The sequence below is a fragment of the Pseudomonas sp. stari2 genome (assembly GCF_040760005.1).
GTDB lineage: Bacteria > Pseudomonadota > Gammaproteobacteria > Pseudomonadales > Pseudomonadaceae > Aquipseudomonas.
On record NZ_CP099760.1, the window covers coordinates 2411365 to 2464412 of the forward strand.

Genomic DNA, 53048 nt, shown 5'->3' on the forward strand with positions numbered 1-53048 from the left:
CGGTGGGCGATGTGCAGAAGCTTCAGGCTGACGCTCCGTCTATCGAGCGCAAGGTGCACTGATCATGCAGCATCTCGATCTGCAGGTTGTGCGGCGGGCGCTGGAGTGGTCGGCAGCGGGGCGACGCATCTGGCTTTGCACCGTGCTGACGACCTACGGCTCGGCGCCTCGTGCGCCAGGTTCGCTGCTGGCGGTGGACGACAACGGCCAGTGGATCGGGTCGCTGTCCGGTGGTTGCGTCGAGGAAGATTTTCTCGAGCGCGTCGCCGAAGGTGCATTTCTCGATGCAATCAACGTCGTGCGTTATGGCGAAGGTGACGATCCGCGCTCGCGGGTCAGCCTGCCTTGTGGCGGCATTCTCGATGTGCTGGTAGAGAAATTTGACGCCGACTGCGATGTACAGGCGCATCTGCGTGAGCTTGAATCGGCATTGCTGGGTCAGCGCCGGTTGATTCGCGAGGTCGATCTGGCGACCGGCGCGCGTAGCCTGTTTGCCGATCACGAGCAGGGTGCGCGGATCGAGCGTGAAATCGATCGGGTACGGATTCGTATCGGCGCTGCCCAGCGTTTGCTGCTGGCGGGGTATTCCAGCGTGGCACAGGCGTGTGCCGAATTCGCAGTGGGTCTCGGTTTCGAGGTGATTCTTTGCGACCCACGTGATGAAGTGCTGGAAGGCGTGGTGCTTGATGGCGTGGAAATTCGCCGGCAACTGCCGTCGGTGTTCATCGCCGATGGCGGCTGTCACCGTGATACGGCGGTGGTGGCGTTGACCCATGATCCGCGTATCGACGATCTGGCGATGATGGAAGCGGTGCGTACAGAGGCTTTCTACATCGGCGTCATGGGCTCGCAGCAGACGTCGCAGAAGCGCTTCGAGCGTTTGCGCCGGATTGGCGGATTGGGAGATGACGAGCTGGCGCGGATTCATGCGCCGATCGGTCTTAACCTGGGCAGCAAGACGCCGTCGGAAATCGCTTTGGCGGTGCTCGCGGATATCCTGCGGATTCGCAGCGGGATTGCGCGGGATCAGTTGTAATCTGTGCTGAATGTAAAAAGGGCCGCTTTTCAGCGGCCCTTTTTTTTGCGCGTCAGAAACCGAGTTTGTCGCGCAGTCCGTAATACCACGCGCCGAGTGCAGCAAACGGTGTGCGCAGCAGTTGCCCGCCTGGGAACGGATAGTGCGGCAGGTCGGCAAACGCATCGAAGCGCTCGGCTTGTCCACGTAGCGCCTCGGCCAGTACTTTGCCGGCCAGGTGCGTGTAGGTAACGCCGTGGCCACTGCAGCCCTGAGAATAATAGATGTTGTCGCCTAGGCGCCCGACCTGAGGCAGACGCGACAGGGTCAGCAGGAAATTGCCGGTCCAGGCGTAGTCGATCTTAACGTCCTTGAGTTGCGGGAAAGCCTTGAGCATTTTCGGGCGGATGATCGCCTCGATATTCGCCGGATCCCGCGCGCCGTACACCACGCCGCCGCCGAAGATCAGCCGTTTGTCGCCAGTGAGGCGGTAATAATCGAGCAGATAATTGCAGTCCTCGACGCAGTAGTCCTGTGGCAGCAGGGATTTCGCCAGTTCATCGCCGAGCGGTTCGGTGGTGATGACCTGAGTGCCGCACGGCATCGACTTGGCTGCCAGTTCCGGTACAAGGTTGCCCAAGTAGGCGTTGCCGGCAACGATAATGAATTTGGCCCTGACCTTGCCCTTTGGTGTATGCACGACCGGGTTGGCGCCGCGTTCGATGCGCACGGCCGGAGACTGTTCATAGATAGTGCCACCCAGGGATTCCACGGCAGAGGCTTCGCCAAGTGCCAGATTCAGCGGGTGGATGTGGCCGCCGCTCATGTCGAGCATGCCGCCGACGTATTGATCGCAGGCTACCACTTCGCGGATGCGGCGCTGATCGAGCAGTTCAAGTTGAGTGTGGCCGAAGCGTTCCCACAGGCGCTTCTGTGATTCCAGGTGGCCCATCTGCTTGGCCGACAGGGCCGCGAATACGCCGCCGTCTTTCAAGTCGCACTGGATGTTGTACTTGCTGACACGATCACGAATGATCCGGCCGCCCTCGAACGCCATCTGTCCGAGCAACTGAGCCTGCTTCGGGCCGACACTGCGTTCGATCACGTCGATGTCACGGCTGTAGCTGTTGACGATTTGCCCGCCGTTGCGTCCCGATGCACCGAAGCCTACCTTGGCGGCTTCCAGCACGGTCACGCGGAAACCGTTCTCTAGCAGGAACAGGGCCGAGGAAAGTCCCGTATAGCCAGCGCCGATCACACAGACATCCGTCTCCACGTCATCCTGCAGGGCAGGGCGTGGCGGTACGGCGTTGGCCGACGCAGCGTAATAAGACTCTGGGTAAGGGGTGTTCGCCATCCTGCAGCCTCTGTTTAATATATTTTACGAGTGCGACGATCCTACCCGAGTTGAAAAACCTCCGCCAGCCACCGGGAAATCTTCTTGCGATGGGTCGAAATTAAATATTTTGCATATTCATAGGGTTAGGTGAAAAAAAGGTGTTGACACCCCTCCGGAATTCCGTAGAATGCCGCCTCACAGCAGGCACGTAGCTCAGTTGGTTAGAGCACCACCTTGACATGGTGGGGGTCGTTGGTTCGAGTCCAATCGCGCCTACCAAACAAAATCCGCTCTGCTGGGCGGTCTGGAAGGGCTCACCGAACGGTGGGCCCTTTTTTGTTGTCTGCGATTTGTAAAGCCCGGCCCTGAAGCATCAGCTCGGTTCATGACGGCTACACTGCGGCGAACGTCATCTGTGAGGGGGGAGTGCGTGAGTCGCCAAGTCAGACAAGCCATCCGGGGCGATATCGAAAGCCTGTTGCAGATTGATCCTGTCGCCGGAAGAGATGACGGCCGCCGAAAATACATTGCGAGGGCTGTCCAGGCGGGGGAGTGTTGGGTTGTCTGCGAGCGGAACGATCCTGGTGCTCCCATCGGCTATGGTTGCCTGGATAGAAGTTTTTTGGGGAATGGTTTATTCCTCTTGTGGTTGTCTCCAGTGAGATCAGGCGCTCCGGCGCAGGTCGGCAAATTGTGAGCTGTATGGAGTGCCACTCCTCGGCGGAAAAGATCTTTACCTCGACCAATGTGTCCAACTTGCCGATGCGACAGCTTCTGGCAGGTCTTGGTTATCGACTCAGCGGAATGGTGGAGAATCTTGATCCGGGCGATCCCGAGCTCATTTTCGTCAAGTTCTTGAGTTAAGCGCGTGTCGGCATTGGGTTGCGGTTTCGTGATAGTCGTACCGCCGTTCGTCGCCGAAAGCCTCGGCGTCCATTTAAAAAGTGTGGATATTTAAGGGGTTACGGTTTTTTTTAACTATCCGGTTATCAAAAATACGTTGTTACATACTGAGAAAATCAGTATTATCCGCCCCGCGTTCACCACCACGGTTTATGCATTTTTAAATCCCAAGCTTCCATCAGCTGCTTGGGATTTTTTTTGCCTGCGATTTACCTCCCCCCAGGCTTTCGTCCTGCCGACGCTCTAAACCCGTGCGCCTTTCTGGCGCGGCATCGGGCAAGTCCACACTTTTTCGACTACTACTGTCTGGCCGATTTTTCATCTCAGTCTGACGGGGGTTCATCGATGCTGGTCCATTGGTTTCTTGCTGCGGTTCATCTGCTGGCATTTGCCCTGGGGTTCTGGGCCGTCCTGACACGCGGAACGGCATTCAGCCGCCTGGCTGCTGGGACTGGTGAGGTTCGGCGGGTTCTGCTCGCTGACAATCTATGGGGGATATCTGCGCTGGTGCTGCTGATCACGGGTGGCATGCGAGCTTTTGGCGGTTACGAAAAGGGCGCCGATTACTATCTGCATCAGCCGCTGTTCCATTTGAAGATGACGCTGTTTGTGCTGATTCTGCTTCTGGAGCTTGCACCGATGATTACGTTGATCAAATGGCGCGTCGGTCAGGCACGCGGAACTCCCCTCGAGACTGGGCGGGCCAAGGTGTTTGCACGAATCAGTCATGCCGAAGCGCTGTTGTTGGTTCTGATGGTGATAGCGGCCACCGGGATGGCGCGTGGGGTGACGTTCGGCTAGGCGGGCGCGATTCCCTGCTTTTATTCGGAAACGTCCGACAGCCAGCCATTGAAATGATGGTTAGTATCGGTTGCGAAGAAGGGGGGGAGTTGCAGCAGGAGGGGAAATAGCCTGCGCCGTCACCAATGAGGTGGGGGGGGATGGCAATACGGCGCTCGGATCTTTAGCCAGTCATGACGCGAGGCTGAACAGACTGGCTACTGACTGCGAAAGGGCTCAGGGGGTTTGTGGCTTGTCCGGTGCGGTCAGGCCAGCCTGAATGCGCTGGTAGATCTCTTCGCGGTGTACGGCAACGTTCTTTGGCGCGTTGATGCCGATGCGAACCTGCTGGCCGCTTACGCCGAGGATGGTGATCGTAATGTCATCACCAATGTTTATGCTTTCACCGACTTTGCGGGTGAGTATCAGCATGGTCTTCTCCTTGATTGCTTTGTAGGGCACCTGATTCAGACAGTGCAGAGGTCGGTGGTACGTATAGATTAGTGCGAAGTCTCACGGTTTGGGTGCCTCTTTCTGACGCGCAGATGTGGCATTAATTCCCAGCGCGTAACTATACAGGTGCGGCAATCATCAATCTCGTAGTTTTGTGCCCATTTTGCTGGGCTCTGAAAGTATTCGCGAATGTTAAGATCCCCCTTTCTAGAATTCAGAGGGAAGCGTTGTGCGCAAATTGGTCTGGTTGGTCGCAGCACTGGCATTGGCGGGATGTGGTGAAGGCAGGAGCGTGGATGCGCAAAGGTCAAAATCCGTAGCGGTGACAGCGCCGGCAGCCGTCTCCGGGCCGCAATGGGATCTGGAGGTGCGCGGCGAAACACCTCAAGCCGTCAGTGATCTGAGCGGCTGGTTGATCGAGCATGCGTTTATCGCCAATGTCATCAAGGATGCCAGCGGAAAGACCCGGATCCTTTTGGGACCATTCAACTCCAGGGCCGAAGCCGAAGCGAAACAGGCTGATGTGAATGCGGCGCTGATCAAGGCGAAAAAACAGAACATCGAGACGCTTGTGATCGAACGTACCGCAGCACAGTAAACATTCCTTTCAGCGGAGCTGACTAAAGGGTGTCCGATGTGATTCGTTTTTGCAGGAGTCACCGAAGATTCTCAGAAGGAGCTCCGCATGGCCTCCGCCAGTCCCTACAAGTTGTTCGACGTTGTTTTACGTCATAAGCATCAGCTGAGTCCGCACCTCATGCGGATCACGCTCGCCAGCGAGGCTGTTGCCGAGATGGCAACCTGGGCGCCTGATCAGCGCATCAAACTGTTTTTCCCGGCCGCGGACGGTTCGCCAGCCCGACTCTCTCAGGGTGAGGGTTGGTACGCTCGTTTCCGCTCAATGCTGGCGGATCGACGCCCGGCGATGCGCACCTACACCATTCGTCATTTGCGTGCCGATCGGGGCGAAGTCGACATCGACTTTGTACTGCATGGCGAAACCGGGCCGGCTTCTCGCTGGGCTCTTCGAGCGCAGCCAGGCGAGTCGATGCAAATTCTGGGGCCCGACAGCCGGTTTTCGGCTGAGGAGGCGGGTGGCTTTGAATGGAAGCCGCCGCAAACCCTTCAACAACTCTTGTTGGTCGCCGACTCGACAGCATTGCCCGCCGCGATGGGGATTCTCGAGGAGCTGGCAGCGCTTGTACAGCCACCCCAGACTCAAGTGTTCTTCGAGGTCGACAGTGCTCAGGACATGCTTGCAGTCCCGGACTGGCCTGGCCTTTCGGTGCAGTGGTTGATCCGAGAGCGGGCGGGTGCGATGGTTGCCGGGACGCTGATGGTGGAGGCGGTGCGAAAGGCGGCGCTACCTGTCGAGGCATCGATGGTCAATCAGGCTATAGAGCTGGCTGACGTCGATATCGATCAGGAGATTCTCTGGGAAATCGCTGAAACCGCTACTGACGGTTTTTATGGCTGGATCGCCGGTGAGTCGGCTGCGGTCATGAATTTGCGCCGATACCTGATCAAGGAGCGCGGTATTCCTCGCGAATCACTCAATCTGATGGGCTACTGGCGTTACAACAAGCCCGGCAGCTAACCACAAAAAAAGGCCTCGAGCTTGCAGCGCGAGGCCTTTTCTTTTATGCGAACGATCAGCCGCAGGCTTTCATGTTCACCGGCCCGACAAACTCGTTGCCGCGACCCATCACGCACGCCACGCTCTGATTGCGCTGGCGCTCCCAGTCTTGCACCGGGTACGTCTTGTCCCACGCTTCATACAATTGGCGATCCTGCTTCGACAGGCGCAAGCCGTATTGTTTGCTCATGTAGAAATAGGTGCGAGCGATCATGCCGCGAATCGAAGGGCGGGGCATGACCTTCTTCGCCTTGAAGTCGACTTGGGTCAGGCAGGAGCCATACTGACCCTTTTCGACCGGTAGCCAACCGTAACTGAAGTTGCTGCGATCACCATTGACCTCGCCGATGCTGGGTACCAGGTTGTGCAGGTCGGCTTCGGCTTTCTGGTAGCTCGGGTCATAGCGTGTGCAATTCTTGCGTCCGCCGTCCTGCCAGCACTGGCGCTGATGGCCGAACTCCCAGGCCGGAACAATGTGTTCCCACTCAATGCGGGAGGCGCGCTTGGCATTTTTACGCGGTACATAACCGCAAGCGGCCAGGTCGACCTTGTTGCCCGTGTATTTGCACCCGCAATAAAACTCGGTGGATTGTGGGGCGTACAGCTTCCAGGCGACCTTCTTGGCCTCGTTGAATGTGCGGGGCGCGCCAGCGTGGGCGCCTAGAGAAATGAGCAGTAAAAGCAAAGCAAAAAAACGGACAATCATTGAGTCAATCTTCCTTCGGTACAACCCAGAAAATCTGCACGCCACCATCGTCTCGATAGGCGAGGGTGACGTTGTCGTTCTCGTCAATCTCTTCCAGCAGGCGCTCCCACTCATCCACCGGTTCATCCGGGAGACGGAAGATCAGAGCGGCTTTGGCTTTTTGTGCGGTGGGGGAGTTGATGATCTTTTGAACACGCATGCCCATGCGTTCGTAAGCATCGGGAGCATCAGAGGAGGAGGCCACGAGGTTATCCTTATTAAGCTGTACGTGCATACAGTATTTAACTGTAAGCATTTTCGCAACTGCTTAAAAATCAAGAAAATCCTCTGACAACGGTTTTCCGGTTTTGATGTGGCTCATCCGGATTTTTTGTGCAGGAAGGAGGCAGGGCTGGTGTAGGTAATTGCACCACCCGCCAGGACGGCGAGTGGTGAGGCGGGTGCCCGGCCGAGATCTGACCGGGCGAGGGTGAATCAGTACTCCCAGAACATCCGTTGCAGCTCTTTGCTGTCGTTGGTTTTGGTCAGGGCGACCATTGCCAGGATACGGGCCTTCTGTGGGTTCAGGTCATGGGCCACGACCCAGTCGTACTTGTCGTCAGGCTGTTCGGCGTTACGCAGTACGAAGCCGCCGGCATTGACGTGGGAAGAACGAATGATCTGAACGCCATCCTTGCGCAGAGCCTGCAGGGCCGGGACGACACGGGAAGACACCGAACCATTGCCGGTGCCGGCGTGGATGATGGCTTTGGCGCCGGACTGGGCCAGGGCTTTGTAGGCGGTGTCGCCGACATTGCCGTAGGAATAAGCGATTTCTACGTCAGGAAGGCTCTTGATGTTCTTGATATCAAATTCCGAATCCATGGTGTGGCGCTTGGCTGGCAAGCGGAACCAATAGGATTTGCCTTCGACCACCATGCCCAGCGGGCCCCATGGACTCTTGAATGCTTCAGTCTTGATGTTGATCATCTTGCTGACATCGCGGCCGGACTGGATTTCATCATTCATGGTCACCAGCACGCCTTTACCGTGGGCTTCTTTGCTGCTGGCGACGGCGACGGCGTTGTACAGGTTGAGCATGCCGTCCGCTGACATGGCGGTGCCTGGGCGCATCGAGCCGACAACGATGATCGGCTTGTCGGTTTTCTCCACCAGGTTCAGGAAGTAGGCGGTTTCTTCCAGGGTGTCGGTGCCGTGGGTGATGACGATGCCATCGACGTCTTTGCTGTCGGCCAGCTCGGAGACGCGGCGACCCAGTTGCAGCAGGTTTTCATTGGTGATGCTTTCCGACGCGATCTGCATGACTTGCTCGCCACGCACGTTGGCCAGTTTGCTCAGCTCGGGAATGCCGGCGATCAATTGCTCGATGCCGACCTTGGCGGCCTGATAGGTAGCGCTGTTGGCGGCACTGGCGCCAGCGCCGGCAATGGTGCCGCCCGTAGCGAGCACCACCACGTTGGCCAGTTTGGTCTGGGTTTCGACTTCTTTTGCCTGGAGGGCGGAGGGCAGGAGCAGCATTAGGGCCAAAGCGCCCGGAACCAATGTCTTGAAAGCAGATTTCATTATTTTTCTCTCTAGTAGTGAGACGGTGCTGGTGCAGGTTCATCTAGATGCGCCCCGGGCCGATCTGAATGCCAGGGGTGCAGGGAAAGAGCAGGATCTGTACCAGCCGTACTTTGCGTTAGAGAAATGTTTAACTTGATGATTTATATCAAGATTTTATGGAATGGTGAGTTCCGGGCTGAATTGTTGATCCGGTATTCCGAACATTGGAGGCTTTCGCGTTCGGCTCTCCGAAAAGGACTACATCTTTTGCAGGACAAGTGAGGTTGCCGGATTTGCATTCTCTGCTAAAGAAAGCTTCTCGCAGGCCGATGGGTGTTCAAGGAAACTGGAATTGAGGGAGTTCACATGTCACTGACGATCGGTTTTTCTAACCCCGGTGCCGTCACCATTGGTGGCAAAACCGCAGCAACGATCAATGCGATGAATGAAGCGCAAGCGGACGCTTCTGCCGAGGCGCTGGGCGTAGAAGAACCCGAGAGCAATCAGGTCAGAACCGGCGGTCCCGCGCAAGAAGACAGCAAGACTGAAGGGGGGGGCGATAACCTGAGTATCACCGTAAAGATGCTGCTGAAGCGGATGCAAGAATTACAGAAGCAATTGCAAGAGCAGCAGCAACGCCTGGCTGCAGCGCAAGCTGCGAGCTATCCGACTCCGGAAGCGAAGTCGCAGGCGGTCATGGCCGTTCAGGGGGAGATCGCTCAAACCAGCGGTGCGCTGCTGGAAGTCTCCGCCGCGTTGGTCAAGGAAATGTCGAAAGGTTCTTCCGCCGGTAATGTGGTCAACACTACGGCTTGAGCACTTAAGGGGCGAATCTGCAGATTCGCCCTACAATCAATACCGATTTCTGATTGTTGACAAACGTTGGCAGGATTCGCATAGTTCGGTCTACGCAAACGTTTGCGCGGCTTTCCTGAGACCCTGTTGTCTGGAAGATGCCGACGAAGCTTACGCCAGCGCAAGCGTTGCTCACAATAATCATAAGATCGGAGTGAACCCATGAAGCTGCCATTCGCTGGACGTCTTCTCGCTGTCGCCATGCTGGCTGCCGCATCCGCCGCACTGCCTGTCTCTTCGGCTTTCGCCGAGTCCCCCGAAAAACCCAAGGTCGCACTGGTCATGAAGTCTTTGGCCAACGAATTCTTCCTCACCATGGAAGACGGCGCCAAGGCTTACCAGAAAGAACACTCCGCCGATTTCGACCTGATCTCCAACGGCATCAAGGACGAAACCGACACAGCAGGCCAGACCCGCATCGTCGAGCAGATGATTCTGGCGAAGGTCAATGCACTGGTCATCGCACCTTCTGACTCCAAGGCCATGGTGCCTGTGATCAAGAAAGCCGTCGACGCCGGCATCACCGTGATCAACATCGACAACCAGCTCGATCCCGCCGTCATCAAAAGCAAGAATATCTCCGTACCGTTCGTAGGACCGGATAACCGCAAGGGCGCACGTCTGGTGGGCGAGTACCTGGCCAAACAGCTGAAGGCCGGTGACGAAGTCGGCATTATCGAAGGCGTTTCCACAACGACCAACGCTCAGCAGCGTACCGCTGGCTTCAAGGATGCGATGGAAGCCGCGCAGATCAAGGTTGTCTCCCTGCAGTCCGGCGATTGGGAAATCGACAAGGGCAACAAGGTAGCCGCGTCGATCCTCAGCGAGTACCCGGACGTCAAGGCACTGCTGGCCGGTAACGACAGCATGGCCGTCGGCGCTGTTTCCGCTGTGCGTGCTGCCGGCAAGGCGGGGCAGGTACAAGTGGTCGGTTACGACAACATCAACGCCATCAAGCCGATGCTGCAGGATGGTCGTGTCCTGGCAACCGCCGATCAGTTCGCCGCCAAGCAGGCCGTGTTCGGCATCGAGACCGCGCTGAAAATCATCAAGGGCGAGAAAGTCGACAGTGGCGCCAACGGCGTCATCGAAACCCCGGTCGAGCTGGTCACCAAGAAGTAGTCCTTCGGCGACACAATGGCGCTCGCCCGTCCGGGCGAGCGCATGGAGAGTTTTTTATGTCAGTTTCCGCCCCGAACGCTGTCCTCTCGGTCAGCGGTATCGGTAAGACCTATGCGCAGCCGGTGCTCACCGGCATCGACTTGACGTTGATGCGCGGTGAAGTGCTGGCACTGACCGGCGAGAACGGTGCCGGTAAAAGTACCCTGTCGAAAATTATCGGTGGTCTGGTGACCCCGACCACCGGGCAGATGCAGTTCCAGGGCAAGGAATACCGCCCTGGCAGCCGTACCCAAGCCGAAGAGCTTGGCGTGCGCATGGTCATGCAAGAACTTAATCTGTTGCCGACCCTTTCGGTGGCGGAAAACCTGTTTCTCGACAACCTGCCAAGCAACGGTGGCTGGATCAGTCGCAAACAGCTGCGCAAGGCTGCCATCGAGGCCATGGCTCAAGTCGGCCTGGATGCCATCGATCCCGACACGCTGGTTGGCGAGCTGGGTATCGGTCACCAGCAGATGGTCGAGATCGCGCGTAACCTGATCGGCGATTGCCATGTGCTGATTCTCGACGAGCCGACCGCGATGCTCACCGCTCGCGAAGTCGAAATGCTCTTCGAACAGATCACCCGGCTGCAGGCGCGCGGGGTTGCGATCATCTATATCTCCCACCGTCTTGAAGAACTGGCCCGAGTTGCACAGCGTATTGCCGTGCTGCGTGACGGCAATCTTGTTTGCGTCGAGCCGATGGCCAATTACAACAGCGAACAGTTGGTCACCCTGATGGTTGGCCGCGAGCTGGGCGAACACATGGACATGGGTCCGCGCAATATCGGTGCTCCTGCGTTGACGGTGAAAGGCCTCACCCGTTCCGACAAGGTGCGCGATGTGTCCTTCGAAGTCCGTGCCGGTGAGATTTTCGGCATTTCCGGATTGATCGGAGCAGGGCGCACGGAACTGCTGCGCCTGATCTTCGGCGCCGATCTCGCCGACAGCGGCAGCGTTGCCCTCGGGTCACCGGCGCAAGTGGTGAGTATCCGCTCCCCGGTCGACGCTGTGCGTAACGGCATTGCCCTGATCACTGAAGACCGAAAGGGTGAAGGCCTGCTGCTGAGCCAATCGATCAGTGCGAACATCGCGTTGGGCAATATGCCGGAGATTTCCAGCGGTGGGTTCGTCAACAATGGCGACGAAATCTCCCTTGCCAAGCGGCAGATCGATGCCATGCGTATCCGCAGTTCGAGCCCGACTCAACTGGTATCCGAACTGTCCGGCGGTAATCAGCAGAAAGTGGTGATCGGCCGCTGGCTGGAGCGCGATTGTTCGGTGTTGCTGTTCGATGAGCCAACCCGCGGTATCGATGTCGGTGCCAAGTTCGACATTTATAACCTGCTCGGCGAGCTGACCCGGCAGGGTAAGGCGTTGGTGGTTGTCTCCAGCGACCTGCGCGAGTTGATGCTGATTTGCGACCGCATCGGGGTGCTGTCGGCGGGGCGTCTGATCGACACGTTCGAGCGTGACAGTTGGACCCAGGATGACTTGCTTGCCGCCGCGTTCGCCGGCTACCAAAAACGTGATGCGTTGCTCAACGAAGCAGCGCCTAGGGATCTCCCATGAAAACTGCATCTTCTGCCGGTAAACGTAGTGGCAACTTCTACGGTCTGGGTACTTACCTGGGCCTGGCCGGTGCCTTGCTGGCGATGGTTGCGCTGTTCTCGGTCATGAGCAGCCACTTCCTGTCGTACAACACCTTCAGCACCCTGGCCAACCAGATCCCCGACCTGATGGTGTTGGCGGTGGGCATGACCTTCGTGCTGATCATCGGCGGGATCGACCTGTCGGTGGGTTCGGTGCTGGCGCTTGCGGCATCGACTGTCAGCGTGGCGATCCTGGGCTGGGGCTGGAGTGTCTTGCCGGCTGCGCTGCTTGGCATGGCAGTGGCGGCACTGGCCGGCACGGTGACTGGCTCGATCACGGTCGCCTGGCGAATTCCGTCGTTCATCGTTTCGCTCGGTGTGCTGGAAATGGCCCGGGGCCTGGCCTATCAGATGACCGGTTCGCGCACAGCCTACATTGGTGACTCGTTCGCCTGGCTGTCTAACCCGATCGCTTTTGGTATTTCGCCGTCGTTCATCATTGCCTTGCTGGTGATCTTTATTGCTCAGGCGGTGTTGACCCGGACCGTGTTCGGTCGCTACCTGATCGGTATCGGTACCAATGAGGAAGCGGTGCGGCTGGCGGGCATCAACCCCAAGCCTTACAAGATTCTGGTGTTCAGTCTGATGGGGCTGCTGGCCGGTATCGCGGCGCTGTTCCAGATTTCCCGCCTGGAAGCTGCCGACCCGAATGCCGGTTCAGGCCTCGAGCTGCAAGTGATCGCTGCGGTGGTCATCGGCGGCACCAGCCTGATGGGCGGCCGTGGTTCGGTCATCAGTACATTCTTCGGGGTCTTGATCATCTCCGTCCTGGCGGCCGGTCTGGCGCAGATCGGCGCAACTGAGCCGACCAAACGCATCATCACCGGCGCAGTGATCGTCATCGCGGTAGTGCTTGATACGTATCGCAGCCAACGCGCAAGCCGGCGGGGCTGAGACATGGCGACAATCAAGGATGTGGCGGCGCTCGCGGGAATTTCCTACACGACCGTCTCCCATGTTGTGAACAACACCCGGCCGGTGAGCCAGGAAGTGCGCTTGAAAGTCGAGGCGGCGATCAAAAGCCTCGACTACGTGCCGAGCGCCGTTGCCCGATCGCTGAAGGCCAAGACCACTGCCACCATTGGCTTGCTGGTGCCCAACAGTCTTAACCCGTACTTTGCCGAGTTGGCCCGGGGGATCGAGGATTACTGTGAGCGTAATGGCTACTGCGTAATTCTCTGCAACTCCGACGACAATCCGGAAAAGCAGCGCAGTTACCTTCGGGTGTTGCTGGAGAAGCGTATCGATGGCTTGATCGTCGCCTCCGCTGGCGGTGACAGTGGCCTGGTACAAGGTCTGGCCGGGGTCAAGACGCCGATGGTGATCGTTGACCGGGGCCTGGAAGGGGTGGACGCCGATCTCGTGCGCATCGACCATGAATATGGCGCCTATCTGGCAACAAGACACCTGATCGAACTCGGACATCGTGATATCGCCACCATTGGCGGTCCGGCGAGCACCAGTGTTGCGCAAATGCGTCAGGCCGGATTTTGCCGCGCCATGAAAGAGGCAGGTATTGAAGTGCCGCCATCGCGGATGCTGGAGAGCGATTTCACCAGCACCGGTGGTTATAACGCGGCTGCGGTTCTGCTTGAGCGCAATCCTCCCAGTGCAATCTTTGCTGGCAACGACATGATCGGCATTGGTGTGCTGCGGGCGGCTGCCGAGCGCAATGTGCGCGTGCCTGCGGAGTTGTCGGTGATCGGCTTCGACGATATTCAAATGAGCCGTTACGTTTATCCGGCGCTGACCACTGTTGGCCAATCGATCTTGCAGCTGGGTGAAATGGCGGCGGAAGTGTTGCTGCGAAGAATTGCCACCCCGGATCTGGCCACTGATCAGCGGATCGTGACCCCAAGTATTGTCTTGCGAGAGTCGACTGCGCCGCTGCCCGGTGTGTTTACCGAATATCGTTGAAACCGAATTGATGAGTAGTGATGTATGCCCGCAAATGTAGTGGTAATAGGCAGCCTGAACATGGACCTGGTCACCCGGGCGCCTCGTTTGCCTCGGGGCGGCGAGACACTGATCGGTCATTCGTTCGCCACTGTGTCGGGTGGCAAGGGTGCCAACCAGGCGGTGGCCGCTGCCCGGCTGGGGGCGCGAGTGTCGATGATCGGCTGCGTCGGCAATGACGACTATGGCGTGCAATTGCGCGAGGCATTGCTGGTCGAGCAGATCGATTGCCAGGCGGTCAGCGTGGTCGAGGACTCCAGTGGCGTAGCGCTGATTGTGGTCGATGACAACAGTCAGAACGCAATCGTCATCGTTGCCGGGGCCAACGGCTCGATGACGCCAGCGGTGATCGACCAGTTCGACGCGGTGCTGCAGGCGGCGGATGTGATCATTTGTCAGCTGGAAGTTCCCGATGCCACCGTCGGTCATGCGCTCAAGCGCGGTCGCGAACTAGGCAAGACGGTCATCCTGAACCCGGCCCCGGCCAGCCATCCGCTGCCTGCAGGCTGGTTTGCCTCCATCGATTACCTGATTCCCAATGAAAGCGAAGCTGCTGCCCTCAGCGGTTTACCGGTTGATTCGCTGGAAAGCGCTGAAAAAGCGGCTGCCCAGCTGATTTCCATGGGGGCGGGCAACGTGATCGTCACGCTGGGTGCTCAGGGGGCATTGTTCGCCAACGGCTCGGGTAGCCAGCATTTTCCTGCACCCAAAGTGAAAGCGGTCGATACCACGGCTGCCGGGGATACCTTCGTCGGCGGTTTCGCGGCGGCGCTGGCCGCTGGCAAAACTGAAGTCGAGGCCATTCGTTTTGGTCAGATAGCCGCGGCGCTGTCTGTTACTCGGGCGGGTGCCCAGCCGTCCATTCCCACTTCGTCCGACGTACAGGCGTTCAAACCCGCATGAAAAAGACTCCTTTGCTCAATGTCGCGCTGTCTCGGCTTATCGCCTCCCTTGGCCATGGCGACATGGTCGTGATCGGCGACGCCGGCTTGCCCGTGCCGCCGGGCGTCGAGTTGATCGACCTCGCGCTGACCCACGGTATTCCGGATTTCGTCAGCACCTTGAAGGTCGTGCTCAGCGAAATGCAGGTGGAGAGTCATGTGCTAGCCCAGGAAATCTTCGACAAACAACCCACTGCGCTGGCTTCGCTGGACGCATTGAATGAAGAAGGTGCAATCGGGCGACGCGATCTGCTCAGTCATGAGCAATTCAAGGTTCTCAGCCGACAGGCACGAGCGATTGTTCGTACAGGCGAATTTCAGCCGTACTGCAACATCGTGCTGGTGGCCGGGGTTACGTTTTAAAGGGGTTCAGTCCCTTTCAATTTCAAATGCACAAGGAATGCGCCATGCACCGCTATGCTCAAAAAATTCACCAACTGATCCGGAGCCTGCTGCTTTTGTCCGTGATAACCGCGACCGGCGCCCAGGCGGCGGAAAAGATCGATCTGATCATCGATACCGATCCGGGTGCCGATGATGTGGTGGCCCTGTTGTTTGCTCTGGCATCGCCGGAGGAACTGAATATTCGCGCGCTGACCACCGTGGCTGGCAACGTGCGTCTCGACAAGACCTCTCGCAACGCGCGACTGGCCCGTGAGTGGGCAGGGCGCGAAGAGGTGCCGGTCTACGCCGGCGCACCGAAACCGTTGATGCGTACACCGATCTACGCCGAGAACATCCATGGCAAGGAAGGCCTGTCGGGTGTCACCGTGCATGAACCGAAAAAAGGCCTGGCTGAAGGCAATGCGGTCAACTACCTGATCGACACTCTGAAAAAAGCCAAGCCGCACAGCATCACCATTGCCATGCTTGGGCCACAAACCAACCTGGCGCTAGCGCTGATCCAGGAGCCGGAAATCGTTCAGGGCATCAAGGAAGTGGTCATCATGGGCGGCGCCCATTTTAACGGCGGCAACATCACGCCGGTGGCTGAGTTCAACCTGTATGCCGATCCGCAAGCGGCTGAAGTCGTGCTCAAAAGCGGTGTGAAACTGACTTATCTGCCGCTGGATGTGACCCACAAGATCCTCACCAGCGATGCACGCCTGAAACAGATCGCGGCGCTGAACAACAATGCGAGCAAAATTGTCGGCGACATCCTCAACGAGTACATCAAGGGCGATATGGAGCACTACGGCATTCCGGGTGGTCCGGTGCATGACGCCACGGTTGTGGCTTACCTGCTCAAACCAGAGCTGTTCACCGGCCGTTCGGTGAACGTGGTGGTCGACAGCCGTGAAGGTCCGACTTTCGGGCAGACCATCGTCGACTGGTATGACGGCCTGAAAGCGCCGAAAAATGCCTTCTGGGTGGAAAATGGTGATGCTCAAGGCTTTTTCGATCTGTTGACCGAACGCCTGAAACGTCTGAAGTAAGCAACAGGCCCGCAGGTGCGAACCCGCGGGCCTTTATTCTTTCTCGATGTCCGATGTGCCTTTGAAGTCATCCGGATACTTCTCGAACAGCTGGGCGATAAATGATTGCGCGGCTTGCGTTCCCAGTGTCTTGACCAGCAGGTCGATGCTGATCAATGCCAATTCCTCCGGGCTGCCCGGACTGTAAGAGCTGTGCCCTTGTGGCCAGTGGGCCTTGATGTCAGCTGAGATGCTTACGGTCGTCATCATGGGGCTCGGCAGTTCGCGGGATTTGAGTCTTGAGTTAACCACGTTGTCTGGCGTTTGGCACTGCGACTTAGGCATGAGCGCAGGGCTATGCGACACTTGGTCGTATCCGAAAAAACCAAGGACTGAGCTGTGCAGATCGATTTGAATTCCCCCGACGGCCTGACGCTGGACGCTGTGCGTCTGTTGCTGGCTTCAGCCAGTGACGACGAGCACACCCAGTTGCGCGTGACCAAGGGCGGCATCGCCTATATTTCTTCGGGTGTCACGGGTGGTCAGGATATCGACGGGCTGTCGTTTCGCCTGGAAACCTGGGCCAAGGGTTCGGGCTATGTGGGTAACGTTGCGGCGAGCGACGAGGTCTGGGTGATGCAGATATTCAACGCGCTCAAGGACAATTGGCCGAACCCGCCCTATGACTACATTGACGTCTACTGAGCACTGGTCATATTCAGTGACGATTGTGTAAGGAAGTATCAGGCGTTGCTGAGGCAAACTCGCCGTTTTTCTGATCGTGGGGCAGGGGCGTGACGCAGGTCATGAAACCAAACGCTGTATTGGCGGTCGCACGATGTTCGCTCAACTATTGAAAAAAGGAGGCTTCATGCCTTGGAAGCTCGCGTCACTGGGTACTCTGATGGCGGTTGCCATGCTGGCTGGCTGCACTACCACGTCCAGCGAGTCGCAGAAGGATCCCGTGGCGACCGAAACCGGTCACAGTCGTTGCGAGGCAACCGCTGCAGAGTTCGCCGTCGGCAAAAAGGCTTCGCCGGAATTGCTGGAGCAGGCGCGCAAAAAGGCCGGAGCGCAGAATGCCCGGTTTCTCAAGCCTGACGACATGATCACCCTTGAGTACCGGTCTGATCGGCTGAACCTCAATACCGACAATAATCTGCTGGTCACCCGGGCAAGCTGCGGCTGAGTTGTACAGACTTTTGTCACGCGTATAAAAAACCCCGTCACATGGACGGGGTTTTTTTAGTGCGCCGGGAAATTACTCTGGGCGAACTTGTGCAGCTTGCATACCCTTTTGGCCTTTCTCAGCCACGAAGGAAACGGTCTGGCCTTCTTTCAGGCTTTTGAAACCGTCAGATTCGATAGCTTTGAAGTGTACGAACAGGTCGTCACCGCCACCTTGAGGAGTGATGAAGCCGAAGCCTTTTTCATCGTTGAACCATTTAACGGTGCCGGTTTGGCGATTAGACATGGTGTATCTCCAAGAAACATATATTTTCAGTAGTACTGTGCTGCTCAGGCCAACTGGGCACACCGGGGTATCATAGTCGAAATGTTCGCTTTGGTAGCCCCCCGGACGTGCTGTTTGCTTTCATATTGCAGACGCTTCGACAGTTTGAATGTCTGTAACCCCCGGTTTCAGAGGCTTTCAGCCAATTCGACGGGGTGTAAAAAAAGCTATAAAACCTGCATAAAATATCGGATTCAGGGGCATTCTGGCCGTTTTTTGCTCGCTGAATGCCCGTAAATCCGCTCGACAGGGTCTATTTCTGCACTCGGCAAACCGAGATTTCCTTCAGCGCGCGCTGACCCAGCTCACCGCTCGGCGGGGTGTTCTTGTCCATCAGCTGAGAGATTTCCTGGGTGGTGAATTTCTTCTCCAGGACATCAGCTCCACAGGTGCAGTGTTGTTTGGCTACGGTCGGGTTGACGCTTTGGCTGGCCGCTTTTGTGCAGTCGTTCATGTATTGCTCTTTGACGCCTTTCGGCCATGCAGCCTGCGCGCTCAGCGGCAACAGCAGAACTAAAGGGACGACTGCGGCGAATAGGGTGTTCAGACGCATGCGAGGATGCTCCTTGTGGGTCGATGTCTTGTTATCTGATGGCTGAGTGGCCGATCAAGTTCATCACTCTGGCATAAAACTGACGATTTGCCTGCCGGTAAAACCAGAGTGCGTGTGTGACCGTTCATCTGTGCTAGCATGGCCGACTCGGGCGTTCGCAGGCTCCGGATGACCTTCAGTCCCGGTGGCGGCAGCGTACGAATACTCTGATTTGAATCCCAGTCACTCTGGTTCGGTTTTCCGGTTGGCCGCAAGGCTCCTGCCGCTGTAAGGCAGGCGTTCGTCATTGAATGGCCTGGATCGGATCTTGTACTGGCTCATCCCAACCCACGTGACCTTTGGTAGGGGTCACCACTAGGAGAGGAGGCGCCATGCCAACTATTACTCTTCCCGACGGCAGTCAACGTTCATTCGATCACCCGGTTTCCGTAGCCGAAGTCGCTGCCTCTATCGGTGCAGGCCTGGCCAAGGCCACCCTGGCCGGCAAGGTCAACGGCAAGCTGGTCGATGCCTGCGACATCATCGACAGCGACGCAACGCTGCAAATCATCACGCCAAAGGATGAAGAGGGGCTGGAAATCATTCGCCACTCTTGCGCTCACCTGGTTGGCCATGCGGTCAAGCAGCTGTACCCGACGGCCAAAATGGTCATCGGTCCGGTCATTGACGAAGGCTTCTATTACGACATCGCCTTCGAACGTCCTTTTACTCCGGACGACATGGCTGCCATCGAGCAGCGCATGCAACAGCTGATCGATACCGAATACGACGTCATCAAGAAAGTCACTCCGCGCGCCGAAGTGATCGAAGTCTTCAAGGCTCGCGGCGAAGATTACAAGCTGCGCCTTGTCGAGGACATGCCGAACGAGCAGGCCATGGGCCTGTACTATCACGAAGAATACGTCGACATGTGCCGCGGTCCGCACGTGCCGAACACTCGCTTCCTGAAATCCTTCAAGTTGACCAAGCTGTCCGGCGCCTACTGGCGCGGTGATGCCAAGAACGAGCAACTGCAGCGCGTTTACGGCACTGCTTGGGCTGACAAGAAGCAGCTGGCTGCATACATCCAGCGTATTGAAGAAGCTGAAAAACGCGATCACCGTAAGATCGGCAAGCGCCTGGGCCTGTTCCACACCCAGGAAGAAGCGCCGGGCATGGTGTTCTGGCACCCGAATGGTTGGACTCTGTACCAGGTGCTTGAGCAGTACATGCGCAAAGTGCAGCGCGACCATGGCTATCTCGAGATCAAAACGCCGCAAGTCGTTGACCGTAGCCTGTGGGAAAAGTCCGGGCACTGGGCCAACTACGCAGACAACATGTTCACCACCGAGTCGGAAAGCCGCGACTACGCGATCAAGCCGATGAACTGCCCATGCCACGTGCAGGTGTTCAACCAAGGCCTGAAGAGCTACCGCGAGCTGCCGATGCGTCTGGCCGAGTTCGGTGCTTGCCACCGTAACGAGCCATCGGGTGCGCTGCACGGCATCATGCGTGTACGTGCATTCACCCAGGACGACGCCCACATTTTCTGCACCGAAGAGCAGATGCAGGCTGAATCCGCTGCGTTCATCAAGCTGACCATGGATGTTTACCGCGACTTCGGCTTCACCGACGTCGAGATGAAACTGTCCACTCGTCCGGAAAAACGCGTTGGCTCCGATGAGCTGTGGGATCGCGCCGAAGCGGCACTGGCTGCTGCACTTGACAGTGCTGGCCTGCCGTACGATCTGCAGCCGGGTGAGGGAGCGTTCTACGGTCCGAAAATCGAATTCTCGCTGAAAGATTGCCTCGGTCGCGTGTGGCAATGTGGTACTTTGCAGCTCGATTTCAACCTGCCAGTGCGTCTCGGCGCCGAATACGTCTCCGAAGACAACAGCCGCAAGCATCCGGTCATGTTGCACCGTGCGATCCTCGGTTCGTTCGAGCGTTTCGTCGGGATTCTGATCGAGCACTACGAAGGTGCATTCCCTGCGTGGCTGGCGCCAACCCAGGCAGTGATCATGAATATCACTGATAAACAGGCAGATTTTGTTGCTCAGGTCGAAAAAACTCTCAACGAAAGCGGGTTTCGTGCCAAGTCTGACTTGAGAAATGAAAAGATCGGCTTTAAAATCCGCGAGCATACTTTGCTCAAGGTTCCATATCTCTTGGTTATTGGGGATAAGGAAGTCGAGATGCAGACTGTCGCTGTGCGTACTCGTGAAGGTGCTGACCTGGGCTCGATGCCCGTCGCCCAGTTCGCTGAGTTTCTCGCGCAAGCGGTTTCCCGGCGTGGTCGCCCAGATTCGGAGTAATTATTATTAAGCGTGAAATGAGACAAGATAAACGAACTGCACCGAAAGCCCCGATCAACGAGAATATCTCGGCACGCGAGGTTCGGTTAATTGGCGCTGACGGCGAGCAGATTGGCATCGTCTCGATTGATGAAGCGCTTCGTATCGCTGAAGAAGCAAAGCTTGATCTGGTAGAAATCTCCGCAGACGCAGTCCCACCGGTTTGCCGTGTGATGGACTACGGCAAGTCGATCTTCGAAAAGAAGAAGCAGATTGCTGCGGCGAAGAAGAACCAGAAGCAGATTCAGGTAAAAGAAATCAAGTTTCGTCCAGGGACGGAGGAAGGGGATTACCAGGTAAAACTGCGCAACCTGGTACGTTTCCTGAGTGACGGGGACAGGGCCAAGGTATCCTTGCGATTCCGCGGCCGTGAGATGGCCCACCAGGAGCTGGGGATGGAACTCCTCAAGCGGGTTGAACAAGACCTGCTCGAGTACGGTTCGGTCGAACAGCATCCTAAGATGGAAGGACGCCAGCTGATCATGGTCATCGCCCCGAAAAAGAAGAAGTAATCAACAGGGCACGGCAGGCCTTCTGATTATGTTTATCAACTGAATGCGGAGTATCCGAACATGCCAAAGATGAAAACCAAAAGTGGTGCTGCTAAGCGGTTTCTGAAAACTGCTAACGGTATCAAGCACAAGCACGCTTTCAAGAGCCACATCCTGACCAAAATGTCGACCAAGCGTAAGCGTCAACTGCGCGGTAGCAGCTTGCTGCATCCGTCTGACGTGGCAAAAGTCGAGCGCATGCTGCGCCTTCGTTAATTTTTGGATCAAGAATAGAGGAAGTAACTCATGGCTCGTGTAAAGCGTGGCGTCATTGCCCGTAAACGTCACAAAAAAATTCTGAAACTTGCTAAAGGCTACTACGGCGCTCGCTCGCGCGTATTCCGTGTTGCCAAGCAAGCGGTAATCAAGGCAGGCCAATACGCCTACCGTGACCGTCGTCAGAAAAAACGTCAGTTCCGCGCTCTGTGGATCGCTCGTATCAACGCTGGTGCTCGTGTTAACGGTCTGTCCTACAGCCGTTTCATCGCTGGCCTGAAAAAAGCGTCCATCGAGATCGACCGTAAGGTTCTGGCTGATCTGGCAGTGAACGAAAAAGCGGTGTTTGCCGCGATTGTCGAGAAAGCTAAAGCCACCTTGGCTTAAGTACCCCCGACAGTCACCCGACCTCACCTCTGTGAGGGCAGGTGGTAAACGTCATAAATAGGGGAAGAGCCTTCAAGCTCTTCCCCTATTTTGTATCTGGAGTCTGTACATGGAAAACCTGGATGCGCTGGTCTCTCAAGCACTAGAGGCTGTGCAAAGCGCTGAAGATATCAATGCCCTGGAGCAAATCCGGGTTCAATACCTTGGCAAAAAGGGTGAATTGACTCAGGTGATGAAGACCCTGGGGAATTTGCCGGCAGAGGAGCGTCCGCAGGTCGGCGCCCTGATCAACGTTGCCAAGGAACGTGTCACAGGCGTTCTCAATGCGCGCATGGCTCTGTTTGAGGAAGCCGAACTGGCTGCCAAACTGTCCGCCGAGTCCATTGACGTAACCCTGCCGGGCCGTGGTCAGACCTCCGGTGGTCTGCATCCGGTAACCCGGACTCTGGAACGTATCGAACAGTTCTTCACCCATATCGGCTACGGCATTGCCGAAGGCCCTGAGGTCGAAGACGATTATCACAACTTCGAAGCGCTCAACATCCCAGGCCATCACCCGGCCCGGTCGATGCACGACACCTTCTATTTCAATGCGAACATGCTGTTGCGCACCCATACCTCACCGGTACAGGTCCGCACCATGGAATCGCAACAGCCGCCGATCCGCATCGTCTGCCCAGGCCGTGTGTATCGCAGCGACTCCGATATCACCCACTCGCCGATGTTCCATCAGGTCGAAGGCCTGCTGGTTGATCGCGATATCAACTTCGCCGACCTCAAAGGCACGATCGAAGAGTTCCTGCGAGTGTTCTTCGAAAAAGAACTGGCCGTGCGTTTCCGTCCTTCGTACTTCCCGTTCACCGAGCCTTCAGCTGAAGTCGACATGGAGTGCGTGATGTGCAGCGGTAAAGGCTGCCGCGTCTGCAAACAGACTGGCTGGCTGGAAGTGATGGGCTGCGGCATGGTTCACCCGAACGTGTTGCGCATGTCCGGGATCGATCCGGAAGAGTTCTCGGGCTTTGCCTTCGGCATGGGCGTTGAGCGTCTGGCCATGCTGCGTTACGGCGTGAACGACTTGCGTCTGTTCTTCGACAACGACTTGCGGTTCCTCGCGCAATTTCGCTAGTCGTAACGAATTCTTAGGAGAGCAGGATGAAATTCAGTGAACAATGGCTGCGTGGCTGGGTTAGCCCGCAGGTAAATCGCGACGAGCTGGTTGCCCGTCTGTCGATGGCCGGTCTTGAGGTCGATAGCGTTACGCCGGCCGCCGGTGCTTTCAGTGGCGTGGTGGTGGGCGAGGTGCTGAGCACCGAGCAGCACCCGGATGCCGACAAGTTGCGTGTGTGTCAGGTCAGCAATGGCGCGGAAACCTTCCAGGTCGTGTGCGGTGCACCAAACGTGCGTCCGGGCCTGAAGATTCCTTTCGCGATGATCGGTGCCGAGCTGCCGGGCGACTTCAAGATCAAGAAAGCCAAGCTGCGTGGTGTCGAGTCCAACGGCATGCTGTGCTCGCAAACCGAGCTGCAGGTCGGTGAGGGCAATGACGGTCTGATGGAGCTGCCGGCCGATGCGCCGGTGGGCGAAGATTTCCGCGTTTATCTGGATCTGGAAGACGCCAGCATCGAGGTCGACCTGACCCCGAACCGCGGCGACTGCCTGTCCCTGGCCGGTCTGGCGCGTGAAGTCGGCGCGTTGTACGACGCTCCGGTCACTCGTCCTGTGGTTCTCACGGTTCCTGCCGTGCACGACGAAGTGCGCTCGGTCGAAGTGCTGGCGCCTGCCGCCTGCCCACGGTACCTGGGTCGTGTCATCCGCAACGTTGACCTGTCCAAGCCTACGCCGCTGTGGATGGTTGAGCGCCTGCGTCGCGCTGAAGTCCGCAGTATTGATGCCGCGGTCGATATCACCAACTACGTGATGCTCGAACTCGGTCAGCCGCTGCACGCTTTCGACCTCGCTGAAATCAACGGCGGCATTCGTGTACGCATGGCGGAAGAGGGCGAGAAGCTCGTTCTGCTCGACGGCCAGGAAGTCAGCCTGCGTAGCGATACGCTGGTGATCGCCGACCACACTCGCGCTCTGGCCATTGCCGGCGTGATGGGTGGCGAGCACAGTGGTGTATCCGCGACCACTCGCGACGTGTTCCTTGAAAGTGCATTCTTCGACCAGATCGCTGTGGCGGGCAAGGCTCGTTCCTATGGTCTGCACACTGATGCTTCGCACCGCTACGAGCGTGGCGTGGACTGGCAACTGGCCCGTGAAGCCATGGAGCGCGCCACTGGCCTGCTGCTGGAAATCACCGGTGGCGAAGCCGGCCCGATCATCGAAACCGTCAGCGAGCAGCACTTGCCGTCGATCGCGCCGATCACTCTGCGTGCTCAGCGCATCACCCAGATGCTGGGTATGGAAATGGATTCGGCCGAAGTCGAGCGTCTGCTCAACGCTTTGGGTCTGAAAGTTTCCGCCGAGGGAGCAGGACAGTGGCGCGTAGAAGTGCCAAGCCATCGCTTCGATATCAGCCTGGAAGTCGATCTGATCGAAGAGCTGGCGCGTCTGTACGGTTACAACCGTTTGCCGGTTCGTTACCCGCAAGCTCGTCTGGCGCCGCAAGCCAAGGCTGAAGCGCGCAGCGATCTACCGGAGCTGCGTCGTCTGTTGGTTGCTCGTGGTTATCAGGAAGCGATCACCTATAGCTTCATCGATCCAAAGCAATTCGAGCTGTTCAATCCAGGTGTCGAGCCGCTGCTGTTGGCGAACCCGATCTCCAATGACATGGCCGCCATGCGTTCGTCGCTGTGGCCAGGCCTGGTCAAGGCGCTGCAGCACAACCTCAACCGTCAGCAGGATCGTGTCCGTCTGTTCGAGAGCGGTCTGCGCTTCGTTGGTCAACTGGATGGTCTGAAGCAAGAGCCGATGCTGGCCGGTGTTGTCTGCGGTAGCCGTCTGCCGGAAGGTTGGGCGCAAGGTCGCGACACCGTCGATTTCTTCGACGTCAAGGCTGACGTAGAAGCGGTGCTGGGTTTTGCCGGTGCGCTGGATTCGTTCACTTTTATTCCAGGCAAACACCCGGCGCTGCACCCGGGTCAAACCGCGCGCATCGAGCGTGAAGGGCGTGAAGTCGGCTTTATCGGTGCGATTCACCCTGAGCTGTCGAAGTCCCTCGGTCTCGACCGCCCGGTCTTCGTTTTCGAGCTGGTTCTGGCTGAAGTGGCGTTGGGCAAAATGCCTGAATTCCACGAGTTGTCGCGCTTTCCTGAAGTGCGTCGTGACCTGGCACTGATTGCGCACAAAGACGTTGCAGCCTCGGCTGTACTGGACGTAATCCGTGAAAATGCAGGCGAATGGCTGACAGACCTCAGGCTATTTGACGTGTATCAAGGTAAAGGTATTGATCCTGATAGAAAAAGCCTCGCAGTCGGCTTGACCTGGCAGCATCCATCGCGCACTCTTAATGACGATGAGGTGAATTCGACGACGCAAAATATCCTCACCTCGCTCGAACAAAGGTTGAACGCCACGTTAAGGAAGTGACGTATGGGGGCTTTGACGAAAGCTGAGATGGCGGAACGTCTGTATGAAGAGCTGGGCCTGAACAAGCGGGAAGCCAAGGAATTGGTTGAATTGTTTTTCGAGGAAATCAGGCACGCTCTTGAAGACAACGAGCAAGTCAAATTGTCGGGTTTCGGCAATTTCGACCTTCGGGACAAACGCCAGCGGCCTGGCCGCAACCCGAAAACGGGGGAAGAAATCCCGATCACGGCTCGCCGTGTGGTCACCTTTCGTCCAGGGCAGAAGTTGAAGGCCCGAGTTGAGGCTTATGCTGGAACCAAGTCATAACGACGAACTACCCGTCATCCCGGGCAAACGCTACTTCACCATTGGTGAAGTCAGCGAGCTGTGTGCGGTAAAACCGCACGTGCTGCGCTACTGGGAGCAGGAGTTTCCTCAGCTCAACCCCGTCAAACGCCGCGGAAACCGCCGGTATTATCAGCGCCAGGACGTGCTGATGATCCGGCAGATCCGCGCGCTCCTTTACGATCAGGGGTTCACCATCGGCGGCGCGCGCCTGCGTCTGTCCGGCGATGAAGCCAAAGACGACACCACCCAATACAAGCAAATGATCCGCCAGATGATCGCCGAGCTCGAAGATGTGTTGGTGGTGCTCAAGAAATAATTTCCTGCTTTTAAATACTTCCAGTTTTCAAAAGCTTGCGATATATTCTTGAGCGTTCTTCGAGGTGAAGAACGAGTTTCACGCCTAGTCGGGGCGTAGCGCAGTCCGGTAGCGCACTAGCATGGGGTGCTAGGGGTCGAGTGTTCGAATCACTCCGTCCCGACCATAATTCCTGAGTAAAATCAGACACTTAAGCCGATCAACTAGATCGGCTTTTTTGTGCCTGCGCAAAACCCGCGCAAAACTTGCGCAAAACTACCCGGTGATTTCGCTGATATTCAGGTCGGGAACTGCGTCCGACCAGACAATTTCTGCGTGGTCCCTCTGGTAGTTTTTGGTCATGCTCTCACTGGCATGGCCGGCGATTTTCTGCCCATCCTTTCCGGCTTTCTGATACAGGTGCAGCGACAACGCCCGTACCTCATGGAAGCCCGGCATCTCCTCTTCTTTCCATCCCTTGTAACAGCCAGCCGCATCCCGAGCCTTTTTAAAAGCCCCGGTCAAATACCGTTCCTCGACCTTCGTCCAGTGCTCTTTGGTCAGCGCTTGTTTCTGCTTTTTGCGATCAGGCCGGCGGTGTACCAAGTAAGGCGAAACAATGTCATCCCGGCATCGGCTAATCACGGCCTGGAGCTCTTCGGTCACTTTGAACCGGATCCATGCCGCGTCACTGGCCTTGGCTGTCTTCTGCTGCACCACATACAGAAAGCCTTCCCGAACACCATCAAACCGCATATTGAGAATGTCGGTGCGCCGCTGCGCCGTGATCAGTGCCAAGTCGATAGCATTCTGCAGCCAGAACGGTGACTTCTCTCGGATGGCTTTCAGGCCCTCGATTGTGTGCCGCTTGCGCTGTTTCTTCTCAATCCGGTTGATGGTGCTGGCCGCTGGGTTGTCAGGGCACAAACCCTTCGACGCTGCGTGGTTGAAGATGTCGATCAGCAGGGCCCGGCATTGGTTGGCTGTACGAGGGGTTAGAGCGTCCAGCATCTCTGCGATCATGCGGATCGTGATCTGGTCGACTGCTTTGCCTTCGAACTGCTTCCGGAAACGGCGGAAGTGGACCGCATAGAGTTCAAGCGTGCCCTTGGCCAGCTCGCGAGGCGGAAGAACATCGCGCTCGTAAGCGTCGAGGAATCCGGTGAAGGGCTCGGTGGCGCTGCCCATCACGGCCCCGACCAGATCGGCGCCGCGCATGAACTCCAGGTTCAGTTGCTTCGCTGCGTCGATCGCTTTTATTCGATCGGTTCCGAACTGAAACCACTTTCCGTCGGTTGGCCGCCGGTAGCGATAGCTCGAACGCCGCGAATCGAAGTACAGGTTCTGCGGGAGGCTCTTGTTCGCCTTGTTGCGCGGCCGTGGAACCATCATGCAGCTCCTTTCAACACCATCGCGACTAGGTCGTTGCCTTCCGACTTGCTGAACGCGGTCCAGTCGACGTACCAAAGTTTTCCAATCTGCTCACCGGGCAACTGACCGTTCCGGATGTAGTTGCGGATTGCTTGGGAGCAGGGTGGCGTGCCGTTTGCGCCCCAGCGTCGACGTTGAAACTCGCTGATCTTGATCAACTCTCGGTTCATTGATTACCTCGGAAGCGTCCGCGACGGATCGGCTGACAGCATGATGGATTAGACGGTTGCCGACTGAGCGCAGCGGAGGGGAAAGGCCTATTTTTGTAACGTTGAGATCTTTTGCTGGAGAACATCTTTTCACGGGCTTAAACAGGGGTAATCATCCTTGATGAAGACTGCGAATGATCAATAAATTAGCAAAAGATAAAAACATTAGCAAATGATAATTTGCTCGTGAGTTTGAGTATCGAGTTCAAAGCCTCCACCACTAATTCAGTCCAAGGCTTTTTTGCGCTATCGCTGGCAGCTTCATTCAAAGCTTTTTGGCGGGCCACTCTAACGCTGCCTAGCGTCTTACGAGGTGCTGCCTAAGCTCCGGTCGTCGGTCTTGTTTTTCACGACTGGCAAAACGCATTTTAAATCTATACAATCTTGCGCCGGTTCAAGGATGGCCATATGACTTGTCTTGATGGCTTTTTTCAGCTTTTCAGGGCATGCACATGGCAACCCACTTGTTGGAAGATGAGATAACTGCTCAGACAGTTGAGTTGATCGTCAAAGACCTGGACGAGGCGGTGGACGGTGATGAAATCGTCATTCTGATGCCGCACAATCGTGGCGGACAGGTTGATGCTGCTATAGACCTGTTGGATAGCATCATTGCCACAAAAGCAAGCGTATTGATTGAAATTGACAGGTACGTGATCAGTGCTGCTGCTTTCATTTACTGCTGGTTCTACTTCAAGCCAATGGAGCATGTGAGCGTCAGAACCAAGGGAGAGCAGGCGCTTATCATTTATCACCGGCCTAGGGTTTGTATTTCTGAGCACATTGTCTTCCTTGACGGTCTACATTCTGAGGATCCCTATTACAGGTATCTTTTGCATTACACAGAACAATTTGACGGTTTGTTCGATCTAATGTTAAGTGAATTTGGATATCAAGAAGCAAATGGGGAACCGCTCAATCACCAAGGATCTGATTACACGCACGAATTGCATCACATGAGGCTTGCGTACTACGCAAACCAAGATTGTGTGTTTCCTGCGTAAGGAGAAGGAAATGCTGACAAAAAGCTTGAAAGACATCGATCGCAGCAAGATCAAGACCCGCACCCGCGAGGAGATGGTTGAGCGATTTCGTGTTTTCAATCAACAAGAGCAGCAGATGAAGGCTGAGTTCCGACAAAAGGGCTTGCCCGAACCTACTGTCCTAGCCTGATTCAACTCTGATAAGCCCGGCCCAGCGCCGGGCTTCTTCGTTCTGGCAATCTCTGCTCATTGGTCTATCTTTAACGCGGGTGCCCTCCCGCGCGGGTTGGAAGCCTAAGCCTGCCGAATTCTCCCCCGAATGGCGGGCTTGTTTCTGCCCTACGTTCCGCTCTCGAGCCCCTCAGTCGCCTGGGCAAAATTCACCCCTGCCTTTCGCACCAGATGGCGCCACTCTTCAGGAGTGATCAGTTCATCTTGCTCCATCGTGTCAGCCATTTTGAGCAGCTCGTCATACTGCTCCTCGGCGCCCATTCGGATTTCTGGCTCCTCCAGCAACCTGCGCCAGGCGGCTAGGGCTTGTTTTCTCTCTTCTTCTCTCATGGCGATTCACCTAATGGAGTGTGAATCGGTAGAGCTCATCCGAAGCAGGAGGGTTCAGTTGCGGTGATTGACGCCCGTCTAAACCTAATCGCGCAGCCTATGACAGGGAGGGCAAAGCGGCTAAGAGCTCACCCAGCGTCGCCTTGTCCCGATCAAAGTAGGCACCCCCGGCGTTTGTGACAGGGAACTGGAGGTCGCCGATCTCGACGACGTCAGCAACGGAAAATAGTGAGATCAGCTCAAACCCTTTCGCTTCTCCGATCTCGATGCGCCACGACTCATCATCCGCGGCTACCATCGCCGAAAAGACCTCCGCATCCTCCCGTGTACTGAAGAGCTGCAGCAACTCGATCGACCAGGATTTATCATGGTCGCGATATCTCACGATGTCAGGCTCTCCTTCGCTCAGAAGGTAATAAGCGCTCTTTTGCCCGAGTGATTGAGCGTCGGGATGATTGGGGCCTCTCCGAATGATCCAAGCGCCGTTGGGCCCCTTGGCACTGATATGCGGGATCAGCGCAAATTGCTCGATGGTTGGCTCATCGTCAAATGGGTAGTGCGGTAGGGCGGGCCTGCCGAGATGCAAGACTGTGGCGCCGCATCTCAATTTTCCTCGATGACTCTCTGACGCGTCCCAATCTCCAATAGGTGAGTACCTGGCCATTAACCGGATGATCGCCGGCACAAGTGTCTGGGATTTTTTCCCCATCATGGGCGCGACTCGAATGAGCTTGCGGTCTCGCTCGCGGACTGTGTCGCTCGGGATCGGCTCAAGAGCTTCCCGTGTGATCTCTACAAAATCCCATTCGATAATGCCGTCTTTCTCCTGGGCCACAAGCTGCTGAAGTCGCTCAGGCTCCATGTAGAGCTGTTCAGGTCTCAAAGGAATCGAGTCCGTCTCTCGTTCAGCGCGGCCGGCGCCTGGGTCCGGAGTGATCGAATTGATCGGCGCTCTCCAATCACACCCACGACTGTTCCAGATATGGACGGCGTTCTCGAACACGACACCAGCGGTGCTGCTCTCCGGCGTTCCAAAGTAGTAGCGAACGTATTGAGGCGTGCCGAAGAACGTCTTGGTCATAGAGGAAGGAGAGGGATGGGTCCCATCAACGACCTTGTACTCGAGGACTAGGTCCAAGTCGCCACACATCAGTGCGCCGCGGGCATAGGAGCCCACTACCCACAAAGAGGTGATCTCAACCTGGGAGGTTACCAGTCTGTTAAGGAAGTTTTTGTAGGCGATCGTGCGGACGGATGCCTCGTCGAGTCTCTGGCAGATTCTCTCGAGCTTTTTGGTAAATGAATCGCGGGGATAGCGCTTTTCGAGTGCGGCCATGCTCTTGTCTTTTCACGTAGGGTGAGGAGGGCGACCGTATCACTCCGCGCAGCTAAACCACCATTAGCAACAGGTACAACTAGATCTCTAACGTAGTCAGCTGATCGAGACCACCGATTAAACAAACTCGATGGTCTTGCGAACACGCGATTCCTAACGACCCCATGAGTAGCCGTTTTGTCCGCAGTTTCTGGAAATAGACAAAAAAATGTCGTCAGCGGAATATTGCTTGGCCGCCCATGCGTCAAGGTTGGTTTGGATCACAGCTCTACAATTTTTTGGAAGCCCTGTTTTTCCATAAGTTGGTTCCGCATTGGGATCGCCTGGTGCTGTGAACCTGCCTACAGCTATTCCTATGATCAGAATCAGAACTACGTTCAAGTATTTCATTCTGTTCCCTGTGTGGATTGAATGCTGGTAACGTTAATGCGGTAAACCGTTTTTTTGCTTTTCTGTACCATGTCAACGGCTGGACACTGCTGAAGCTTTGCAAGGCCGAGACCATTTTGGGCGCTTTTTTGATAGCTCTGAATAGATGGCGTTGATTAAAGCCGGTTCGGTTCCAATCGGGCTATATAAACCAACAACTCTGGGAATTGCTCCCATGTCGGTGTCCTTATACCGGTATATGTTGAGTCTGTTTGCCCCAATGGCAAGAACTCCGTTTTCAATTGTTGTTTGATCAAGCTTGCTTGGCAGTGGCAGGGAGGAGGCTACCGTTTCTCCAGGAAGACCTATCGCCTGAACTGTGAGTGTTCCTGTGAGGCTGTTTGACTGTGCTTCGAAACCGATAGCACTCAGGCTAACCAATGGAATACCTGATTCCAGCGCTGTTACGTCAGCAGATAGTCTAAGCCCGACTCCAATGTAAACTGGAATGGTTACGACATCCCCGTTTACGGTGGCGGAAGCTGGTGTAGGCTTGTTTGGATCAACAACTGTGACGTTATACCCACTTATTGGCATCCCTGCACCGCGCGCGTCACTGAGCTTCTTAGTGTATCCATATGTGATTGCAGAAATTAGGAAGGTGACCGGAATGGCATCCACATTCACATAGTCAAGAACTGCGCGATAACTCTTTCCCTTAGCTGTAAATTTTGCAGGTCCGAAGGACAAACCTCCAGATTGTTCGTAGCTGGCAACCGCAAATCTTACTGTTATGTCGGGAAGGGATTGAGAGAGTGGCGCAAAAGACTTAGGTCCTTTTGGGGCAGTAAACTCTGCACAGCTATCCGCTTCGAAATCTTGATCAATTGCCAATCCATCTAGAGGCACGTAACCATAATTAGAGGCTCTGGACGCTAAGGTATCTGGCAGAGAGGGATTTCGCCCCACCGTGGTGCAGCCACTAACAAAAAATAACACGCCACCAATCATTGCGGCAGACACAGCTTTGCCAAACGTAACTGATGATGCTTTCACCCCTCTTCGAAAGCTCCGGCTTAATCCGCGATATGACAACCGTTTTACATCCATTCTCATGCTCCTTTGGGGCGGATCTCCAGATGATGGCACTTTACCGCTACTAGGCCGCCTTCGAGGTATAGACCAATAGCGCGGTTTCCTCTATGTGCTACAGGAAAATTCCCAGGAAAGCAGATTTCTCAGCTCTTGCACCCACTGGTATGCAGCCTCAAACCTTTTCCTGATCACTCCAATCTGCACAATTTCCGTGTCGCGAGTTGCGCCACCTTCCTGCCAAAAATCGCAGTGTTACATATTGCTAACTGGCGATAGACTGGAGCTAATTTAGTACGCATTGGAGGATCCCTGGTGGCAAGACTTAGCAATGCTGTGCGAAGTGTTTCGGATCTTCCCGGATGGTTCGATTTAAAAAAGTATGAGTTTACAGCTGAACTTGATAGTGCTGGTTGGTATGAGCAGCTCTTTGCAAGAGAGCAGTTATTTTTATTGATGAGTTTTCGTAGAGGGGCGGACGGGCGACAGATAAATGAAACCGTAGCTTTTGAAGTGGCATCTGAAATATGGTCAAAAACGAATATTTCATTTGGTGAGTCTAATGTTTTATCGTCTGTATGCGGCTTCGATGGGGCCATGAGTCGTGTTAGGTCAGACTATTCGAGACCAGTGCATTCCCTTACCTATAGACAGTATCTGCAGCAGGGGGATAGGATTAAGGTTGTAGCTAAAGAGAAAGCGGATAACTGGTGGAGGAATGTAAGTCGTGATGATCTTAGTTTGGGTAGTGTGGACTTAAATCTTGCTCGTCAAGTAATGGGGTTTGTTGATTTGCCATTGTATATGTCTCAAGAAAAATCATCGTTGCACACTATGGCTAATGTTGATTTGACTATGCCAGATACTGTTTTGTTAGAGGCTTTTAAGACATGGCTTGTTAAGGCCAAATCGGATTTTTACCTTTCTTCCGGTAAACAATACAGAAAGCCAGATTTATCGGCATGGCGTCGCCTAGGAGTACTTCCATACATTGATTTAATTTCCTGGGCCGAGCTTTCAGGTAAGAGCATTCCGAACAGAGTAATGGCGAATGCCATTTTTCCAACAGGAGAGGGTGGCGAGGAGACCATTAGGAAGACGACGGCCCCTCTTGCAGTAGAAATCGTAGGTCGTGGAGAGCATTCAGACAGGACCATTCTGGATACGCTACTGGCAGTAGCCGCTCTTGAGGGTGGAGCCGTAGGGGTTGGTTAATTCGGAAGACCTTATGTCTCAATTTTTTCCGGAAAAAAGATGGTCCTTTTGAGCGCCTTCCATTTGCTTATTTTGTGTGAATAATCGGAAACCATCGTAAACACAGTAAATCCGAGAGGCGCACGATGGTAGGAATGGTCACCCAGGCACAAAAAAGCCCGATATGCCGGGCTTGGTATTACTCAGAGATTTCAATATCTCCATTTTCATCTGGGGCTGGCAGCGCATCGAACCGATCAACCATTCCTGGAAACTCTTCTTCCATCATGCGGCGTGTTTCTGGATCTTTAAGTTTCATCCGGAGCCCGATGAACGTCAATTTGCGCATCAGCTCTTCAGTAGAAATTCCAAGCTTTGCTGCCTCCATATCGAACTCCTCGGCTTCTTCTGCGGTGAGCTGAACCTCGATTTCCTTAGTGGTTTTCTTCAGTTCTGGCATCAGATCGTAGGCGTCCATTTTCAGAACGCGGGCCAGTTTAAGGGCGCCACCTAAGCGTGGTTTGGAGCGGCCAGCCTCATATCGGACGATCTGAGGCTGACTGATGCCACTTAGCTCAGAAAGATCCTTTTGAGTAAGACCCGCTTCGGAGCGCGCCCATAGCAGGCGCTCAGCAAAAGATCTGGTATCGGTCATTTAGTCCCCGGAGGCTTTCAATTACTCGGTTTCATATCACTATACCAGAGAACAAATGATCTCCAATGATCACTATTGACAAGTGATCGCTTGAGGTATGAAATGATCACAAGTGATCTATTTTGTGGCGATGGAGGTTGGATATGAAGCAAGAGAAGAGCCCGCTGGTGATTCGTTTACCGGTGCCATTGAGAGCGTGGTTGAGTATGAAGTCAGAGGAGAACGGGAGGTCAACGAACGGGGAGGTGGTTTTCCGGCTAAGGAAAATGATGGAGCAGGAGATGGAGCATGAAAAACAGCAGGCATGAAAAAGCCCCAAGCGCGCCAACGCTTGAGGCCTATGAAGCAGTGAATATTTCTGAGGACATTCACATGAAACAGAATACGGCATCACAGGAAAAACTCAATGCTGGCGCTCTCAAGGAGCCGCTCACCATTGAAAGCTCATTCGTTAGCTGTAATGTCGAGAGGCAGGAGTTGTTTGCGGTGCGCCCAGGAATTCCTGCCGTAGATGCGCTTAGCCAGGCGTCCTGCATTCTCTACAGCGTGCGGGAGTCGCTGTGTGAGGCAGGTATGCAGCAGACCACTATCTCCCCGACTCAAGCATGGTTGCTCCACTTGGCCGTCGAATCGGCCAAGGCGGTGATTGATTCTGTGGGTGAGGGCCTGGAGAAACTCGCATGAACAACTCCTTGAGCCAAATTGAGCAGCCGGTAGGGATTGCGTCATCTTTTCAGCCTAAACGATGCGTGTCGCCTGCCACTATGTCGTCTCGCGAGATTGCCGATCTAGTCGAGTCACGCCATGACAGCGTGAAGCGCACCATCGAGCGTTTGCAAGAAAAAGGCGTTGTGAGCTTTTCACCGTCGGTGGAAACCTCCCACGAAGGTTCTGGCGCACGCCCGGTTGAGGTGTATCTCGTAAACAAGCGTGACAGTTTCGTCATTGTCGCTCAGCTCAGCCCGGAGTTCACCGCTGCGCTGGTGGATCGGTGGCAGGAGCTGGAAGGGCAGATCGCACAGCCGCGCGAACTGTCACGCATGGATCTGATACAGATCGCCTTCGAGGCAGAGCAACAGCGCCTGCAGTTGACTATCCAGGTTGAGGCTCAGGCCTCGAAGATCCACTCCTTGGAGAACCTGTTCAGGGAAGGCATGACCCACACCCAGTTCTGCAAGGGTCTCAATGGGGTCAACGTCATGCAGGTGGGCAAGTTCCTCGAAGGACGCAGCTGGCTCTACAACGAGAGCAAATCCGGCCTGCGCTTCCGTGTGGCGTCATACGCTCGTGACAAGTACATGACTGAGCACCAACATGAAGTCACTCCGCACGGAAAGGAACCGTTCATTTGCTTCACGCCTGTTCTGCTCAAGAAGGGCGCAGTGCGTCTATACGATCTGTATTTGGCCGGCGAGTTGCCTATGAAGAAAAATTGGGACGGCCAATTTTTCCACCGCAAGGCTACAGAGGTGGACTTGGAATGATCTGGGGCGCCGACTTAAGGAAGGCGTGAGGGGAGCCCGGCCTAGCGCCGGGCTTTTGCTTTCTTGGATCAGGATTTTTCGGAGTTGGCTTTCTCAAGCAGTACCGCGATGCCTTCCAGCAGCACCAAGTCTGACTCTTTGAGTTTTCCCTTCGCCGCGGCGCGGGCCAGCTTATCGAGGATTGCAATCGATTTAGGTGAGGCGTTTCCGATCATCGCCTGATACACGGGGGATTGTTCTCGGATGATCTCAACGCGGCCGAACTCGCCTTCGATAACGTTCGAACCGTAGCCGGCAGGGTTAACAAGAACGCCTGGCGCTAGGCCGATTTTCTGTTCGAGGTTGAGTGCCGCTTTTTCGCCTAGGCCGCGATGGCCATTGAGGATCTGGGACAAATAGGAGGCGTCCAGATCGTGCTGCTCTGCGAATTCTTTCTGACTGAGTGGGCCGATTACACGCCGCAGCGCTTCGACCCGAAGAGTTTTCATATCCATAGGCGAATAGTGATCCTGCGTTAGCAAACAGTAAATTATAAAATGCTATTGCTATGTAAATTAGCAAAGTGTAATCTGAGGTTCTTTCGGAGGTCACCATGACGCTAATCGAACTTATCCGGTCCTTGGAGCCGACTCAACTGGAAGCTCTTGCAGAGCGAAGCGGTACCAGTGTCGGCAACCTTAAACAGATCGCTTACGGGTACCGCCTCGCGGGGCCAGGGCTAGCCATAAATCTTGATCGGGAGTCGGGGAGGGCGGTGACCTGCGAAGAACTGCGCCCCGATATTGATTGGGCCTACCTGCGTAATTCCTCTACCAGCTCCGAGCAATCCGCCGCCTGATTCGATGAGCAAAGTTTCGCTCATCGACAAGACGTGCTGCCACGACAACCGCCAAGAAACAGGTACATCGCGCAATTCATGAGGCAGTGCTGGATGCGGGGCCAAAGCAGTTGGCTCATCTGATGGGCATGAGCCACACCGCGCTTCTGAATCGCAGCAATCCGAATGATGACTCGCACCGGCTGAACCTAGAGCAGTTCCTACAGATCCTGGTGCATAGCAACAACCCGGAGCCGCTGCAGCAATTGGCAAGCGCTTTGGGGTACGAACTGGTGCCCCGGGTGAAGCCGCAAGGGGTCAGCCTGATCCAGGCCTTAGTGCATCTGGCAGCAGAGTCGGGTGACGTCTCTCGCGCTGTACATGACGCCTTGGCCGATGGTCATGTTTCGCAGATCGAGAAGGCCGGGATCCAGAAAGAGATCGGCCATGTGCGGCAGTGCTTGCTGGTGCTGGAGGAGTCGGTAAAGGCCGCTTGATCAGTTCAGAGAAAACCTTAAGTGGCCAAGAAATCATTCCCCAGTTGGCAGGCGTAGATGATGAGTCCATTCAGGGGGAGAAGGTGATCAGAGCAGGACTTGCATTATTTCAAACGGGTGGATGATCAGATTCACCCGGGGCAGAAAGCAACAAGCCCGGCGGGAACCGGGCTTATCAATCGTCCTGTGCAACCAGGACAAAACATCTCAATGAGGTACTAATCATGGCACACGCAATCCGTAGTGAACAAGTCAGTTCGAATGTGCATCCATTCCCACGACCTCAGGCACGAGATTCAGAGCCTGGACTCTATGAAGCGAAGGAAGGAAGTGCTCTGCATGGTTTGAGCGAAGAGCAGCGTATCGCGGTAGCGGAACTGATTCATGCCCAGCGCAAGCATGCGGTGCAGTGGTGGACATTTCTCAATGAAATGCGGGCACGCAGATTGTTGCCAGACTGGATCGATCGTCAAAGCGTTGGTAATGGGCCTGATATGGATCGTTACCGTGATGGTTGTGAAGCTGTAAACCTCGCGCTTTATGGCACTCGGCGCGTGTGTGTGGCAGGTGGGTATTGCAGCGTGGAGTTCGACGAATGAGCCAGGCCAATTTCCCTCTCGAACGGATAGACGAAGCAGCAAACTCGGCCCATTCCGCAGGGTATTTCATAGACGCAATCGGCCGTCTTTTCTTCGACCTCGCCGGTGAAGATCCCGATGCGGTAGAGAGGATTCTGAATGGCTACACCCTGGGTGGTATCGCCGCCGGCCTGCGTATTGTTGGTAGTGACCTGATGTCGCGTAGTGACGAGCTGAAGGCTCTACTCGCAAAGTCAGACGGTCGGGGGATGTCGAAATGAAGCCCATGCCAGAAATACCTGTGCCTCCTCAGAATGCCTGCAAGATCGCAGGCCCATGGCCAACCTATACCAGCTTCCGAAATCTTCCTGAGCGCGAACGCTGGGTGCTTTACGGCAGTGCCAAGGCGTATCGGCAAGCTTTAGAGGATCAGGGGTTCGTCATGGCCGAGTCCTACGACGCGTTCATCAAGCGTGTGACTGACGAGCTGGAGCTTTGACCTATGAGCATGGAATTGATGGTCAAGGCTATGAAACTCAAGGTGGGCAATCCGCTGCGCAAACTGGTGCTGGTCAAGCTGGCCGACAATGCCAGCGACCAGGGCGAGTGCTGGCCCTCTTACCAGCACGTCGCAGATCAGTGCGAGATCAGCCGATCGACTGTGAAAGTTCATATCCGCGAGCTGGAAAAGGCCGGATTGTTGCGCCGTGAGTTCCGTCGCAAAGGCGAGCTAAATCAGTCGAACGTCTTCCATCTTGTACTCGACAGTGGGGCAGCTGCTGCCCCAGGGGGTGGGGCAGCAGAAAACCCACCTCGGGCGGCAGAAAACCCAGGGGGTGGGGCGGCAGCTGCCCCCAGAACCAGTCACTCTTCTGAACCAGTCAAGGAACCTAAACCTATGGTCTCTCCAGACTCGACGGAAGGCTTTGAACAGTTCTGGAAACTGTACCCAAACAAGGCAAGCAAGAAAGACGCTCGCAAGGCTTGGGAGAAACTGAAGCCAAGCGCAGAGCTGCAACAAACCATGTTGACCGCACTTGCTCAGCATCGACTTTCCCGACCGTGGTTGAAGGATGACGGTCAGTACATCCCTCACGGCTCACGCTGGATCAACGGAGAGAAGTGGAACGACGTACTGACACCAGCAGGTGCAAGTTCAACTTCGGCGTATCACAGCCTGCCCACGCATACGCAGGAGATGTATCCGGAGGTGAGTAATGGCGCGAACTTCTAATTTTTGCCGGCAACCTCACGTTCGCTTTTTCGATCTCGAATGCGCGTTACACGGAACGGTGAGCAGTTCTGAAGTCGAACAGTTCGATGGCTCGGTATTGCCTCGTGGCTGCAAGCATTGCCACTGGGAGGCTTTGCACACTGCGCCAAAGACGTCCGAGGCTCACATCCTCGCTCGAGGCAGGAAGCAGGCTGAGGACATGAATAAGCTGCTCTTAGGCTCTGGTATCACTCCACGCTTCAACGGATGCACGTTCGAAACTTACAGGACTACAGGTGGAGGTGAGGGAATGTCCAAGGCTCTGAATGCCTGCATGGACTACGTCGATCAGTTTTCCGACAACTACGCCGCCGGCCGATCACTGGTCCTTACCGGCAACGTTGGCAATGGCAAGACGCACCTTGCCTGCGCGACCGTCCAGGCAGTTATCCGTAAGCATGGAGCTCAAGCGGTAATCGTCACTGCAGCTGAGATCATCCGCGTCTTCAAGGGAGCGATGGATCGCAGTGCCGAATATTCGGACAGAGAAGTTCTCGACGAGTTGGCTGCCTTCGACTTGTTGGTAATCGACGAAGTCGGTGCTCAAAGTGGCAGCGCGTACGAACTCGGTGTTCTTCATGAAGTGATCGATCGACGCTACCAGCTCGTCCTTCCGACTGTTGTGGTCTCCAATCTTGCTGCTACAGATCTGGCTCGTTACATCGGAGACCGAGCGCTCGATCGCCTGCGTCAGGCTGGCGGGAAGGCCATTGGTTTCAACTGGGCATCCGCGCGAGGTGCTGTATGACGCGAGAACTGTTTAGCGATGAGGCGGAGCACGCTCTGTTGGGCGCCATGTTGTTGGACTCCGACTTATTCGATGCCATCACAGCCCAAGTGCAGGTCTCGGACTTCCATGATCCAGAAAATGCTGCACTGTTCCAAACGATGATCGGCTGTCACTCAGTTGGTTGTCCTGTTGACCCTGTAACGCTGCATGACTTCGCCGAGTATTTGCCAAGCGGAGCCCGAACCATGGCTTATGCCGCCGAGCTGGCCCGCAACACGCCGAGCACAGCCAACTGGAAGGCCTATGCCAAGGTCGTTACCGAGCGGGCCGTTCTTCGTCGCTTGGTTGACGCCGCCGACGCTGTGCGCGACCTAGCCACTGAGAATCGGCCGGTCGCCGAGATCATCGCTAATGCTCAGCAGGCAATGGCGGATCTGCGCGATCTTCACACTGGTGAACCGGACTATAAGCGCATGGATGAGGTGGTGGCGCGCAACGTTGATGTCATCGATTCCAAGTTCAATAGAACCGTGCAGTCGGCCATGTCGACGGGGCTGGTGGATCTGGACAAACTCACCCGGGGCTTGAGGAAGAAGACTGTCACCATCATGGCCGGCCTGCCAGGGAGCGGTAAAACCACTCTTGGACTTCAGATCGCCCAGCACATCGCGTGCAGCGGCGCGGGTGTCGGCATGGTGTTCTCGTTGGAAATGCCGGAGGAGGAACTTGGCAATCGTGCGCTGGCGTCCATCGGTGGTATCGACCTGCGAAAACTCGACGACGGACAGCTGCAGGATGACGACTGGCCACGCCTGACTTCGGCTGTGTGCAAGATCCAGGATAAGCCGCTGTTCGTTTGCGACAAGTCCGGGCTGACGGTGGCGCGCATCCGCAGTATTGCCCGCCAAGTACAGCGCGCTCACGGCCTTGACGTGGTGGTGATCGATTACATCGGCCTGATTGGCTCAGACGGCAAAACGTTCAACCGCACTTCGGAGCTGGGCAAGATCTCGACCGGGATCGTGAACGTCGCCAAGGAGCTGGAGGTGCCGGTGATCCTGCTGGCGCAACTCAACCGCGACTCGACGAAGCGCCCGGGCAAAAAACCAATCGCTTCCGACCTGCGTGACTCAGGCCAGATCGAGGCGGACGCCCACTGCATCATCCTCGTTCACCGGGATAACGACTCGGAGGAGGGCCAGAACGGCGTCACCGAACTGATCATGCCCAAGTGTAGGCACGCTCCGGTTGGATCCTGCCTTGTCCAGCAACAGGGGCAGTACGCTCGATTCGTCAACTTCGCCGGGAGTAGAGAACCTTCGGACGAAGAGGTCGAGATGAATCGCCCATTCGCTAGCAAGTACAGAGGGGGTCGTCAATGAGTGGTCAAGTTGCTGCGATGCTTTCGCGCAAGAGCATGAGTGAATTAGAGCGGCAGTTTTTGAAGGTCGCCGGCGAAGAGTTGGCCAAGGCCAAGATTGGCGGTCCGATCGCGATGATGTATCTGCTCGACATGGTCGCCAGCTGGCACGGTAGTCGGGGAGAGCTTGGCTTCCACGACTTCGGTCAACGGTGGTTGATTGAGGGTAACGCCAAGAGCAAGCCCGCAGACAGGCTGCTTCGTGACTTGTTCGGCCTAAGCGATCTGGATCCGAGGAAAGCCGCATGAAGAAACGCACGTACGTTGGCAAACCGCTAGGTGATACCGAGTGGATGCTGGAACAGTGGGGCTTTTGGCGCATGGATGGAATGGGAGTGCCGCATTACGTTTCCCCGCTCCATGCTTTGATTCGAGATAACACGCAGTGCCACGGTGGAATAAAGGAGTACTCGGTGACCGATGACTTGGCCTTGGTGCTTGATAGGGCCGTCGCGCGATTGACGAAACGGGATCAGCAGATGGGAGACTTTATCTGGCTTTACTTCGGCGCCAAATGGACGGCCTTACGCATCGCAAGGGGAAACGACATGGGCGAAGCGAAGGCGAGGGAGATCATCAAGGCCGGAGTTGCGTGGATTGACTCGGCCTTGGAGACAATCCGTGAGGCAGCGTAAAAAAGCCTTTCCACGCGGATAACTAACTGATTTCATGGCACAGTGCTCGGGTTTTCAAGCGCGACACCACAAAAGCCCGGCTATTGCGTCGGGCTTTTTGTTACCTGGCGTTCTTGAATTTTCCAAATCTGAACCCATGTTTAAGTTTCTAATCTAGCAGGGAGCTTTTCATGGGTATCAACTTCAACGTTGGCGATGTTGTGCGTTCTAAGATCGGTGATCACGATATGACGGTGTGGGATGCAGGCCCCATTGAAGTAGGTGGAGCTGCGATCGGCACCAAAGTTATGCGGGGCACGATGCGCGATGATTTGGTGATTTGTGCATGGTTCGCAGGGAAAAAGGTTGAAACAAAACGCTTCTCTGTCAATGAACTTATCCTCATTAGGTCGGCGGAGCATCACGATATTAGAGAGGGTGATGTTGTCCAGCTCGCTTCTGGTGGCCCCAAGATGCTTGTTGAAACCTGCGGCCCGATGGAAGTTGGAGCGCTTGCCATGGCTAGCTCTGCTCGCGGAATTGTCAAAGTGGGTGGATCTATTCGTGAGGATCTTGCTGGCTGCAAATGGGAGAATCGCACTAAGAGCGAGCGCAAGCGCTTCCAGCTTGCGGTACTCAAGCCGGCATGAAAGCGTCAGCGCGTTGATGAACTCATAATCTTGTAGTTTTCTTTCTTCAAGCCTCGCCACTGTGCGGGGCTTTTTTATGCCTGAGATTCCGAGGTAGGCCATTACTGTCACTGTCGATGCCAAGCTCATCGAGATTGCCCAGTGTCTGGCAGCGACTGCCTCTCAGTGCAAGGAAAGTGGCATGACCAAGCTGGCTGAGACCTTCGCCAAGGCTGCTACTGACCTGCTTGCTCAGAGCATCAAGAACACGGACACCGTCCACTAACCAGATTCCATCAGCCGCCTCCCCAGCGGACTTCGGCGCCTCACACTGGCGCCTTTTTATTCCCCAACCGCCGAGACCAACGAGGCGCTTATGAGATCGCAAGCCATGTCAGAGCCAGGACCGTTGACCGCATTTGGTGGGATCGCGCTCTACAAGCTCGGTGCCTTCGGTTTCGTAGCTGTTCTGGCCGCCATTGTGGTTATGGCCATGACATTGCCCAAGACGGTGCGTGAGTTCGTTGTGGCGATGATCAGCACCACCGTCTCAAGCATCTGCGGTGGCGCCTTCGTAGTGCGCTGGTTCGATCTTGGCGCATGGGCGAACGATGACATAGGGCTGATCGCCATTGGTGGTGTGATCTTCGTCTGCGGCCTTCCTGCATGGGTACTGGTCCGGGCGTGGTTCAAGTGGGCCGAGAATCGCAAGGATAAGGATCTGGCGCAGCTCGCCACGGATCTCACGGAGTTGAAGAAGACTGTCACCGGATCGATCAATCCGCAGTAACTCGGAGTTCGCCATGATCGGCCCTATGCCATAGGCAGTGGTGTCGATCACGCATACACAGCAATGGATATGGGCGCCTCAGCCTATCAAGCCGTCGAGATGGCAGCCAAGCGCGATACGGGGACTGGTGGTCTGATCCGCACTTTCACCATCTCCGCCGAGTAACAGAAGGAATTCAGCATGACAGCCAAGCCTGATTGGGAGGCGATCGAGCGCGCCTACCGGGCTGGTTCTCTTTCGATCCGAGCCATTGGTGAGTTGCATGGTGCAAACCACGCCACGATCCTGAAGCGAGCCAAGAAACACGGCTGGGAGCGAGATCTGACTGAGCAGGTCAGGGCGGCAACCAAGCAGAAGGTAACCACGGCGGTAACCAGAGCCGATGGAAAGTCACCACTGGTTACAGAGGCTGAGATCGTTGATGAAGCGTCCGATCAAGCTGTAGCGCTCGTCCTGTCTCACCGCTCAAGTTGGGCAAGATGGCATGACATTGCGAACAAGCTCAGCGCGTTCTTGTCTGAGGCCGAGATTGATGACAAGAACCATGGCGACTTTGCCCGTTCGTTGAACGCCGGCGTCGATGCTCAGCTGAAAATCATCAAAGGGCAGCGCCAGGCTTACAACCTTGGCGATGATAACGGTGAAGGCTCTGGTCCTGGTGATAACAACCTGACCATCCAGTTCGTCAAGCCATCCAATGGCAATTGAGTTCCCCGACAAGCTCGCATTCCTGTTCGAGCCGCATCGGTACAAGGTGGCGTACGGCGGGCGTGGTAGCGGCAAGTCGTGGAGTTTTGCCCGGGCGTTGCTGCTCCAGGGCGCGCAGAGACCAATGCGCATTCTGTGCACTCGTGAGATCCAGAAGAGCATTGCTGACTCGGTACACAAGCTTCTGGCTGATCAGATCGCCAGCCTCAAGCTCGGCGGCTTCTACGAGGTTCAGCAGGCCTACATCAAGGGTAAGAACGGAACTGAGTTCAGTTTCGCCGGCCTTCAGCAACACACAGTCGATTCGATCAAGTCCTATGAGGGCGTCGACATCGTCTGGATTGAAGAAGCCCACGCGGTCGTCAAGAAGAGCTGGGACGTCTTGCTCCCGACGATCCGTAAGCCGAACTCCGAGATTTGGGTCACCTATAACCCACAGCTTGAGTCTGACGAGACGCACGAGCGCTTCGTGACCAAGCCTCCGCCCGACTGCGTGTCGGTGCTGATGAACTACAACGACAACCCATGGTTCCCGGCGGTGCTTGAGCAAGAGCGCTTGCACGCCAAGGAGACTATGAAGCCTGAGCAATACGCTCACATCTGGGAAGGCAAGTGCATGCCGGCAGTCGAAGGCGCCATCTACTTCGAGCAGATGAGTCAGGCCGAGTCGCGCATCGCTAACGTGCCGCACGACGGGCTGCTGAAGACCCACGTCATCTTCGACTTGGGCTGGAATGACGCAATGACGATCATCCTTGCCCAGAAGATGGCAGGCGAGATCCGCATCATCCACTACATCGAAGGTCATCAGCGCACGCTGGCCGAGTACAGCGCCGAGCTGAAGGGCTTGCAGCTTGATGGACAGCCAATGAACTGGGGCAACGTCTATCTGCCCCATGACGGCTACTCCAAGCGCCACCAGAGCGGCAAGTCAGACGCCGAGGTGATGGGCCAGCTCGGATGGACTGTGATGCCAGTGCCGAACATGCACGTCGAGCAGGGCATCAATCGGGTTCGCGAAGTGTTCCCTCGCACCTACTTCAACCGTGACCGAACGGCTCGCCTCGTGGAGTGCCTCAAGCGCTACCGCCGGCAGATCAACCAACAGACAAACGAACCGGGCCAACCGCTGCACGACGAATACAGCCACGGCGCGGACGTGATGCGCTACCTCGCAGTCGTAGCTGACCAGCTCAGCAACGACGAGTGGGGCGGCCAGCTCAACTATCGCAAGCTCAACAACGCATAAGGGCACGAAATGACAAAGGGTCTGACCGAGGACGAACTCAAAGCCCTGGTCGGGGCCGAGATGCGCCAGTCGCTTGGGTATTCATCGTCCAAGCTGAGCATGCAGCGTCAGAAGTCGATGTACTACTACCTCGGCATGCCGGTTGGTGACTTGTCGCCGCCAGAGGTGGATGGGCGCTCGTCCGTGGTGTCTACCGATGTGCGCGACACGATCGAATCGATGCTGCCTCAGCTCATGGTCACTTTCGTCGGCTCCGACACGGTTGCCGAGTTCGAAGCGACCAAGCCAGGCGACGAGCAGAAGGCTGAGCAGGCGACCGAGTACGTCAACTACCTGTTCTACAAGAAGAACAACGGCCATCGCATCGCCTACACGTGGATGAAGGACGCGCTGCTTCAGAAGAACGGCATCGTCAAGGTCTGGTGGGATACCCGCCACGAGGAGACTCGTGAAGAGTATCGCGGACTGTCCGACGTCGAGCTCGCCCAGCTCATGGGCGATGACGAGATTGAAGTCGTCGAGCAGGAAGTTCGTGTCGATGAGGATGACCAGGAACAGCGACAGCAGGCCATCTTCCAACTGATGCAGCAAGCACAGGCTCAGCCCGAATCAGGGCCGCAAGTCATGCAGCAAGTTCAGCAGATCGAAGCCGTGCCCCCAAAGGTGGTCTACGACGTCGTCTGCAAACGCACCAAGACCGATGGCAAGGTATGCATCGAGAACGTCCCTCCAGAAGAGTTCCTGATTGCCCGCAACGCCAAGGACATCGAGACGGCCAAGTTTGTGGCTCACCGCGTGCAGCGGACCAAGTCCGAACTGAAGTCCATGGGCTACAAGAACGTGGACGACCTCGGGTCTGAAGACTCTGGACAGGCGATGAACTCTGAGCGCATCCAGCGCATTAGCTGGAACGACGAGAACGCCTACATCGACAACGATGCATCGAACGACGAAAGCCAGAACAACGTGTGGGTGCTTGAGGCCTACATGCGCTGCGACTATGACGGTGACGGAATTGCTGAGCTGCGCAAGATCACCATGGCCGGCAACACGCTGCTGGACAACGAGCCGGTCGATTGCGTCCCGTTCGTGTCAATCACGCCTGTTCCGCTGCCGCACCAGTTCTTTGGCCTGTCGGTTGCGGATTTGGCCATGGAAAGCCAGAAGACCAAGACCAGCATCCTGCGTGCACAGCTCGACAACATGTATCTGGCCGTTAACGGTCGGTACTTCGCGGTAGAAGGCAAGGTCAATCTTGATGACCTTCTAACCTCGCGCCCGGGTGGCGTCGTGCGGATCAAGGAGCAGGGAGCCACAGGCCGTCTCGATCAGGGCGCACCAGACATTGGAAACTCCATGCAGATGATGGAGTACATGCAGCAGGACTTGGAGAACAAGACCGGCTGGACGCGTTACAGCCAAGGGAATGACAGCGGCTCGCTGAATGACACCGCGACCGGTGTGAACGTCATCACCAACCGCGCAGATATGCGCCTTGACCTGATCGCACGGAACTTCTCAGAAGGCTACGTCGACCTGTTCAAGCTGATACTGAAGCTTGTCTGCCAGTACCAGCAGAAAGAACAGATCGTGAAGCTCACCGGCGGATGGGTTCCGATTGACCCACGCGAATGGAGCAACCAGTTCGACGTGACCATCAACGTCGGTATTGGCATGGGCAACAAGGATCAGAAGATCCAGCACTTGCAGATGCTCGGCATGGTGCAGGCCCAAGGCATGCAGATTGGTATTGCCACGCCGGACAACATCTTCAACGCGGCCACCGAACTAGCCAAGCAGCTTGGCTTCAAGTCGCCTGACAAGTTCTTCACCGACCCATCAAAACAGCCACCACAGAACAAGCCAGACCCAGAGCAGATGAAGGCTCAGGCGCAGATGCAGGTCGAGCAGGCCAAGATCCAGGCGAATGCGCAGCTAAAGCAAATGGAGCTGCAGCACAACGCGCAGCTCGACGCGGCCAAGCGCGACCACGAGCTTCAGCTCGAAACTGCCCGCATGCAGATGCAGGCGCAGGTCGACGCAAATCGGCAGCAGGTGGAGGCCGACCAGAAGACGCTGCAGAGCCAGCAGCAGGCCGAGCTCGAAGCAATCAAAGACCAGCAGAAGACCCAGCAGCTCGCAATGCAACTCGACTTCGACCGCTGGAAGGCTGAGCTGGACGCAGAGACGCGCATCGCCGTCGCGCAAATCTCTCAGCAAACAACGCTCAGCTCGGCGCAGATGAAGCAGGCCGAATCCTTCGAACAGCAAGGGACGACCGATGGCAACGCTTGAAGAACAGATCTATAGCGGCAATCGCGCCAAAGAGTGCCTCGAAAACGAGGCATTTCACTGGGCCTTTGAAGGCATCAAGCAGGAGTTGACCGAAGCATGGCAAACCTCACCGGCAAGGGACGTGGAGGGAAGGGAAAAAATCTTCCTGACGCTCAAGCTTCTGGACAGGCTGAAGGCAGCGCTAACGACCAGCCTGGAGTCGGGCCAGTTGGCGGAGGCGAACAGGATCTATCAGCAAACGCTCATGGAGCGCGCAAAAGAGAGCTTGCGGCTTTGAGGGCATTCCTCACAGGCCAGTCCGTAATCATTCGCAACTGAATCCACAGAGGGACAATCCATGTCTTTGGAATCCACAGAACGTGCAATCTGCGCGGCGCTGAATGCCGCCGACGAAAAAGTAGGCATGGCGACGGAGGCCTGTGTTCGCGCCGTACTCGAATTCGGAGCCAATGCCGGGATATTCCCGGTTTTGATTGATGGTCGTAGCTATGACGTAAAAATTGAGCCATCCCATCGCGTCGGCGAGAACCGCATGACACTTGAAACTCAGAGTTATGAGGTGAAGGCATGAGCCAATTCATCCACCGCGCATTTGGCCACTTCCTGATGAACGAATCCGTCGGCGATGGCGGCGGGGCACTGACTGTTGACGGCGGCGCTGCGGCGTTCGCTGCGCTGCTTGAGCCGCCGGCAGCGACCGAGCAGGAACAGGGCGCCGAAGAACACGAAGAGCAAGCTGCTGAGCCTGAAGTCGAGGCTGAGCAGGAGCAAAAAGCAGAAACCGGCGAGCAAGAGTCGGAGCAACAGACCTTCACCGTCAAGATCGACGGCAAGGAGGTCGAGGTTCCACTCAGTGAGCTGTTGAACGGCTACCAACGTCAGTCTGACTACACCAAAAAGACTATGGAGGCGGCCGAGGTACGCAAAGCAGCAGACGCCGAGACGCAGAAGGCCCAGCAGGAGCGGCAGCAGTACCACGCCGAACTCCAGCGCATGGCCGTGCAGCTCGAAGGCGTATTGGAACAACAGGGTCAAATCGACTGGGACGCCCTGCGCGAGTCAGATCCGATGGAGTACCTGAAGCAGCAGCATCTCTTCCAGAAGAGACACGCGCTGTATCAGCAAAACATTCAGGAACAGCAACAACTCGCACAGCAGTTCCAGCACGAACAGGCACAAGCCCACCAGAGTTATCTGGCCCAGCAGCGGGATGACCTTCTCGCCAAGCTCCCGGACTGGAAAGACGAAGCAAAGGCTGTAGCCGAAAAAACCGCTATCTCGAAGTTCCTGCAAGAGCAGGGCTTCGGGGATGAGGACATTTCGTCCATTACCGACCACCGCCACGTCATCGTGGCTCGCAAGGCGATGCTTTACGACCAACTGATGGCCAATGCCAAAGTGCAAGCCAAGAAGGTCCAGGAAGCGCCGCAGCGGGTGGTTAAGCCTGGCGTTACATCCACTGGCACCCCAGACGGCCGAACCACCGCCATGAAGCGGCTGGAGAAGTCTGGACGCGTCGAGGATGCCGCCGCCGTATTCGCCTCTATCCTTTGATTCTGGAGATTCATCATGGCCGCACCCAGCAATACTTTCCTCACCACTGCCGCAATCGGCAACCGTGAAGACCTGACCGACACCATCTACCGCATTTCCCCGACTGCAACGCCGTTCATCTCGCTGGCGGCCAAGGGCAAGGCATCCAACACTCTGCACGAGTGGCAAACCCAAGATCTGGCGGCGGCAGTGACCAACAACGCTCAGGCAGAAGGCGACAACGCTTCGGCCAAAACCGTTACCCCGACTGTTCGCCTGAACAATCGCACTCAGATCTCGACAAAAACCGTGATCGTGTCCGGCACCCAACAGGCGATGAACCCTGCCGGCCGTAAAGACGAGCTGGCCTACCAGTTGAGTCTGGCAGCGCTGGAACTGCGCCGCGACATGGAAAGCTCGGCCACTCAGCTCGACGTCACTGCCACCGCCCCGCGTCAATCGCGCGGTCTGGTTGGCTGGGTCGTGGACAACGTGGACCGCAACGGGGGCACCCTGGCTTCGTATACCGGCAACACCGGCCGCACCAAGGGCACCGCCGTAGCGTTCACCGAGGCACGCCTGAAGTCTGTTCTGCAGAAGATCTTCACCGCTGGTGGCGAGCCTGACTCGATCCTGCTGCCGCCAGCCGCGAAGCAGACCTTCTCCACCTTCACCGGCAACGCCACCCGCTTCGACAAGTCGGAAGACGCCAAGCTGTATGCGTCGGTCGATGTGTACGTCTCGGACTTCGGCGAACTGAAGGCCATTCCATCCCGCTTCCAGGACGCGAACGACGTGTTCATCCTGCAATCGGACAAATGGGCCATCAGCTACCTGCGTCCGTTCCAGACCATCGAGCTGGCTCAGACCGGTGACGCCATGCAGCGTGAGCTGGTGGTGGAATGGACCGTGGAAAGCCGCGCTCCGAAGGCCAACGGCGCAGTCTACGACGTCGCCTGATCCTGACGGCAACAACCCAAGGGGAGCTTCGGCTCCCCTTTCTCATTCTGGAGTAAGCAACATGCCCATGCTCAAACAGCTCGGCGATAGCTCGTTCGGGATCGAAGGGTCTGCCGGCGGTGACGGCGGCTTTATCCCTGTGACGCTGAACTATCTGGCTACGACCACTGACTGCACCATCTTCACCGCTGACCGTCCTTATGTCGTCAAGGCCATTCGTGGTCGTGTCGATGTGGCTGGCACTGGCGGCGCCTGCACCGCGCAGATCCGCAAGGTCCCAAGCGGTACGGCGATCACTTCCGGCACCGTGCTGCATTCCGGCACGTACAACCTTGTCGGCACTGCCAACGCGCAACAGGCGCTGACCCTGTCCACCACCCCGAGTGATCTCCTGCTGTCCGTTGGCGATTCGATCGCCTACGACTTGACCGGCACGGCCACGTCTGCCGTGGGCAACATCAGCGTCACTCTGAACCCGGCCTGATTCACCGCCCCTGCGGGGGCGGCTTCCTTTGGAGATAGCCATGAGCAACACCTTCGAGGGTGCGATCAGCGTCGTCGTAACTGGCGTGTCGATCACCACATCCGGCACTTCCGCGAGCACCAATATTCCACTTTGCCAGTCTGGCGAAGTTCCTCGCTACATCCGCATCGCTGCTACAGCTCCGGCCTGCGTGCGCCTCGGAAACGGCACTGTGACGGCGGTAACTACCGACCTGCAGGTTCAGCCAGGTGACGCTGTGATTCTGGCTGTCCATCAGCTCACCAAGATCGCCGCAATTCAGGTTGCTGCTGCTGGGATCGTCCAGGTTTCGCCGCTGGAGAACATGTAACCATGATCGACCTCGACACGAAGTTCCATTTCCACGACGGCAAGATGACCGTTCAGCGCACCCAAGACTGCACGCCAATTGCCGAGCGCATGAAGGCTCTGCATAACGGCGGTCACCATGGCAGCTCGGAAATGAAGCACGCGGCCAGCATCCCTTTCGTGGTCATCGAGGACTACTGCAACAAACATTCGATCACCTTCCACGAGTGCATGAGCAACAAGGAGCACATGCGCCGGATGCTGAACGATCCTGATTTGTCGGCGTTTCGGGTCTGGAAGGGCAAGGTATGAGCATAACCACCTATGCCGAACTGCAAGCATCAGTAGCTTCCTGGCTGAACCGTGGCGATCTGACGGCAAATATCCCTGATTTCATCACGCTGGCCGAGGCGCAGATGAGCACGGATCTCAAAACTCGATCGATGGAAAATAAGACCACGCTCGCCACGGTTGCAGGAACGAAAACCGTTGCGCTGCCAACCGACATGTTGGAGATGCGCAGGCTTCAGGTGGTTGGCACGTATAACCAGCCGCTGTCCTATCGGACGCCTGACGAGTTGAGCATCGATTATGCAGCGAACGGCTCTGGGCAACCTGTCGTGTTCACCGTAATCGGCGGCAACATCGAACTCGCTCCAATCCCTGATGCTGTGTACTCGCTGGAGCTTACCTACCAGCAGCGAATCCCGGCATTATCAGATTCGAGCCCGACCAACTGGCTATTGACCAACTGGCCTAACGCCTATCTGTATGCCTCCCTGCTGGCCGCGATGCCATTCATCATGAACGATGCCCGTCTCGCCGTATGGGGACAGCTATACGCCCAGGCGGTTGAAGGAATCAACGGCGTTGACTGGTACAGCGGCTCAACGATGAAGGTCCGTCAACGATGATCCCGATCACCGGTTTCGCGCCTGACGCTGATGTCACAACTCCCGGGTTGATTTCGAGTTGCACCAACCTGATCCCATATCTGAACGGTATGGAGGGCGCGCCGGAACCAGCAACGCCAGCCGGTACGCCTGCGCTTGCGGCTGCCTGCATTGGCGCTGCGGTGGTAGCAAAGCTTGACGATACGCGCCGCATCATCGCCGGCACTACCACAAAGCTTTACGAGCTGTCGGCTGGCGTCTGGGTCGATATAGGCCGAGCAGCGGCCTATACGGGCGGCGTTGACACTCGTTGGTCCATTACGCAGTTCGGTGACGCCACGCTCTGCGCAAACCGCGCAGACGTCATACAGCGCTCAAGCGGCGCTGCATTCGCCGATGTGGCAACAGCGCCAAAGGCTGAAATCATTTTCACCGTTGGTGCGTTCGTCATGGCTCTGAACCTGAACGACGGTTCTGAAAAGCCCGATGGCTGGCAGTGCTGCGCAGCATTTGACGATACGTCATGGACGCCAAACCTGGCCACTCAGGCCACCGCCGGGCGACTGGTAGCTACTGCTGGGCGGCTAACTGCCGGTATGCGCCTTGGTGAGTACGCCATAGCTTACAAGCAGCGCTCCATTTACCTCGGACAGTACGTCGGCGCGCCTACCGTGTGGAACTGGCTGCAAGTGCCAGGGGGTGATGCTGGCTGCATCGGCAAGGAGGCGATCTGCGATATCGGTGGCGCTCATTTCTTTGTCGGCGATGACAATATCTGGATCTTCGATGGCACGCGCCCGATTCCCGTTGCTGATGGCTTTGTCCGGCAGTTCTTTTTCGATAACTCGAACCCGTCCTACCGCTATCGGACAATCTGCGTGTTCGACAAGCAGAAGAATCTGGTATGGATTTTCTACCCGTCACTCAGCTCCCAAACGCCAGATTCCGCGATCGTTTATCACATCAACGCCAAGAAATGGGGCGTTGCCAATCGAAGCGTTGAGGCTGCGCTCAACTACGTGTCCAGCGGCGTGACCATTGACGGTCTCTCTTCTATTTCTTCGACCATTGATGGGCTCGCTCCCTATTCGTTCGATTCACAGTTCTGGCTTGCCGGCGGTAAATCGCTATCGATCTTCGACACCTCGCACCAATTGCAGGCCATGACCGGCGCCTCTACTGGTAGCAGCATGACTACCGGTGAAGTCGGGGACGATGACACCGTCTCATCGATCAACAAGATCAGGCTACGGTATGCCCGCGCACCATCATCCGCATCGGTGCAGACATTCATTCAAAGAAACTCAGGCGTTGGTTTTACTGCAGGGGCCAATGGAGTGGTTCTTGACGGGAAGTTTGACCTTCGCCAAACGGCACGCTGGCACAAGGCAGTCTTTACCTTCACTGGCCCAGTCAGGATCACGCATATGGATGCTGAAGCCATACCAGCGGGTGGAAGGTAATGAAGACAAACACAACGCCGCGTGTTGGCACCAGTGACCCGGTCCTACAGCGCGAATTGCGCGAGCACGCAACACAGATCAACCAGATCTCCGAAGGGCGAATTGTCGCGTTCTACACCGCGCTCACTGCTGCGCCAACCTCTGGCGCCTGGATGCAGGGCGACTCCATAAAGAACTCTGCGCCAGCCGAGCTTGGTGCTGCTGGCTCGAAATACTTCATCGATGGCTGGACCTGTGTCGTCTCCGGCACGCCCGGCACATGGGTACAACGGCGCTGCCTGACGGGTAACTGATGAACAAGATAATCATGGTGCCGACTACGCATATAGATCTTGCATGGCGTGACGGTGCGCACAATCTGGCGGCGGCGTGTGAAACGTCTGGCGGCGAGATCACAGGCGATCAACTGAAA

Annotated in this window: 70 protein-coding genes, 2 tRNA genes and 1 pseudogene (2 of these 73 only partly in view); 58 read left to right on the top strand and 15 right to left on the bottom strand. The window is 56.3% G+C overall.

Annotated elements, in window-relative coordinates:
- Together NH234_RS10925 and NH234_RS10930 are read left to right on the top strand one after the other, a co-directional pair.
- Positions 1–62, top strand: partial view of a cytochrome c gene (locus NH234_RS10925; RefSeq protein ID WP_367256477.1) — the final stretch only. It extends 1174 nt beyond the left edge of the window; the window shows 62 of its 1236 coding nt (coding positions 1175–1236); its start codon lies off the left edge, out of view; its stop codon occupies positions 60–62.
- A gap of 2 nt (positions 63–64) precedes the next feature.
- Positions 65–1036, top strand: coding sequence for an XdhC family protein (locus NH234_RS10930; protein ID WP_367256478.1), 972 nt, complete (start codon positions 65–67; stop codon positions 1034–1036).
- A gap of 52 nt (positions 1037–1088) precedes the next feature.
- On the opposite strand, the gene NH234_RS10935 is transcribed toward NH234_RS10930, so the two are convergent.
- Positions 1089–2372 carry an NAD(P)/FAD-dependent oxidoreductase gene (locus NH234_RS10935; RefSeq protein WP_367256479.1) on the bottom strand — a complete coding sequence of 428 codons (1284 nt, stop codon included), beginning with the start codon at positions 2370–2372 and terminating at the stop codon, positions 1089–1091.
- Positions 2373–2556: 184 nt separating this feature from the next.
- On the opposite strand from NH234_RS10935, the gene NH234_RS10940 reads away from it, so the two are divergent.
- Positions 2557–2633: transfer RNA gene (locus NH234_RS10940), tRNA-Val, on the top strand.
- 969 nt (positions 2634–3602) lie between these two features.
- Entirely contained in the window at positions 3603–4058 is a 456-nt protein-coding gene (locus NH234_RS10945; RefSeq protein ID WP_085732489.1) for a DUF2214 family protein, read from the top strand.
- Between the two features lie 216 nt (positions 4059–4274).
- Here the strand turns inward: NH234_RS10945 and csrA are convergent, their stop codons facing one another.
- A complete protein-coding gene (csrA, locus tag NH234_RS10950) occupies positions 4275–4469 on the bottom strand; it encodes a carbon storage regulator CsrA (RefSeq protein ID WP_003179932.1) in 195 nt (64 codons plus the stop codon).
- A 250-nt stretch (positions 4470–4719) separates the two neighbouring features.
- On the opposite strand from csrA, the gene NH234_RS10955 reads away from it, so the two are divergent.
- Entirely contained in the window at positions 4720–5088 is a 369-nt protein-coding gene (locus NH234_RS10955; protein WP_085732490.1) for a penicillin-binding protein activator LpoB, read from the top strand.
- A gap of 87 nt (positions 5089–5175) precedes the next feature.
- Positions 5176–6087: a siderophore-interacting protein gene (locus NH234_RS10960; RefSeq protein WP_367256480.1), complete on the top strand. Its 912-nt coding sequence runs from the start codon at positions 5176–5178 to the stop codon at positions 6085–6087.
- A gap of 55 nt (positions 6088–6142) precedes the next feature.
- Here the strand turns inward: NH234_RS10960 and NH234_RS10965 are convergent, their stop codons facing one another.
- From NH234_RS10965 to NH234_RS10975, 3 genes are all read right to left on the bottom strand, one after another.
- Positions 6143–6832 carry an endonuclease gene (locus NH234_RS10965; protein WP_085732492.1) on the bottom strand — a complete coding sequence of 230 codons (690 nt, stop codon included), beginning with the start codon at positions 6830–6832 and terminating at the stop codon, positions 6143–6145.
- A 4-nt stretch (positions 6833–6836) separates the two neighbouring features.
- Positions 6837–7127 carry a DUF1654 domain-containing protein gene (locus NH234_RS10970; RefSeq protein WP_085732493.1) on the bottom strand — a complete coding sequence of 97 codons (291 nt, stop codon included), beginning with the start codon at positions 7125–7127 and terminating at the stop codon, positions 6837–6839.
- A 179-nt stretch (positions 7128–7306) separates the two neighbouring features.
- Positions 7307–8395: an asparaginase gene (locus NH234_RS10975; RefSeq protein ID WP_085732494.1), complete on the bottom strand. Its 1089-nt coding sequence runs from the start codon at positions 8393–8395 to the stop codon at positions 7307–7309.
- A gap of 348 nt (positions 8396–8743) precedes the next feature.
- On the opposite strand from NH234_RS10975, the gene NH234_RS10980 reads away from it, so the two are divergent.
- The 8 genes from NH234_RS10980 (at position 8744) to NH234_RS11015 (ending at position 16377) form a co-directional block, all read left to right on the top strand.
- The gene (locus NH234_RS10980; RefSeq protein ID WP_085732495.1) at positions 8744–9193 is read left to right on the top strand and encodes a hypothetical protein; all 450 of its coding nucleotides are present in this window, start codon (positions 8744–8746) and stop codon (positions 9191–9193) included.
- Between the two features lie 201 nt (positions 9194–9394).
- Positions 9395–10354 carry a sugar ABC transporter substrate-binding protein gene (locus tag NH234_RS10985; RefSeq protein ID WP_085712021.1) on the top strand — a complete coding sequence of 320 codons (960 nt, stop codon included), beginning with the start codon at positions 9395–9397 and terminating at the stop codon, positions 10352–10354.
- Positions 10355–10410: 56 nt separating this feature from the next.
- Complete coding sequence (locus tag NH234_RS10990) at positions 10411–11964, top strand: sugar ABC transporter ATP-binding protein (protein ID WP_085732496.1); 1554 nt, start codon at positions 10411–10413, stop codon at positions 11962–11964.
- On the top strand, positions 11961–12938 hold the full coding sequence (locus NH234_RS10995) for an ABC transporter permease (RefSeq protein ID WP_025111208.1): 978 nt from the start codon (positions 11961–11963) through the stop codon (positions 12936–12938). Before NH234_RS10990 ends, NH234_RS10995 begins: the two co-directional genes overlap by 4 nt.
- A 3-nt stretch (positions 12939–12941) precedes the next feature.
- Positions 12942–13961, top strand: coding sequence for a LacI family DNA-binding transcriptional regulator (locus NH234_RS11000; RefSeq protein ID WP_085732497.1), 1020 nt, complete (start codon positions 12942–12944; stop codon positions 13959–13961).
- Positions 13962–13985: 24 nt separating this feature from the next.
- Positions 13986–14903, top strand: coding sequence for a ribokinase (rbsK, locus tag NH234_RS11005; RefSeq protein ID WP_367256481.1), 918 nt, complete (start codon positions 13986–13988; stop codon positions 14901–14903).
- Complete coding sequence (gene rbsD, locus NH234_RS11010) at positions 14900–15304, top strand: D-ribose pyranase (protein WP_367256482.1); 405 nt, start codon at positions 14900–14902, stop codon at positions 15302–15304. Before rbsK ends, rbsD begins: the two co-directional genes overlap by 4 nt.
- Positions 15305–15348: 44 nt before the next feature.
- Positions 15349–16377: a nucleoside hydrolase gene (locus NH234_RS11015; RefSeq protein WP_085732500.1), complete on the top strand. Its 1029-nt coding sequence runs from the start codon at positions 15349–15351 to the stop codon at positions 16375–16377.
- A gap of 33 nt (positions 16378–16410) precedes the next feature.
- On the opposite strand, the gene NH234_RS11020 is transcribed toward NH234_RS11015, so the two are convergent.
- Positions 16411–16623 carry a hypothetical protein gene (locus NH234_RS11020; RefSeq protein ID WP_085712027.1) on the bottom strand — a complete coding sequence of 71 codons (213 nt, stop codon included), beginning with the start codon at positions 16621–16623 and terminating at the stop codon, positions 16411–16413.
- Between the two features lie 132 nt (positions 16624–16755).
- Here NH234_RS11020 and NH234_RS11025 point away from each other — a divergent pair, with 132 nt between their 5' ends.
- Positions 16756–17061, top strand: a complete 306-nt coding sequence (locus tag NH234_RS11025) for a hypothetical protein (RefSeq protein ID WP_085732501.1) — start codon at positions 16756–16758, stop codon at positions 17059–17061.
- A gap of 166 nt (positions 17062–17227) precedes the next feature.
- Positions 17228–17545: an I78 family peptidase inhibitor gene (locus tag NH234_RS11030; RefSeq protein ID WP_085732502.1), complete on the top strand. Its 318-nt coding sequence runs from the start codon at positions 17228–17230 to the stop codon at positions 17543–17545.
- A gap of 72 nt (positions 17546–17617) precedes the next feature.
- On the opposite strand, the gene NH234_RS11035 is transcribed toward NH234_RS11030, so the two are convergent.
- Both NH234_RS11035 and NH234_RS11040 read right to left on the bottom strand, forming a co-directional pair.
- Positions 17618–17830 (bottom strand): cold-shock protein, encoded by a 213-nt coding sequence (locus tag NH234_RS11035; protein WP_003179963.1) that lies wholly within the window; start codon positions 17828–17830, stop codon positions 17618–17620.
- Between the two features lie 292 nt (positions 17831–18122).
- Positions 18123–18422: a hypothetical protein gene (locus NH234_RS11040; RefSeq protein WP_085712030.1), complete on the bottom strand. Its 300-nt coding sequence runs from the start codon at positions 18420–18422 to the stop codon at positions 18123–18125.
- A gap of 371 nt (positions 18423–18793) precedes the next feature.
- Here NH234_RS11040 and thrS point away from each other — a divergent pair, with 371 nt between their 5' ends.
- From thrS to NH234_RS11085, 9 genes are all read left to right on the top strand, one after another.
- Positions 18794–20716 carry a threonine--tRNA ligase gene (gene thrS / locus NH234_RS11045; RefSeq protein WP_367256483.1) on the top strand — a complete coding sequence of 641 codons (1923 nt, stop codon included), beginning with the start codon at positions 18794–18796 and terminating at the stop codon, positions 20714–20716.
- A complete protein-coding gene (infC, locus tag NH234_RS11050; RefSeq protein ID WP_170929631.1) occupies positions 20716–21267 on the top strand; it encodes a translation initiation factor IF-3 in 552 nt (183 codons plus the stop codon). The genes thrS and infC overlap by 1 nt, the downstream gene beginning before the upstream one ends.
- 60 nt (positions 21268–21327) lie before the next feature.
- Positions 21328–21522, top strand: a complete 195-nt coding sequence (gene rpmI, locus NH234_RS11055) for a 50S ribosomal protein L35 (protein ID WP_002553160.1) — start codon at positions 21328–21330, stop codon at positions 21520–21522.
- A 30-nt stretch (positions 21523–21552) separates the two neighbouring features.
- Positions 21553–21909, top strand: a complete 357-nt coding sequence (gene rplT / locus NH234_RS11060; RefSeq protein ID WP_007913489.1) for a 50S ribosomal protein L20 — start codon at positions 21553–21555, stop codon at positions 21907–21909.
- A 109-nt stretch (positions 21910–22018) separates the two neighbouring features.
- Entirely contained in the window at positions 22019–23035 is a 1017-nt protein-coding gene (pheS, locus tag NH234_RS11065) for a phenylalanine--tRNA ligase subunit alpha (RefSeq protein WP_085732504.1), read from the top strand.
- 26 nt (positions 23036–23061) lie between these two features.
- Positions 23062–25440, top strand: a complete 2379-nt coding sequence (gene pheT, locus NH234_RS11070) for a phenylalanine--tRNA ligase subunit beta (RefSeq protein ID WP_367256484.1) — start codon at positions 23062–23064, stop codon at positions 25438–25440.
- A 3-nt stretch (positions 25441–25443) separates the two neighbouring features.
- Positions 25444–25746 (top strand): integration host factor subunit alpha, encoded by a 303-nt coding sequence (ihfA, locus tag NH234_RS11075; protein ID WP_002553164.1) that lies wholly within the window; start codon positions 25444–25446, stop codon positions 25744–25746.
- Complete coding sequence (locus tag NH234_RS11080; protein ID WP_003179985.1) at positions 25727–26083, top strand: MerR family transcriptional regulator; 357 nt, start codon at positions 25727–25729, stop codon at positions 26081–26083. Before ihfA ends, NH234_RS11080 begins: the two co-directional genes overlap by 20 nt.
- Before the next feature lie 89 nt (positions 26084–26172).
- Positions 26173–26249 (top strand) — tRNA-Pro (locus NH234_RS11085).
- 89 nt (positions 26250–26338) lie between these two features.
- Here the strand turns inward: NH234_RS11085 and NH234_RS11090 are convergent.
- Both NH234_RS11090 and NH234_RS11095 read right to left on the bottom strand, forming a co-directional pair.
- Positions 26339–27451 carry a tyrosine-type recombinase/integrase gene (locus tag NH234_RS11090; protein WP_367257150.1) on the bottom strand — a complete coding sequence of 371 codons (1113 nt, stop codon included), beginning with the start codon at positions 27449–27451 and terminating at the stop codon, positions 26339–26341.
- Positions 27451–27663 carry a hypothetical protein gene (locus tag NH234_RS11095; RefSeq protein ID WP_367256485.1) on the bottom strand — a complete coding sequence of 71 codons (213 nt, stop codon included), beginning with the start codon at positions 27661–27663 and terminating at the stop codon, positions 27451–27453. The genes NH234_RS11090 and NH234_RS11095 overlap by 1 nt, the downstream gene beginning before the upstream one ends.
- A gap of 491 nt (positions 27664–28154) precedes the next feature.
- On the opposite strand from NH234_RS11095, the gene NH234_RS11100 reads away from it, so the two are divergent.
- Both NH234_RS11100 and NH234_RS11105 read left to right on the top strand, forming a co-directional pair.
- Positions 28155–28706 (top strand): hypothetical protein, encoded by a 552-nt coding sequence (locus NH234_RS11100; protein WP_367256486.1) that lies wholly within the window; start codon positions 28155–28157, stop codon positions 28704–28706.
- A 10-nt stretch (positions 28707–28716) separates the two neighbouring features.
- Positions 28717–28875 (top strand): hypothetical protein, encoded by a 159-nt coding sequence (locus NH234_RS11105; protein ID WP_367256487.1) that lies wholly within the window; start codon positions 28717–28719, stop codon positions 28873–28875.
- Positions 28876–29024: 149 nt separating this feature from the next.
- Here the strand turns inward: NH234_RS11105 and NH234_RS11110 are convergent, their stop codons facing one another.
- The 3 genes from NH234_RS11110 to NH234_RS11120 all read right to left on the bottom strand — a co-directional run bounded on the left by NH234_RS11110 (position 29025) and on the right by NH234_RS11120 (position 32061).
- Positions 29025–29246, bottom strand: a complete 222-nt coding sequence (locus NH234_RS11110) for a hypothetical protein (protein ID WP_367256488.1) — start codon at positions 29244–29246, stop codon at positions 29025–29027.
- A gap of 97 nt (positions 29247–29343) precedes the next feature.
- Positions 29344–30582, bottom strand: coding sequence for a hypothetical protein (locus NH234_RS11115; protein ID WP_367256489.1), 1239 nt, complete (start codon positions 30580–30582; stop codon positions 29344–29346).
- A gap of 462 nt (positions 30583–31044) precedes the next feature.
- Positions 31045–32061, bottom strand: coding sequence for a hypothetical protein (locus tag NH234_RS11120; protein WP_367256490.1), 1017 nt, complete (start codon positions 32059–32061; stop codon positions 31045–31047).
- A gap of 297 nt (positions 32062–32358) precedes the next feature.
- Here NH234_RS11120 and NH234_RS11125 point away from each other — a divergent pair, with 297 nt between their 5' ends.
- On the top strand, positions 32359–33258 hold the full coding sequence (locus NH234_RS11125) for a DUF6387 family protein (RefSeq protein WP_367256491.1): 900 nt from the start codon (positions 32359–32361) through the stop codon (positions 33256–33258).
- Positions 33259–33436: 178 nt separating this feature from the next.
- Here NH234_RS11125 and NH234_RS11130 read toward each other — a convergent pair whose 3' ends face one another.
- Positions 33437–33892 carry a helix-turn-helix transcriptional regulator gene (locus NH234_RS11130; protein WP_367256492.1) on the bottom strand — a complete coding sequence of 152 codons (456 nt, stop codon included), beginning with the start codon at positions 33890–33892 and terminating at the stop codon, positions 33437–33439.
- A 206-nt stretch (positions 33893–34098) separates the two neighbouring features.
- Here NH234_RS11130 and NH234_RS11135 point away from each other — a divergent pair, with 206 nt between their 5' ends.
- The 3 genes from NH234_RS11135 (at position 34099) to NH234_RS11145 (ending at position 35376) form a co-directional block, all read left to right on the top strand.
- Complete coding sequence (locus NH234_RS11135; RefSeq protein WP_367257152.1) at positions 34099–34200, top strand: hypothetical protein; 102 nt, start codon at positions 34099–34101, stop codon at positions 34198–34200.
- On the top strand, positions 34181–34576 hold the full coding sequence (locus NH234_RS11140) for a DUF3077 domain-containing protein (RefSeq protein ID WP_367256493.1): 396 nt from the start codon (positions 34181–34183) through the stop codon (positions 34574–34576). Before NH234_RS11135 ends, NH234_RS11140 begins: the two co-directional genes overlap by 20 nt.
- 80 nt (positions 34577–34656) lie before the next feature.
- Positions 34657–35376 (top strand): Rha family transcriptional regulator, encoded by a 720-nt coding sequence (locus NH234_RS11145; protein ID WP_367257154.1) that lies wholly within the window; start codon positions 34657–34659, stop codon positions 35374–35376.
- A 68-nt stretch (positions 35377–35444) separates the two neighbouring features.
- Here the strand turns inward: NH234_RS11145 and NH234_RS11150 are convergent, their stop codons facing one another.
- Positions 35445–35870: a hypothetical protein gene (locus NH234_RS11150; RefSeq protein ID WP_367256494.1), complete on the bottom strand. Its 426-nt coding sequence runs from the start codon at positions 35868–35870 to the stop codon at positions 35445–35447.
- A 98-nt stretch (positions 35871–35968) separates the two neighbouring features.
- Here NH234_RS11150 and NH234_RS11155 point away from each other — a divergent pair, with 98 nt between their 5' ends.
- The 27 genes and pseudogenes from NH234_RS11155 to NH234_RS11285 form a co-directional block, all read left to right on the top strand.
- Positions 35969–36214, top strand: coding sequence for a transcriptional regulator (locus tag NH234_RS11155; protein ID WP_367256495.1), 246 nt, complete (start codon positions 35969–35971; stop codon positions 36212–36214).
- Positions 36215–36288: 74 nt separating this feature from the next.
- On the top strand, positions 36289–36690 hold the full coding sequence (locus NH234_RS11160) for a phage regulatory CII family protein (RefSeq protein WP_367257156.1): 402 nt from the start codon (positions 36289–36291) through the stop codon (positions 36688–36690).
- A gap of 224 nt (positions 36691–36914) precedes the next feature.
- Positions 36915–37289, top strand: coding sequence for a hypothetical protein (locus NH234_RS11165; protein ID WP_367256496.1), 375 nt, complete (start codon positions 36915–36917; stop codon positions 37287–37289).
- Positions 37286–37549, top strand: coding sequence for a hypothetical protein (locus NH234_RS11170; protein WP_367256497.1), 264 nt, complete (start codon positions 37286–37288; stop codon positions 37547–37549). Before NH234_RS11165 ends, NH234_RS11170 begins: the two co-directional genes overlap by 4 nt.
- Positions 37546–37767 (top strand): hypothetical protein, encoded by a 222-nt coding sequence (locus tag NH234_RS11175; protein ID WP_367256498.1) that lies wholly within the window; start codon positions 37546–37548, stop codon positions 37765–37767. Before NH234_RS11170 ends, NH234_RS11175 begins: the two co-directional genes overlap by 4 nt.
- Positions 37768–37770: 3 nt before the next feature.
- Positions 37771–38502 carry a helix-turn-helix domain-containing protein gene (locus NH234_RS11180; RefSeq protein WP_367256499.1) on the top strand — a complete coding sequence of 244 codons (732 nt, stop codon included), beginning with the start codon at positions 37771–37773 and terminating at the stop codon, positions 38500–38502.
- Positions 38503–38791: 289 nt separating this feature from the next.
- Positions 38792–39289 (top strand): ATP-binding protein, encoded by a 498-nt coding sequence (locus tag NH234_RS11185; protein ID WP_367256500.1) that lies wholly within the window; start codon positions 38792–38794, stop codon positions 39287–39289.
- Positions 39286–40653 carry a replicative DNA helicase gene (locus tag NH234_RS11190; RefSeq protein WP_367256501.1) on the top strand — a complete coding sequence of 456 codons (1368 nt, stop codon included), beginning with the start codon at positions 39286–39288 and terminating at the stop codon, positions 40651–40653. Before NH234_RS11185 ends, NH234_RS11190 begins: the two co-directional genes overlap by 4 nt.
- A gap of 17 nt (positions 40654–40670) precedes the next feature.
- Positions 40671–40940: a hypothetical protein gene (locus NH234_RS11195; protein ID WP_367257158.1), complete on the top strand. Its 270-nt coding sequence runs from the start codon at positions 40671–40673 to the stop codon at positions 40938–40940.
- The gene (locus tag NH234_RS11200; protein WP_367256502.1) at positions 40937–41326 is read left to right on the top strand and encodes an antiterminator Q family protein; all 390 of its coding nucleotides are present in this window, start codon (positions 40937–40939) and stop codon (positions 41324–41326) included. The genes NH234_RS11195 and NH234_RS11200 overlap by 4 nt, the downstream gene beginning before the upstream one ends.
- Before the next feature lie 170 nt (positions 41327–41496).
- Positions 41497–41955, top strand: coding sequence for a DUF2158 domain-containing protein (locus NH234_RS11205; protein WP_367256503.1), 459 nt, complete (start codon positions 41497–41499; stop codon positions 41953–41955).
- A 355-nt stretch (positions 41956–42310) separates the two neighbouring features.
- Positions 42311–42724, top strand: coding sequence for a hypothetical protein (locus NH234_RS11210; protein WP_367256504.1), 414 nt, complete (start codon positions 42311–42313; stop codon positions 42722–42724).
- 24 nt (positions 42725–42748) lie between these two features.
- Positions 42749–42889: pseudogene (locus NH234_RS11215) on the top strand (proteasome subunit beta); the annotation flags it as partial.
- A gap of 15 nt (positions 42890–42904) precedes the next feature.
- Positions 42905–43432, top strand: a complete 528-nt coding sequence (locus tag NH234_RS11220) for a hypothetical protein (RefSeq protein ID WP_367256505.1) — start codon at positions 42905–42907, stop codon at positions 43430–43432.
- On the top strand, positions 43422–44681 hold the full coding sequence (locus NH234_RS11225; protein WP_367256506.1) for a PBSX family phage terminase large subunit: 1260 nt from the start codon (positions 43422–43424) through the stop codon (positions 44679–44681). Before NH234_RS11220 ends, NH234_RS11225 begins: the two co-directional genes overlap by 11 nt.
- A 9-nt stretch (positions 44682–44690) precedes the next feature.
- Positions 44691–46976, top strand: coding sequence for a hypothetical protein (locus tag NH234_RS11230; RefSeq protein ID WP_367256507.1), 2286 nt, complete (start codon positions 44691–44693; stop codon positions 46974–46976).
- Positions 46963–47253, top strand: a complete 291-nt coding sequence (locus NH234_RS11235) for a hypothetical protein (RefSeq protein WP_367256508.1) — start codon at positions 46963–46965, stop codon at positions 47251–47253. The genes NH234_RS11230 and NH234_RS11235 overlap by 14 nt, the downstream gene beginning before the upstream one ends.
- A 60-nt stretch (positions 47254–47313) precedes the next feature.
- Complete coding sequence (locus tag NH234_RS11240) at positions 47314–47547, top strand: hypothetical protein (RefSeq protein WP_367256509.1); 234 nt, start codon at positions 47314–47316, stop codon at positions 47545–47547.
- Entirely contained in the window at positions 47544–48530 is a 987-nt protein-coding gene (locus NH234_RS11245) for a hypothetical protein (RefSeq protein ID WP_367256510.1), read from the top strand. The genes NH234_RS11240 and NH234_RS11245 overlap by 4 nt, the downstream gene beginning before the upstream one ends.
- A gap of 15 nt (positions 48531–48545) precedes the next feature.
- Positions 48546–49469, top strand: coding sequence for a DUF5309 domain-containing protein (locus tag NH234_RS11250; protein ID WP_367256511.1), 924 nt, complete (start codon positions 48546–48548; stop codon positions 49467–49469).
- Positions 49470–49530: 61 nt separating this feature from the next.
- Positions 49531–49953 (top strand): hypothetical protein, encoded by a 423-nt coding sequence (locus NH234_RS11255; RefSeq protein WP_367256512.1) that lies wholly within the window; start codon positions 49531–49533, stop codon positions 49951–49953.
- A gap of 40 nt (positions 49954–49993) precedes the next feature.
- Complete coding sequence (locus tag NH234_RS11260) at positions 49994–50302, top strand: hypothetical protein (protein WP_367256513.1); 309 nt, start codon at positions 49994–49996, stop codon at positions 50300–50302.
- Positions 50303–50304: 2 nt separating this feature from the next.
- A complete protein-coding gene (locus NH234_RS11265) occupies positions 50305–50592 on the top strand; it encodes a hypothetical protein (protein ID WP_367256514.1) in 288 nt (95 codons plus the stop codon).
- A complete protein-coding gene (locus tag NH234_RS11270) occupies positions 50589–51194 on the top strand; it encodes a hypothetical protein (protein WP_367256515.1) in 606 nt (201 codons plus the stop codon). The genes NH234_RS11265 and NH234_RS11270 overlap by 4 nt, the downstream gene beginning before the upstream one ends.
- Entirely contained in the window at positions 51191–52636 is a 1446-nt protein-coding gene (locus tag NH234_RS11275; RefSeq protein WP_367256516.1) for a hypothetical protein, read from the top strand. The genes NH234_RS11270 and NH234_RS11275 overlap by 4 nt, the downstream gene beginning before the upstream one ends.
- Positions 52636–52929, top strand: a complete 294-nt coding sequence (locus NH234_RS11280; RefSeq protein ID WP_367256517.1) for a hypothetical protein — start codon at positions 52636–52638, stop codon at positions 52927–52929. The genes NH234_RS11275 and NH234_RS11280 overlap by 1 nt, the downstream gene beginning before the upstream one ends.
- Positions 52929–53048: the 5' portion of a hypothetical protein gene (locus NH234_RS11285; protein WP_367256518.1), read on the top strand. 291 nt of this gene lie beyond the right edge of the window; 120 of the gene's 411 nt are visible here — the first part of the coding sequence; it begins with the start codon at positions 52929–52931; the stop codon falls past the right edge of the window. The genes NH234_RS11280 and NH234_RS11285 overlap by 1 nt, the downstream gene beginning before the upstream one ends.

What these genes read in the sequence shown, in the direction of transcription:
- NH234_RS10930 (WP_367256478.1), top strand. Translation starts at nt 65, where the DNA reads ATGCAGCATCTCGATCTGCAGGTTGTGCGGCGGGCGCTGGAGTGGTCG.
- NH234_RS10935 (WP_367256479.1), bottom strand. Translation starts at nt 2,372, where the DNA reads ATGGCGAACACCCCTTACCCAGAGTCTTATTACGCTGCGTCGGCCAAC.
- NH234_RS10945 (WP_085732489.1), top strand. Translation starts at nt 3,603, where the DNA reads ATGCTGGTCCATTGGTTTCTTGCTGCGGTTCATCTGCTGGCATTTGCC.
- csrA (WP_003179932.1), bottom strand. Translation starts at nt 4,469, where the DNA reads ATGCTGATACTCACCCGCAAAGTCGGTGAAAGCATAAACATTGGTGAT.
- NH234_RS10960 (WP_367256480.1), top strand. Translation starts at nt 5,176, where the DNA reads ATGGCCTCCGCCAGTCCCTACAAGTTGTTCGACGTTGTTTTACGTCAT.
- NH234_RS10965 (WP_085732492.1), bottom strand. Translation starts at nt 6,832, where the DNA reads ATGATTGTCCGTTTTTTTGCTTTGCTTTTACTGCTCATTTCTCTAGGC.
- NH234_RS10970 (WP_085732493.1), bottom strand. Translation starts at nt 7,127, where the DNA reads ATGCTTACAGTTAAATACTGTATGCACGTACAGCTTAATAAGGATAAC.
- NH234_RS10975 (WP_085732494.1), bottom strand. Translation starts at nt 8,395, where the DNA reads ATGAAATCTGCTTTCAAGACATTGGTTCCGGGCGCTTTGGCCCTAATG.
- NH234_RS10980 (WP_085732495.1), top strand. Translation starts at nt 8,744, where the DNA reads ATGTCACTGACGATCGGTTTTTCTAACCCCGGTGCCGTCACCATTGGT.
- NH234_RS10985 (WP_085712021.1), top strand. Translation starts at nt 9,395, where the DNA reads ATGAAGCTGCCATTCGCTGGACGTCTTCTCGCTGTCGCCATGCTGGCT.
- NH234_RS10990 (WP_085732496.1), top strand. Translation starts at nt 10,411, where the DNA reads ATGTCAGTTTCCGCCCCGAACGCTGTCCTCTCGGTCAGCGGTATCGGT.
- NH234_RS10995 (WP_025111208.1), top strand. Translation starts at nt 11,961, where the DNA reads ATGAAAACTGCATCTTCTGCCGGTAAACGTAGTGGCAACTTCTACGGT.
- NH234_RS11000 (WP_085732497.1), top strand. Translation starts at nt 12,942, where the DNA reads ATGGCGACAATCAAGGATGTGGCGGCGCTCGCGGGAATTTCCTACACG.
- rbsK (WP_367256481.1), top strand. Translation starts at nt 13,986, where the DNA reads ATGCCCGCAAATGTAGTGGTAATAGGCAGCCTGAACATGGACCTGGTC.
- rbsD (WP_367256482.1), top strand. Translation starts at nt 14,900, where the DNA reads ATGAAAAAGACTCCTTTGCTCAATGTCGCGCTGTCTCGGCTTATCGCC.
- NH234_RS11015 (WP_085732500.1), top strand. Translation starts at nt 15,349, where the DNA reads ATGCACCGCTATGCTCAAAAAATTCACCAACTGATCCGGAGCCTGCTG.
- NH234_RS11020 (WP_085712027.1), bottom strand. Translation starts at nt 16,623, where the DNA reads ATGACGACCGTAAGCATCTCAGCTGACATCAAGGCCCACTGGCCACAA.
- NH234_RS11030 (WP_085732502.1), top strand. Translation starts at nt 17,228, where the DNA reads ATGCCTTGGAAGCTCGCGTCACTGGGTACTCTGATGGCGGTTGCCATG.
- NH234_RS11035 (WP_003179963.1), bottom strand. Translation starts at nt 17,830, where the DNA reads ATGTCTAATCGCCAAACCGGCACCGTTAAATGGTTCAACGATGAAAAA.
- NH234_RS11040 (WP_085712030.1), bottom strand. Translation starts at nt 18,422, where the DNA reads ATGCGTCTGAACACCCTATTCGCCGCAGTCGTCCCTTTAGTTCTGCTG.
- thrS (WP_367256483.1), top strand. Translation starts at nt 18,794, where the DNA reads ATGCCAACTATTACTCTTCCCGACGGCAGTCAACGTTCATTCGATCAC.
- rpmI (WP_002553160.1), top strand. Translation starts at nt 21,328, where the DNA reads ATGCCAAAGATGAAAACCAAAAGTGGTGCTGCTAAGCGGTTTCTGAAA.
- rplT (WP_007913489.1), top strand. Translation starts at nt 21,553, where the DNA reads ATGGCTCGTGTAAAGCGTGGCGTCATTGCCCGTAAACGTCACAAAAAA.
- pheS (WP_085732504.1), top strand. Translation starts at nt 22,019, where the DNA reads ATGGAAAACCTGGATGCGCTGGTCTCTCAAGCACTAGAGGCTGTGCAA.
- pheT (WP_367256484.1), top strand. Translation starts at nt 23,062, where the DNA reads ATGAAATTCAGTGAACAATGGCTGCGTGGCTGGGTTAGCCCGCAGGTA.
- ihfA (WP_002553164.1), top strand. Translation starts at nt 25,444, where the DNA reads ATGGGGGCTTTGACGAAAGCTGAGATGGCGGAACGTCTGTATGAAGAG.
- NH234_RS11080 (WP_003179985.1), top strand. Translation starts at nt 25,727, where the DNA reads ATGCTGGAACCAAGTCATAACGACGAACTACCCGTCATCCCGGGCAAA.
- NH234_RS11090 (WP_367257150.1), bottom strand. Translation starts at nt 27,451, where the DNA reads ATGGTTCCACGGCCGCGCAACAAGGCGAACAAGAGCCTCCCGCAGAAC.
- NH234_RS11095 (WP_367256485.1), bottom strand. Translation starts at nt 27,663, where the DNA reads ATGAACCGAGAGTTGATCAAGATCAGCGAGTTTCAACGTCGACGCTGG.
- NH234_RS11100 (WP_367256486.1), top strand. Translation starts at nt 28,155, where the DNA reads ATGGCAACCCACTTGTTGGAAGATGAGATAACTGCTCAGACAGTTGAG.
- NH234_RS11105 (WP_367256487.1), top strand. Translation starts at nt 28,717, where the DNA reads ATGCTGACAAAAAGCTTGAAAGACATCGATCGCAGCAAGATCAAGACC.
- NH234_RS11110 (WP_367256488.1), bottom strand. Translation starts at nt 29,246, where the DNA reads ATGAGAGAAGAAGAGAGAAAACAAGCCCTAGCCGCCTGGCGCAGGTTG.
- NH234_RS11115 (WP_367256489.1), bottom strand. Translation starts at nt 30,582, where the DNA reads ATGGCCGCACTCGAAAAGCGCTATCCCCGCGATTCATTTACCAAAAAG.
- NH234_RS11120 (WP_367256490.1), bottom strand. Translation starts at nt 32,061, where the DNA reads ATGGATGTAAAACGGTTGTCATATCGCGGATTAAGCCGGAGCTTTCGA.
- NH234_RS11130 (WP_367256492.1), bottom strand. Translation starts at nt 33,892, where the DNA reads ATGACCGATACCAGATCTTTTGCTGAGCGCCTGCTATGGGCGCGCTCC.
- NH234_RS11135 (WP_367257152.1), top strand. Translation starts at nt 34,099, where the DNA reads ATGAAGTCAGAGGAGAACGGGAGGTCAACGAACGGGGAGGTGGTTTTC.
- NH234_RS11140 (WP_367256493.1), top strand. Translation starts at nt 34,181, where the DNA reads ATGAAAAACAGCAGGCATGAAAAAGCCCCAAGCGCGCCAACGCTTGAG.
- NH234_RS11145 (WP_367257154.1), top strand. Translation starts at nt 34,657, where the DNA reads ATGTCGTCTCGCGAGATTGCCGATCTAGTCGAGTCACGCCATGACAGC.
- NH234_RS11150 (WP_367256494.1), bottom strand. Translation starts at nt 35,870, where the DNA reads ATGGATATGAAAACTCTTCGGGTCGAAGCGCTGCGGCGTGTAATCGGC.
- NH234_RS11155 (WP_367256495.1), top strand. Translation starts at nt 35,969, where the DNA reads ATGACGCTAATCGAACTTATCCGGTCCTTGGAGCCGACTCAACTGGAA.
- NH234_RS11165 (WP_367256496.1), top strand. Translation starts at nt 36,915, where the DNA reads ATGGCACACGCAATCCGTAGTGAACAAGTCAGTTCGAATGTGCATCCA.
- NH234_RS11170 (WP_367256497.1), top strand. Translation starts at nt 37,286, where the DNA reads ATGAGCCAGGCCAATTTCCCTCTCGAACGGATAGACGAAGCAGCAAAC.
- NH234_RS11175 (WP_367256498.1), top strand. Translation starts at nt 37,546, where the DNA reads ATGAAGCCCATGCCAGAAATACCTGTGCCTCCTCAGAATGCCTGCAAG.
- NH234_RS11180 (WP_367256499.1), top strand. Translation starts at nt 37,771, where the DNA reads ATGAGCATGGAATTGATGGTCAAGGCTATGAAACTCAAGGTGGGCAAT.
- NH234_RS11185 (WP_367256500.1), top strand. Translation starts at nt 38,792, where the DNA reads ATGTCCAAGGCTCTGAATGCCTGCATGGACTACGTCGATCAGTTTTCC.
- NH234_RS11190 (WP_367256501.1), top strand. Translation starts at nt 39,286, where the DNA reads ATGACGCGAGAACTGTTTAGCGATGAGGCGGAGCACGCTCTGTTGGGC.
- NH234_RS11195 (WP_367257158.1), top strand. Translation starts at nt 40,671, where the DNA reads ATGCTTTCGCGCAAGAGCATGAGTGAATTAGAGCGGCAGTTTTTGAAG.
- NH234_RS11200 (WP_367256502.1), top strand. Translation starts at nt 40,937, where the DNA reads ATGAAGAAACGCACGTACGTTGGCAAACCGCTAGGTGATACCGAGTGG.
- NH234_RS11205 (WP_367256503.1), top strand. Translation starts at nt 41,497, where the DNA reads ATGGGTATCAACTTCAACGTTGGCGATGTTGTGCGTTCTAAGATCGGT.
- NH234_RS11210 (WP_367256504.1), top strand. Translation starts at nt 42,311, where the DNA reads ATGAGATCGCAAGCCATGTCAGAGCCAGGACCGTTGACCGCATTTGGT.
- NH234_RS11220 (WP_367256505.1), top strand. Translation starts at nt 42,905, where the DNA reads ATGACAGCCAAGCCTGATTGGGAGGCGATCGAGCGCGCCTACCGGGCT.
- NH234_RS11225 (WP_367256506.1), top strand. Translation starts at nt 43,422, where the DNA reads ATGGCAATTGAGTTCCCCGACAAGCTCGCATTCCTGTTCGAGCCGCAT.
- NH234_RS11230 (WP_367256507.1), top strand. Translation starts at nt 44,691, where the DNA reads ATGACAAAGGGTCTGACCGAGGACGAACTCAAAGCCCTGGTCGGGGCC.
- NH234_RS11235 (WP_367256508.1), top strand. Translation starts at nt 46,963, where the DNA reads ATGGCAACGCTTGAAGAACAGATCTATAGCGGCAATCGCGCCAAAGAG.
- NH234_RS11240 (WP_367256509.1), top strand. Translation starts at nt 47,314, where the DNA reads ATGTCTTTGGAATCCACAGAACGTGCAATCTGCGCGGCGCTGAATGCC.
- NH234_RS11245 (WP_367256510.1), top strand. Translation starts at nt 47,544, where the DNA reads ATGAGCCAATTCATCCACCGCGCATTTGGCCACTTCCTGATGAACGAA.
- NH234_RS11250 (WP_367256511.1), top strand. Translation starts at nt 48,546, where the DNA reads ATGGCCGCACCCAGCAATACTTTCCTCACCACTGCCGCAATCGGCAAC.
- NH234_RS11255 (WP_367256512.1), top strand. Translation starts at nt 49,531, where the DNA reads ATGCCCATGCTCAAACAGCTCGGCGATAGCTCGTTCGGGATCGAAGGG.
- NH234_RS11260 (WP_367256513.1), top strand. Translation starts at nt 49,994, where the DNA reads ATGAGCAACACCTTCGAGGGTGCGATCAGCGTCGTCGTAACTGGCGTG.
- NH234_RS11265 (WP_367256514.1), top strand. Translation starts at nt 50,305, where the DNA reads ATGATCGACCTCGACACGAAGTTCCATTTCCACGACGGCAAGATGACC.
- NH234_RS11270 (WP_367256515.1), top strand. Translation starts at nt 50,589, where the DNA reads ATGAGCATAACCACCTATGCCGAACTGCAAGCATCAGTAGCTTCCTGG.
- NH234_RS11275 (WP_367256516.1), top strand. Translation starts at nt 51,191, where the DNA reads ATGATCCCGATCACCGGTTTCGCGCCTGACGCTGATGTCACAACTCCC.
- NH234_RS11280 (WP_367256517.1), top strand. Translation starts at nt 52,636, where the DNA reads ATGAAGACAAACACAACGCCGCGTGTTGGCACCAGTGACCCGGTCCTA.